Source organism: Siphonobacter sp. SORGH_AS_1065, from assembly GCF_030818595.1.
Classification (GTDB): Bacteria; Bacteroidota; Bacteroidia; order Cytophagales; family Spirosomataceae; genus Siphonobacter.
In genome coordinates this window covers 1-57,671 of sequence record NZ_JAUTAM010000010.1, presented here as the reverse complement: position 1 = coordinate 57,671, position 57,671 = coordinate 1, and the positions used below count along the sequence as shown (strand labels likewise).

Annotated in this window: 37 protein-coding genes (1 of these 37 running past the window's edge); 20 read left to right on the top strand and 17 right to left on the bottom strand. The window is 43.8% G+C overall.

From position 1 onward, the window contains the following. Both QE390_RS24585 and QE390_RS24580 read right to left on the bottom strand, forming a co-directional pair. A protein-coding gene (locus tag QE390_RS24585; protein ID WP_307144356.1) for a hypothetical protein crosses the window boundary here: on the bottom strand, positions 1 to 233 show its 5' end (the start). The gene continues 487 nt to the left of window position 1, outside the view; only the first 233 of its 720 coding nucleotides appear in the window; it begins with the start codon at positions 231 to 233; its stop codon lies off the left edge, out of view. Positions 234 to 597: 364 nt separating this feature from the next. Continuing rightward, entirely contained in the window at positions 598 to 1,881 is a 1,284-nt protein-coding gene (locus tag QE390_RS24580) for a hypothetical protein (RefSeq protein ID WP_307144355.1), read from the bottom strand. A 665-nt stretch (positions 1,882 to 2,546) separates the two neighbouring features. Between QE390_RS24580 and QE390_RS24575 the strand changes: the two genes are divergently transcribed. The 4 genes from QE390_RS24575 (at position 2,547) to QE390_RS24560 (ending at position 9,511) form a co-directional block, all read left to right on the top strand. Next, entirely contained in the window at positions 2,547 to 3,128 is a 582-nt protein-coding gene (locus QE390_RS24575; RefSeq protein ID WP_307144354.1) for an RNA polymerase sigma factor, read from the top strand. Positions 3,129 to 3,220: 92 nt separating this feature from the next. Continuing rightward, positions 3,221 to 4,177 (top strand): FecR family protein, encoded by a 957-nt coding sequence (locus tag QE390_RS24570; RefSeq protein WP_307144353.1) that lies wholly within the window; start codon positions 3,221 to 3,223, stop codon positions 4,175 to 4,177. 148 nt (positions 4,178 to 4,325) lie between these two features. Continuing rightward, positions 4,326 to 7,748, top strand: a complete 3,423-nt coding sequence (locus tag QE390_RS24565) for a TonB-dependent receptor (RefSeq protein ID WP_307144352.1) — start codon at positions 4,326 to 4,328, stop codon at positions 7,746 to 7,748. Positions 7,749 to 7,759: 11 nt separating this feature from the next. Next, the gene (locus QE390_RS24560; protein ID WP_307144351.1) at positions 7,760 to 9,511 is read left to right on the top strand and encodes a RagB/SusD family nutrient uptake outer membrane protein; all 1,752 of its coding nucleotides are present in this window, start codon (positions 7,760 to 7,762) and stop codon (positions 9,509 to 9,511) included. A 413-nt stretch (positions 9,512 to 9,924) separates the two neighbouring features. Here the strand turns inward: QE390_RS24560 and QE390_RS24555 are convergent, their stop codons facing one another. Further along, a complete protein-coding gene (locus QE390_RS24555) occupies positions 9,925 to 10,470 on the bottom strand; it encodes a hypothetical protein (protein ID WP_307144350.1) in 546 nt (181 codons plus the stop codon). A gap of 99 nt (positions 10,471 to 10,569) precedes the next feature. Continuing rightward, positions 10,570 to 11,403, bottom strand: a complete 834-nt coding sequence (locus QE390_RS24550) for a chromate resistance protein ChrB domain-containing protein (protein ID WP_307144349.1) — start codon at positions 11,401 to 11,403, stop codon at positions 10,570 to 10,572. Positions 11,404 to 11,896: 493 nt separating this feature from the next. Between QE390_RS24550 and uvrA the strand changes: the two genes are divergently transcribed. Then, positions 11,897 to 14,419: an excinuclease ABC subunit UvrA gene (uvrA, locus tag QE390_RS24545; protein ID WP_373424581.1), complete on the top strand. Its 2,523-nt coding sequence runs from the start codon at positions 11,897 to 11,899 to the stop codon at positions 14,417 to 14,419. A gap of 168 nt (positions 14,420 to 14,587) precedes the next feature. Here the strand turns inward: uvrA and QE390_RS24540 are convergent, their stop codons facing one another. Continuing rightward, positions 14,588 to 15,055 carry an Lrp/AsnC family transcriptional regulator gene (locus QE390_RS24540; protein ID WP_307144347.1) on the bottom strand — a complete coding sequence of 156 codons (468 nt, stop codon included), beginning with the start codon at positions 15,053 to 15,055 and terminating at the stop codon, positions 14,588 to 14,590. Between the two features lie 139 nt (positions 15,056 to 15,194). On the opposite strand from QE390_RS24540, the gene QE390_RS24535 reads away from it, so the two are divergent. Further along, positions 15,195 to 16,382, top strand: a complete 1,188-nt coding sequence (locus tag QE390_RS24535) for a serine hydrolase (protein ID WP_307144346.1) — start codon at positions 15,195 to 15,197, stop codon at positions 16,380 to 16,382. 335 nt (positions 16,383 to 16,717) lie between these two features. Here QE390_RS24535 and QE390_RS24530 read toward each other — a convergent pair whose 3' ends face one another. The 3 genes from QE390_RS24530 to QE390_RS24520 form a co-directional block, all read right to left on the bottom strand. Beyond that, a complete protein-coding gene (locus QE390_RS24530; protein WP_307144345.1) occupies positions 16,718 to 18,589 on the bottom strand; it encodes a RagB/SusD family nutrient uptake outer membrane protein in 1,872 nt (623 codons plus the stop codon). Between the two features lie 11 nt (positions 18,590 to 18,600). Further along, on the bottom strand, positions 18,601 to 21,654 hold the full coding sequence (locus QE390_RS24525; RefSeq protein WP_307144344.1) for a TonB-dependent receptor: 3,054 nt from the start codon (positions 21,652 to 21,654) through the stop codon (positions 18,601 to 18,603). A gap of 958 nt (positions 21,655 to 22,612) precedes the next feature. Continuing rightward, positions 22,613 to 23,578, bottom strand: a complete 966-nt coding sequence (locus tag QE390_RS24520; RefSeq protein ID WP_307144343.1) for an AraC family transcriptional regulator — start codon at positions 23,576 to 23,578, stop codon at positions 22,613 to 22,615. A gap of 91 nt (positions 23,579 to 23,669) precedes the next feature. Here QE390_RS24520 and QE390_RS24515 point away from each other — a divergent pair, with 91 nt between their 5' ends. Beyond that, positions 23,670 to 24,842: an NAD(P)/FAD-dependent oxidoreductase gene (locus QE390_RS24515; protein WP_307144342.1), complete on the top strand. Its 1,173-nt coding sequence runs from the start codon at positions 23,670 to 23,672 to the stop codon at positions 24,840 to 24,842. A gap of 748 nt (positions 24,843 to 25,590) precedes the next feature. Here QE390_RS24515 and QE390_RS24510 read toward each other — a convergent pair. Beyond that, entirely contained in the window at positions 25,591 to 26,562 is a 972-nt protein-coding gene (locus QE390_RS24510; protein WP_307144341.1) for a replication initiation protein, read from the bottom strand. Between the two features lie 1,695 nt (positions 26,563 to 28,257). On the opposite strand from QE390_RS24510, the gene QE390_RS24505 reads away from it, so the two are divergent. The 3 genes from QE390_RS24505 to QE390_RS24495 all read left to right on the top strand — a co-directional run bounded on the left by QE390_RS24505 (position 28,258) and on the right by QE390_RS24495 (position 30,591). Next, entirely contained in the window at positions 28,258 to 28,914 is a 657-nt protein-coding gene (locus tag QE390_RS24505) for an AAA family ATPase (RefSeq protein ID WP_307144340.1), read from the top strand. Positions 28,915 to 29,040: 126 nt separating this feature from the next. Beyond that, positions 29,041 to 29,337 carry a hypothetical protein gene (locus QE390_RS24500; RefSeq protein WP_307144339.1) on the top strand — a complete coding sequence of 99 codons (297 nt, stop codon included), beginning with the start codon at positions 29,041 to 29,043 and terminating at the stop codon, positions 29,335 to 29,337. 876 nt (positions 29,338 to 30,213) lie between these two features. Beyond that, positions 30,214 to 30,591, top strand: a complete 378-nt coding sequence (locus tag QE390_RS24495) for a hypothetical protein (RefSeq protein ID WP_307144338.1) — start codon at positions 30,214 to 30,216, stop codon at positions 30,589 to 30,591. 424 nt (positions 30,592 to 31,015) lie between these two features. Here QE390_RS24495 and QE390_RS24490 read toward each other — a convergent pair whose 3' ends face one another. After that, the gene (locus QE390_RS24490; protein ID WP_307144337.1) at positions 31,016 to 35,050 is read right to left on the bottom strand and encodes a two-component regulator propeller domain-containing protein; all 4,035 of its coding nucleotides are present in this window, start codon (positions 35,048 to 35,050) and stop codon (positions 31,016 to 31,018) included. 301 nt (positions 35,051 to 35,351) lie between these two features. Between QE390_RS24490 and QE390_RS24485 the strand changes: the two genes are divergently transcribed. The 9 genes from QE390_RS24485 (at position 35,352) to QE390_RS24445 (ending at position 50,743) form a co-directional block, all read left to right on the top strand. Further along, positions 35,352 to 38,675, top strand: a complete 3,324-nt coding sequence (locus tag QE390_RS24485; RefSeq protein ID WP_307144336.1) for a TonB-dependent receptor — start codon at positions 35,352 to 35,354, stop codon at positions 38,673 to 38,675. Positions 38,676 to 38,687: 12 nt separating this feature from the next. Further along, entirely contained in the window at positions 38,688 to 40,433 is a 1,746-nt protein-coding gene (locus QE390_RS24480) for a RagB/SusD family nutrient uptake outer membrane protein (RefSeq protein ID WP_307144335.1), read from the top strand. 130 nt (positions 40,434 to 40,563) lie between these two features. Next, entirely contained in the window at positions 40,564 to 41,385 is an 822-nt protein-coding gene (locus tag QE390_RS24475) for a glycoside hydrolase family 16 protein (RefSeq protein WP_307144334.1), read from the top strand. A gap of 9 nt (positions 41,386 to 41,394) precedes the next feature. Next, positions 41,395 to 43,407, top strand: coding sequence for a glycoside hydrolase family 2 TIM barrel-domain containing protein (locus QE390_RS24470; RefSeq protein ID WP_307144333.1), 2,013 nt, complete (start codon positions 41,395 to 41,397; stop codon positions 43,405 to 43,407). 24 nt (positions 43,408 to 43,431) lie between these two features. Beyond that, a complete protein-coding gene (locus tag QE390_RS24465; protein ID WP_307144332.1) occupies positions 43,432 to 44,970 on the top strand; it encodes a beta-N-acetylhexosaminidase in 1,539 nt (512 codons plus the stop codon). A 220-nt stretch (positions 44,971 to 45,190) separates the two neighbouring features. Beyond that, the gene (locus QE390_RS24460) at positions 45,191 to 48,949 is read left to right on the top strand and encodes a polysaccharide lyase family 8 super-sandwich domain-containing protein (RefSeq protein ID WP_307144331.1); all 3,759 of its coding nucleotides are present in this window, start codon (positions 45,191 to 45,193) and stop codon (positions 48,947 to 48,949) included. A 314-nt stretch (positions 48,950 to 49,263) separates the two neighbouring features. Continuing rightward, positions 49,264 to 49,473 (top strand): helix-turn-helix transcriptional regulator, encoded by a 210-nt coding sequence (locus QE390_RS24455; protein WP_307144330.1) that lies wholly within the window; start codon positions 49,264 to 49,266, stop codon positions 49,471 to 49,473. Then, positions 49,470 to 49,799, top strand: coding sequence for a HipA N-terminal domain-containing protein (locus QE390_RS24450; RefSeq protein WP_307144329.1), 330 nt, complete (start codon positions 49,470 to 49,472; stop codon positions 49,797 to 49,799). The genes QE390_RS24455 and QE390_RS24450 overlap by 4 nt, the downstream gene beginning before the upstream one ends. After that, positions 49,796 to 50,743, top strand: coding sequence for a HipA domain-containing protein (locus tag QE390_RS24445; RefSeq protein ID WP_307144328.1), 948 nt, complete (start codon positions 49,796 to 49,798; stop codon positions 50,741 to 50,743). The genes QE390_RS24450 and QE390_RS24445 overlap by 4 nt, the downstream gene beginning before the upstream one ends. 401 nt (positions 50,744 to 51,144) lie before the next feature. Here the strand turns inward: QE390_RS24445 and QE390_RS24440 are convergent, their stop codons facing one another. Next, entirely contained in the window at positions 51,145 to 51,393 is a 249-nt protein-coding gene (locus QE390_RS24440) for a family 43 glycosylhydrolase (protein WP_307144327.1), read from the bottom strand. A 360-nt stretch (positions 51,394 to 51,753) separates the two neighbouring features. Here QE390_RS24440 and QE390_RS24435 point away from each other — a divergent pair, with 360 nt between their 5' ends. Then, complete coding sequence (locus tag QE390_RS24435; protein WP_307144326.1) at positions 51,754 to 52,419, top strand: recombinase family protein; 666 nt, start codon at positions 51,754 to 51,756, stop codon at positions 52,417 to 52,419. An 892-nt stretch (positions 52,420 to 53,311) separates the two neighbouring features. Here QE390_RS24435 and QE390_RS24430 read toward each other — a convergent pair. The 6 genes from QE390_RS24430 to QE390_RS24405 all read right to left on the bottom strand — a co-directional run. Further along, positions 53,312 to 53,674, bottom strand: a complete 363-nt coding sequence (locus QE390_RS24430; protein WP_307144325.1) for an FdtA/QdtA family cupin domain-containing protein — start codon at positions 53,672 to 53,674, stop codon at positions 53,312 to 53,314. 369 nt (positions 53,675 to 54,043) lie between these two features. Then, positions 54,044 to 54,748: a glycosyltransferase gene (locus tag QE390_RS24425; protein ID WP_307144324.1), complete on the bottom strand. Its 705-nt coding sequence runs from the start codon at positions 54,746 to 54,748 to the stop codon at positions 54,044 to 54,046. Positions 54,749 to 54,785: 37 nt separating this feature from the next. Continuing rightward, positions 54,786 to 55,148 (bottom strand): hypothetical protein, encoded by a 363-nt coding sequence (locus tag QE390_RS24420; protein WP_307144323.1) that lies wholly within the window; start codon positions 55,146 to 55,148, stop codon positions 54,786 to 54,788. An 11-nt stretch (positions 55,149 to 55,159) separates the two neighbouring features. Continuing rightward, the gene (locus QE390_RS24415; protein WP_307144322.1) at positions 55,160 to 55,657 is read right to left on the bottom strand and encodes a hypothetical protein; all 498 of its coding nucleotides are present in this window, start codon (positions 55,655 to 55,657) and stop codon (positions 55,160 to 55,162) included. A 141-nt stretch (positions 55,658 to 55,798) separates the two neighbouring features. Continuing rightward, a complete protein-coding gene (locus QE390_RS24410; protein ID WP_307144321.1) occupies positions 55,799 to 56,638 on the bottom strand; it encodes a glycosyltransferase family 2 protein in 840 nt (279 codons plus the stop codon). A gap of 135 nt (positions 56,639 to 56,773) precedes the next feature. Next, the coding region (locus QE390_RS24405; RefSeq protein WP_307144320.1) for a hypothetical protein at positions 56,774 to 57,671 on the bottom strand (898 nt) is incomplete at its 5' end.

The following is a 57,671-nucleotide window of genomic DNA, read 5'->3' as shown; positions in this document are numbered from 1 at the left end:
TTCATACCCTTTATATCCACAGTTGAAATGAATACAATTTGATTTTTGTTTTCAATGATCTGATTGGATACCCGGCCAATCTCGATCTTAGCTGTATCCCGAAGAGCGTACCAAACCATATCGTAAGTATCAGGTTTTACCCACTTCTTTTCGAAAGCATCCTTCGAAGGTTTTAACTGAGCATGGCTTACGCTAAAACAGCATAAGTAAAAAGCAAGCAATAGGTATTTCATATTTTCCCGTAGTTAGAATCGTGCAAATCAATACTCTGTTCTACCGAGATAGATCAGGATTTTCACGACAGGAAAAAAATGGGGATTAGTGGTGATTCGTAGATTTTGTGAGAGCCGTCTTTACAAAAAGTGTAAGTCAAAGCAAGCCCTGTACTCTTAACTCACCAGTATGAAGGCGATTTAGAGAATTAAAAAGTAGCGGACCAAGGCTCGGCCGCCGGCAAGGCGAATCATTACCTTCGCTTGGTTGAATAATCACGATTATCTAATGAGATTCTTTATAGACTTGTCCACTTTTGATGAATTTGATTTTTTAATGATAATCTAATTGCCTAATCCATGACTGATAGAAATGGAAAGCAAATTAGTTGAACTCAAGGGCATCGGCAGCCGGAGAATTTCTAATCAAAACCACATACTGCATATAGGCCGTAGTAGGGGCAGCTGATTTAAGCTCATCAACCAATAAGTGACGCTCTTTGAAGGGCGACTGGGAGCCTGTCAACCGGAATAAGGTCATGCAACTCGGTGATACCTCTTTTAATACATCCATGTACTTTTGATGTTCAATCCATCCGTCGTTACTGCGTAGTTTGGTCAGAAAATAGCCTTTTTTACCGCCTAAGAAACGCAGAGGTTTGGGTAGGTAGAAACTGGGAATTCGCGTACTACACTCACTATACAGCATAATCGTAGACGCTACTTTATAGCGTTGTTTAGGTAGGTAAGCCGCAAAATATTTGGCTCTTTTCGCTCCCTCTAAATAACAATGGTCAATGCCCATGAATCCAAAAGCACGATGGGCCTGAAGATCCATCGTGCGGGTGCGTGTTTTAAAATTCTCATACATTAAACTATCCCGGGCTAAGTCATGCTTATCAGCCGTAGCGATGAATTTGTAATTGATATTACGGATTAAATAGTGGGTGGTCTCGTAGGCAGAACCAAGCTCTTGCTGGAGTTGAAGTGAATCTTGTGCAAAAGCCTGCTGGTATTGTTGGTAAGCCTTTTGATAGTTGCCTGTTTTTTCGGGATTGAGGTGATAGAACAATCGTATGAATCGGCACGTATCAGGGTGTATTTTTACGTGTTGGTCAAACAGCGACAGCAATTGTGCATGACTGTAACGAAACTGATGCTCCACATCTAGACTAATGAACCGGATTCTATCTTGAGCCGGTAAAGCTTGATTGTAGCTATAGAGCTTTTTATAAAAATTGTAGAAGTTTTGGTTGGCATAGAACGTACCTTTTGCCTCTAAAAATGGTTTTTTCAAAAAGGTTTCATTGCCCGTATCTAGATATTGATTCAAATAAGTTTCCCAGTAGAGGGGGGCTTCGAGTAGGTAATAGGTGAAGTTTGTTTTGGCTTTTATTTGCTTAAACATCAGCCAAAGTGCTTCATAGGAGTAGGCAATGCCATGCCGCTCACCAATGAGAAAAATTTGATTCTGGTAGAAGCTCTCGTCCCAAACAGTTGTCCAGTCCGGATTTTGAGTGGCCAGATCAAGCTTATTGGTTTGTAAGTAGGACAGTAATACCTTTCTGGTTTGGCAATAGGTGAGTTGGTAGGCTGTAAAAACTAAAACTCCTATTAACAGGAAAAAGAAAGCCCCCTTTCGGAGCACACTTTGGCAGCGAAACCTCATACTCGTAGTTTTTGCATATTAGATGCTTGGTTCATGCTAACGTTGCGTACTACTCTCAAAAATGGTGTATAGTCAAACCTCACGTTAATTAATAATATCTTTATAACAGTGAAGCTGTGGCTTATTATCTTGATTGATATTTCTCTTTGTTCAAATGTATCCATTCTCCAAGTTAAGAATACCCTGCAAGACTTTCACTTACAGCTTAATCATCAAAAGATGATGCGTAATGGGACGGTCGGTTTTCATATTGTTGAATATGAACAGAAGGGAGTTGATCGGACTAATACCTATTTCTGATAGTTTGCTTAGGTCCTCAAACAATATACCAATGCCTTTTCGATTAAAAAAGTAACGGGAAAGTCCCCTATCATCACGACTAAAGAATCATCTGATGTTTTCGTAATTATCTGGAATCTAATAAAAAAGGGCAATTTTTAATCTAGGGCATCAAGCTACATAAAGACAAACCTTATCTCATTAAGCCCGCTTGATTGGCAAACCAGTTACGTATCGCTTTCGCTCTGTAACTAATATTTAGTTCTAAAAGGACTAGTCTTCCTTTTCTACAAGCTACGGAGAATAAAAGTTGAAAACATATTTGGTATTATTTGTATTTTTTTTGTGATTTTTGGTATTTGGATTAGGATACGCTAATGCCTATTATGAAAAATCGCACCTTCCTCTCCGATGATACGTTGCTTGAGTTACTCCGCCAAGGAGATACCCAGGCGTTTGAAACTATTTATACCAGATACTGGACCCGTTTATACAATCAGGCCTACAAGCGTTTGAAGTCGAAGGAAAGTACCGAAGAACTCATTCAGGAGTTGTTTGTAGATTTATGGGAGAGAAGAAGTGTTTTAATGATTACCCATTCCCTGGAAGCGTATTTACGAACGGCGACGAAATACCTCATCATCCAGTATTTTCAGAAAGAAGAAGTACGGGGCCGATATTTGCTCTATTATCAGCATTGGCAGGAGTCGACTACTTGTTGCACTGAAGAAGTAGTTGCTCTAAAGGACTTGGAAAATGCTCTCGAGCAACACCTGTCTAATCTTTCTCCCCAAAGTAAACTCGTCTATCAACTAAGCCGCCATCAGCATCTTACCATTACCGAGATTGCTCATCGATTAAATATTTCTGAAAAAACGGCTGAAAATCATTTAGGAAGGGCTCTCAAATCCTTACGGGTTTGTTTGAAAGACTACGTAGCTCTGGTACTACTCTTACTGTGCAAATAAAAATTAAATTTTTTTCAGCGTCTATTGGGGGTAAAGTCATGGTAAGCTCACTTCCTCTATAGAAGCTAGCCTATAACTGATTCCATGTGCGTATGAAGCCGCTTTTACCTATTCAATTATTGGAAAAATATCGGGATGGAAAAGCTTCCGAAGAGGAAATCAAGCGAGTGGAAGACTGGTATGAGTCTCACGAAAAAGAGGAAAATCCTTTAGATGAATTAGATGAGCAACAGCAGTGGGATTTAGGTAGAGCTCTCTATCAGGAAATTCAAGGCCAAATCAAACCCGCAAGCCGTTTTTCGGGGGTCAGACGATGGGTAACCATTGCTGCCAGTATTGTCTTAATTATACTAGGGGGAATCGTTTTCTGGAAATTCAGAAGCCAGGATAGAGCTGTTTTAGCTTATGAAAACACTATGAAAAACATTCACCGGGTTACGCTTGAAGACGGCTCGCAGGTATGGCTATATCCCGGGGCAAAAATTGATCTGGACGCTGACTTTAACCAGCAAACACGTTCGTTAAGGCTAAAGGGTGTCGCTTTTTTTCAGATTAAACGTGATGAAACCCGCCCTTTTAAAATTCACAGCAAGGGACTTTTAACCCAAGTATTGGGAACGAGTTTTCTGATTGATGCCAGCCCCGTACACAGAAGCGTAGAAGTATCCGTACTAACGGGCAAAGTTCGTTTGCAGGCAGAGCAGTCTCAAACCTATATAGTAGTTCATCCTAAGCAAAAGGTTTATTACCGAAAAGGGCTGGAAACAAAAATCTATCGAACGCCAGAGCAGGACGCTTCTTCGGTTTGGGAAAAAGAAGATTTTGTCTTTGATAACATTCCTTTAGCTGAAATTTTTCAGGCTTTGACTCAGCGGTTTGGAGTAAAATTCCAAGTCGAAAATGAACAGATGTATCAGTGCAGGCTCACGGCTCACCTGACTCATCAAAATTTGCCGGATATTCTAGAAATGATTGCTAAGTCTCTGTCCATTTCTTATGAGTATGACCAGAATCATGTATTATTTAAAGGCCCAGGGTGTTCACCCTAGTCTCTAGCTATACTTCAAAATCCCTTTATCTGATTTTTTATAAGTAAAGAAGGGTGTTGGAACCACCCTTCTTGATTCTTCCCAAAGCACTTTTGCCGAGTGCTCGGGAGAGTATTGTCTCACGTGTACAATTGAAACATCTAAATCTATGAAACAAAAGTTACTCCGTCCAAAACTGGTCAGAAAAATTATGCGTATTGGGTTTATTCAGCTCGCCTTTCTACTGCTGGTAGGAATGGTAAAGGCAGAAGTGAGTCATGCACAAATAGAGCTCGACAAAAAGGTAAGCGTCCATTGGGTTAATGTCCCCTTAAAACAGGCCATCCAATCTATAGAAAAACAGGCCTCCCTTCATTTTGTCTATAGCCCTAGCCTCATTGCGGTCGATCAGAAAATAAATTTGGTGAGTAAAGCAGAGAAAGTAGGGGTGATACTCAACCGGATTTTAACGCCATTGCTTATTAAATATGAGCTAGTTAATGGAAATATTATCCTGAGTCGGGCAACTACTCCTACCCCTATACCTCCGTCTTGGGAGAAGTCTTCTTCTCTGAAAGAAACAGTGCCCTCTCTTGTCGCAGAAACCGTATCATCTATTGCAAGAGACCGCATCATTCAGGGGAAGGTGACTTCCGAAACGGGAGAGCCGCTGCCCGGCGTTAATGTGTTAGTAAAAGGAACCAGCATTGGAGCCAGTACCAATCCCGAGGGGAATTATCAACTCTCGCTTCCCGATCAGGCTGCGGCTACGTTGATCTTTACTTCCATTGGGTATCAAAAGCAAGAGATTGCTATTGGTAATCAAACCTCTTTAAATGTTCAATTGAAGTCCGACGAAAAAGCCTTGCAAGAGGTCGTAGTGGTAGGCTATGGCGAACAGAAAAAGGTTAGCTTTACCGGAGCTGAATCCGTCATCACAACGCGTGAATTGAAACAAAGTCCAACGGCTTTACTCAGCAACGCTATAGGTGGACGTATGGCGGGGTTAGTAACCGTTCAGCGTTCGGGTGAGCCAGGTTACGATGGGGCCAATATCTGGATTCGGGGCATGGGAACGTTTGGTTCTAATCAAGCTCCTTTACTGCTTGTAGATGGAGTAGAAAGGGATTTTAATAATATTGATCCTCACGAAGTAGAAAGCTTTACCATCCTCAAAGATGCTTCTGCTACCGCCGTCTTTGGGGTTAGGGGGGCAAACGGGGTGGTGTTGGTTAATACGCGTAAAGGAGTCAGTGGCAAGCCTAAGGTATCACTGACATTAGAGAAAGGTTTTCTAAGTCCAACCCGTTTACCCCAATACGTAGATGGATATACGTACGCTACCCTTTACAATGAAGCCAATGCTAACGCGGATTTACCCTTACCCTACACGCAGGAAGTTTTAGATAAAATCAAGGATCAGAGTGATCCCATTCGTTACCCTAACGTAGACTGGATGAAGCTCATGAAGCACTCAGCCGGTCAGGAACACATGAACTTGAATATTTCGGGGGGTAATCCAACGGTGCGGTATTTTGTCTCTGCCTCCTACTTCCACGACCAAGGATTTTTCATTGAAGATCCTCGCAATGAATATTCTACGAATCTGAACCGTCAGCGATTCAATTTACGCACCAATGTAGATATTAATCTGAGTAAAGAAATAGAGCTTAGCATTGGCATTACGGGTATTTCTGAAAACCGAAATTTTCCTGGAACGGGCACACAGGAAATATTTAATCTCATGAATAAAGCCACGCCAGTGCTTTATCCCATGCTTTATCCTGATGGACGTATACCTGGTACCGTTGCTTCTGCCCGGGAAAATCCGTATGGTAAACTCACGCAGACGGGATACGCTACTGAATTCAGAGGAACCACCCAGGGAACCTTTGGCTTAAAGTATGATCTGAGTCGATGGATCAAGGGATTAAACATCCGGGGTCGATTTGCCTTTGACAGTTATAGCAGCAATAATATTGGCCGAAAAAAGAATTTTGAAACCTGGCTGGCATCTGCCCAAAATGATCCAACTACGGGTCAACCAATATATAATCTAACCGCCGAAGGAGATAAGTTTCTGGGCTATACTATTTCTACTACGGGCGAAAGCAGAAGTTATTTAGAAGGCAGTTTAAATTACAATCGTACCCTGGGTAATCATGACATTGGGGCCATGCTGCTTTACAATCAGGGCGGGCGTCAGTATACGGCTGCAACAGCCATCGGTTCACTGCCTTATCGCCGCATGGGGTTAGTCGGAAGAGCTACCTATGGCTGGAAAGAACGCTACTTTACGGAAGTTAATTTTGGCTACAATGGTTCAGAAAACTTCCCCCGGGGTAAGCGGTTTGGCTTTTTCCCAGCCTTCTCAGCCGGATGGGTCGTCTCGGAAGAGCCTTTCTTTAAGAACCACGTTTCTTTAATTTCCCTCTTTAAACTCAAAGGTTCTTACGGCATTGTAGGTAACGACCAGATTAATGATCAGCGATTTATGTATCTGACGACACTGATCACAACCGATGGCTATTTGTTTGGTACTGAGTTTAACAATTCGATGGGAGGCATTAAGGAAAATACGATTGGCAATCCGAACATTACTTGGGAAACCTCGCGAAAGAGTAATATCGGTATGGAAGTACACGCCCTCAAAGACCGCATTACCTTATTACTTGATTTTTTTCGCGAGCATCGGACTAATATTCTTACCCAGCGGGGCACCGTTCCTGACCTACTGGGAATCCAGTCTCTGCCTTATGCCAACATTGGTATTGTCGATAATAAAGGCGTTGATGCCACGCTTAATTACCGGGCTTCCATTGGTAACGTTCGAATGGATTTGAAGGGTACCTATACTTTTGCCCGCAACCGCATTGTCTATAGTGATGAACCCATCCGACGGTATGACTATTTGCAACGAACGGGGCAACGCATTGGGCAACCCTTTGGTTTGGAGGCCATTGGCTTATTTAGTAGCCAGGAAGAAATTAACAATAGCCCTAAGCAGGCCTTTACTTCTACGGTAGCTCCAGGGGATGTGAAATACCGGGATGTCAATGGGGATGGCGTCATTGATATCTATGATGAAAAGCCCATTGGCTTTTCCAACGTTCCCGAAATGGTTTTTGGTTTTGGCGGAACCTTCACCTATAAAGGTTTTGATCTTTCAGTATTATTTCAAGGCGTTGGCAATGTAACGGTCTTCCGCAACTATCAAGGCTACATTCCTTTTTCGCAGGGACAGTTTGGTAATGTGTTAACAGCCGCTCTGGATCGCTGGACGGTAGAAAATCCAAATCCTGAAGCTTCCTTTCCCCGATTGTACCCGGGTAGTAATGATAACAATTACCGCAATAGTACTTTTTGGCAAATCAGTGGCAATTACCTGCGACTCAAAAATGCTCAGCTAGGGTATACCATTGCTAAACGATGGGCCCAGAAGATTAAGGCCGATAATATTCGCTTCTACATCAATGGGCTGAATCTAATGCTCTGGGATCGCATCAAGCATTACGATCCCGAAAGCGGCGATGGTGCGGGTAAATATCCGCCTTCAAGGGTAATCAATCTGGGTTTAAACCTTAACTTCTGAGCCTATTTTATATGAAAAAGACTGTTATTCGATTCACCATGTTGCTAGGGTTTGCTTGTTTGAGCTCCTGCGAAAAATACTTGGATAAAGCCCCGGAAGAGCTCTTGTCTCTAGAGGTCACGTTTGCCAATCGTCAGTATACGGAAAGCTTTCTCTACCGTATTTATAACTACCTACCTAGCTATAACTTCTGGATGGATCAACCCTACAATGGCATAGCTGATGATACGGACATTACCTGGAATCGGAGTAATTATCCTAGTTACGATATGAACTTAGGTAACTGGAATCCTACTTCGGCTATTGTAGGGGATATCTGGCGAAACCACTATCAGGTGTTTCGACAAATAGCCATTTTCCTGGCCAATGTAGATAAAGCTCCCATTTCCAACGAAAACAAAACGCTTTACAAAGCCGAAGCCAAGTTTTTAAGAGCTTTTTATTACATGAATCTTGTTCGTTTGTATGGCCCCGTTCCTCTGGTTATTTCAGAGGTATCCTTTGATGATCCCAGCTTTAATATTGCTCGTAACACAATGGATGAATGCCTGAACCAGATTATTAAGGATCTGGATGAGTCGGCTCAGGACTTACCTCTCAAGCACGAAAACATCTGGGCGGGAAAACCAACCAAGGGAACGGCCCTGGCCATGAAAGCCCGAATTTTGCTGTGGGCTGCCAGTCCGTTAGTGAATGGTAATACAGACTTAGCCGGGATGGTGGGGAAGGATGGGAAAGCCCTGTTTTCTACCAGCTTCGATAAAAACCGCTATAAGCTGGCGATGGACGCTAGTAAGGCCGTTATTGATTTAAATGTTTACAAACTCTATACCGTACTGGATAGTAAAGGAGCCATTGATCCATTGGCTTCCTACAAAGGCGTATTCATCAGCCAATATGCCAACGATGAAGTCATCTGGGGTAGAAATTTAAGTGGAGGTAATTCGCTGGAGCTGGACCAACATTGCATGCTTCGTAGTAAGGGCGGCTGGAATGGGGTTGCTGTAACTCAGAAATCTGTAGATACGTATGAAATGGCCAATGGAAAGCCCATCACCGATCCTACTTCGGGTTATCTGGAGACGGGTTTTTCTAAGGAAGCTACTGCCTATGCTCCTAAAGGCACGTGGAATATGTACGTCGGAAGAGAACCCCGATTTTATGTGTCTGTTAACTATTCAGGGGCTCCCTGGTGGGATAACAGCAAAGCTGAATTTTTCTATAAAGGCAAGGATGGCAAGGAGATTGGAAGGGACGACCATTCGCGAACGGGTTATTTGGTACGCAAGTTCATTGACCCTGTTAGCGATCCGATTGCGAACCGAAACCGGGCTAAAGTCTTTTCCTACATCCGTCTGGCTGATGTATATCTGATGTATGCCGAAGCCTCTAATGAATTCTCAGGCCCCACTGCCGAAGCTATAGAATATGTCAACCGGATTCGCCAGCGGGCGGGTCTCCCTGCTCTGCCCACGGGAATCTCACAAGCAGATTTACGCGAGCGAATTCGGCACGAGCGGGCTATTGAACTTGCCCACGAACAGCTCCGCTATTTTGATCTACGCCGCTGGAAACAAGCTAGTGAAATGAAAGGAGCTTTTGAAGGCATGTCGGTAGATCTAGGTTCCAGTGCCAGCGACGAGAGTTTTTTCAAGCGTTCAGTTTTTGAGACCCGGGTGTTTGAAAACAAACATTACTGGTGGCCCATTCCACAAAGTGAAATCGACAAGAATCAGGCTATGGTTCAAAACCCAGGCTGGTAAGATCAATAGTTTCCGATTATTGAAGCTCTGTATGGATACAGGCTTGGTTTTCTTCCAAGGCTTATGAACGGTTCTTCTAAGCCTTGGATTCTTTTAATGTCCTTAACTATTTAGTAGAAAGAGCATAAAAATTTTAGGTCTTTTAACCATTTAGGGGTACTTAATTGATTGACTAAAAGGCTTCCAACAAGGTAAAGAATTTCGTATAAACTGCATAGTATGAGAGAGTGGAAGAATTGAATCAAATTAGGTAATGGTAGATTGTAGCTCAAAAGGTAATGGTGATCGGTAGATCTCAGTCCGATGAGAATCCTTTGAAAATAGGTATGGCTTAGATGCGGTGTGTACCAGTACTCTGACATTTTAAGTATCAAAAGGAAAGTCTAAATGCTTCCGGCAAATGATTAGGAGTCTTAAAAATTAATCCCGAACTGGAAACCGGGAGTAAAGGCCACCCCGTGATTGTTGCCAAAACGCAGGGGCAAGGGTAAGGCTACAAAGTACCCGTGACTTTCTTTCTTGATAACGGTTTTAGAAAGAACGGGGGTGAAGCCATAGCGGCCAGACGTTTCAAAGGCCGCTCGAAGGGCTATTACGTACCCTTTGTGAAAACGTAGCAAAGCTCCCGGATGAAAAAGAAAATTAGACATCCGGCTTTGACCGGATTCGGCCCGAATGAAGGGGACAAACTCAGCCGAGAAACCCACCTTTTCACTCTTCCAGAGATTCAGTCCGATGGGAAATCCTACTTGGTAATAGTTTTTAAAATTAGTTGTTACCTGACCTTCGCTAAAGCTGACGAGCGGATGTAAAATCCCTACGTATCCGGTAATTTTAGGATGCTCGACTGCCGTAGATTGGGCAAAGGCCAGGCCTTCTAAAAGTAAAACAAGCTTGACTAGTAAGAGCAGCCGAAGGATTGAAGTTAGACTTCGACTAAAAGCATAAGTAGATAACATGGAGCAGCCAACGGTTTTTAATTCTTTACCTCGTTACGCTGCAAGATTAAGGTTGTTTACAGGGCCAAAATAGAACACGTATTTCCTTTGGAACCAGTTTTACGTTTGGGCCTGCTTTTTTCTGAATTGACTAGGCGTTACATCCATATACTTTTTGAAAACCCGGGTAAAGTGGCTCTGGTCGGAAAAACCGGTAAGGTAGGCGATCTCGGAAAGGGAATAGGAGCTAGACCGAAGCAAATACAGAGCTTTATCAATGCGTTGTTGTTGCAAATACTCAGTAAAGGAGGCATTTTCAAAGTAACGGGAAAATTCACGGGATAGGTAACTAGGATTGACTTTCACGTGTTCTGCTAACTCCTGAAGGGTGAGCGTAGCATCCAGATTGTTGTCAATCAGATGTCTTAGTTCGTGAACCCAGTCGGGTACTTTAGTTTTCTTCTGATGATCCAGATAGGTGTGATAAATTTCCAGTAACAGCTTTTCAGCGGGGGTCTGAATATGTTTCTGCTGATAGAGCTGGCTGGCCCAGGTATAAAGAGCATCGTAGAGAATAAAGCCCTGAGCAAGCAAAGCCTGATCGTCAGTAATATTAAACGCCAGCCCTGCGGATATGGCCCACAGACCGGGTGATTGACTAGCTAGCGAATGGTCATCGGTATCGGCACCGCGAATAATGGGAGCCATACGGTAAAGAGCGGGGTCCGTGAGCTGATGTTTCTTGAGGATATAGTCGAAGGTGCAAAAGCGTTCATAATGCGTATACTCTGCACCGGGAACGTCAAAAGCAATAGCGTCTAGCCTGGAGGCTACTGAAAGTACATCGGATTCAGGAACAAAGAGGAATTCGGCTTCTGGATCAATGAATCGGCGAATGAGCCAGGGGCACGCTAACCGATCAATCTTAGGCCGTTCACGGGTAATCCATTTCATGATGGAATGTTTTTCGGGCAAACCTATGGTAAATATTTAATTTCACTCATAGTCTGCTTTCACCTAGCAATTTAGTATTTAATAGAGAATTTTATAAGTGCCAAAGGTACACCGAGAAGATTTACCTTGGTTGCAGAGGTAAAAGACAAATGTTTTATAAGGCAAGCAGCCTATGAATAGATGAAGCCTATTTCAAAGGATACAAGCAGGTATCTTTTGAAACAGGCCCATGATTAGAACTCCTGCAAAGAGGAGTCCCATTGCAAATTATCGCGGCAGTATCTGGAATCTGCTTAAGATACTTACGAGTGCAATCAAAACCATCCCAACGCCAGACGGCATAAAGTTAAGTAGCTCGTAAGGTCAGTAAAATGCCCTCCCGCCTAATTACCCTTAATGTAGCAGCTGTCTAAAAGGATTTTAGTTTACCCCTGAACTAATGACTTTTCTGGTGGCATTGGAATTTGATGGCTAACAGGTAGGATTTAAACAAATGAGCATGTCAAGTCAAGAATTCTCTGGTTTTATTCGGGTCAAAGGAGCTTCCGAACATAATCTAAAGGCCGTTAACCTGAGCATTCCCCGCGATGCTCTAGTGGTATTTACGGGAATTTCGGGGTCTGGTAAATCTTCTCTAGCCTTTGGTACTTTGTACGCCGAAGCACAGCGAAGATACCTGGATTCAGTGTCTCCCTATGCTCGACGACTCTTTAATCAAATGCCAGTGCCTAAGGTGGAGCAGATTGAAGGTTTACCGCCGGCCGTAGCTTTACAGCAACAGCGGGGAGCGGTCAGTACCCGATCCTCTGTAGGTAGTGTAACGACGATCTCTAACCTCTTACGCATGCTGTATTCCCGGGCCGGGGATTATCCCGACGGACAATCCATCATTTACGCGGAAGGTTTTTCGCCCAATACGCCCGAAGGGGCCTGCCCGCATTGTCACGGCTTGGGAAGAGTGTATGAAGTAACGGAACGCTCCATGGTGCCTGATGACACGCTTACCATTCGCGAGCGAGCGGTTGCGGCTTGGCCCGCGGCCTGGCAAGGTCAAAACCAACGCGACATTTTAACTACTTTAGGCTACGATATCGATGTACCCTGGAAGGATTTACCGCAAAAAACACGGGACTGGATCCTTTTCACGGAAGAGCAGCCCGTTGTTCCCGTTTATGCTAATCGCAGTCGGGAAGAAGTAAAACAGGCGATCAGTAGAAAGCTTACACCTGATTACATGGGTACCTTTACCAGTGTGCAGCGGTACGTCATGCAAACGTTTGCTACTACCCAAAGTCCCCTCATGAAAAAGCGAGTGGCTCAATATATGCTGAGTAGTGAGTGTAAAGTATGCGGGGGCAAACGGCTTAAAAAAGAGTCCCTAGCCATAAAATTTGCTGGATTAGACATTGCCGAGATGGCTCGTCTTTCCCTGGAAGGAATGGCTGATTTATTTTCCAGCTTTCTTCACCGAAAAAGGAAGTCTTCTCTAAAAGACACCAGCCCAGAAAAGATATTGGTGGCCGACCGAATTGTCGAAGATGTCCTGAATCGCCTTCAGGTAATTCTGGATTTGGGCTTAGGTTATCTTACGCTGGAACGTAGCACGCCAACGCTGTCACCGGGTGAGTTACAGAGGCTTCGCTTGGCTGCTCAGGTTTATTCCAACCTATTTGGCGTAGTATACGTGCTGGATGAGCCTTCTGCGGGCCTTCATCCCGCCGATACAGAAGCATTACTCCGAATTCTGGATCGACTTAAAGCCGCTGGCAATTCCTTATTTGTCGTAGAACACGAACCAGAAGTCATTCAACATGCAGACTGGATTGTTGATGTAGGACCCGCTGCGGGAGAATCAGGAGGACAAGTGCTCTATAGTGGTCCTTTGGAAGGCTTAGAAAAAGTAGAATCTTCGGTTACTAAAAAGTATATTTTTGAGGACTTTAGCTTTCCTAACCACAAACGTCAGCCTACCGATTGGCTCAAGTTAGAAGGGATTACCAGAAATAATCTGCACCAACTTTCGGTAGACATTCCCCTCGGAGTATTTACCTGCGTTACTGGCGTATCCGGCTCGGGTAAGAGTAGCCTGGTCAGTCAGGTACTGGTAGAGTTAGTATCCAATGCTCTGGGAACATCCATGCCTGTAGCTCCGGAGGTTGAAGATGAAAACCCCTTAGAGAAAATTACAATAGAGACTCTGGGAGGAACCATTACCGAAGGAATAGAAAGTATTAAAAGGATAATCGTCGTTGATCAGAAACCCATTGGGCGAACACCCCGTTCGAATTTAGCTACGTACACAGGTGTCTTTGATAACATTCGGAAGTTGTTTGCGGCTACTCCAACCGCCAAAGCCAGAAAGTATGATGCCGGGAGGTTTTCCTTTAATGTAGCCAAGGGCCGTTGCCCTCATTGTGAGGGCGAAGGTTCGGTAATGGTAGAATTACTGTTCCTACCCAGTGTGTATTCGCCCTGTCCTACTTGCCAGGGCAAACGGTATAACCCAGAAACTTTGGAAGTCAAATACAACCATAAGGACATTGCCCAGGTGCTGGCACTTTCAGTCGATGAAGCTTATGCATTTTTCAAAAATGATAAAGCCGTTGCTCAACCACTAGGGGTCATTCGGGACGTAGGTTTAGGCTATCTGCGATTAGGACAGCCGGCAACGGAGCTTTCGGGAGGAGAAGCCCAACGCATTAAACTAGCTACTGAATTGCAAAGACAACAGCAGGGAAATACGCTCTATATCCTAGACGAACCGACTACGGGTTTGCACCCGGCTGACGTTGAAAAACTAATGGTTCAGTTGCAGAAACTCGTTGAAGCTGGAAATACGGTGATTGTTATCGAACATGATATGAGTGTAGCAGCCGCTAGTGACTACGTTATTGACATGGGTCCTGGGGCAGGTAACCAGGGAGGAAAGGTGGTGGCTCAAGGTCCTCCCGGTAGTATTTCAAAAAACACCGAAAGCAGAACAGCACCCTACTTACTCCACTACATTCAGAAATAACAAGGGGACTAAACGCCTCTTGAATCATTGAAGAGGCGTTTAGTTTTATTACTTTAAGGTGAATTTTATAAAAATCAAGGATAGTTCATAGAGCTTGATTATTTGCCATCATTACCCAAAGTAAGCTTAGGAAACTCTATTCTATGAACAGTCCCCAAATGCTCCTTTTCACTCGTCAAAACGTACGGTAAAGTTTAGTTTTACAGGATCCATAATGACATGGGTGTAAAATTGCTTGACACTGGGGTTATTCATTAAATAGTGTTTCGAAAACGCTTCGTACGCCTGCATACTTTTGGTCTCTACGATAAGCACAAAATCATACATTCCCGTTACGTAATAACATTGTTTTACTTGGGAACAAGTGGCCATTAAATCCTTGAAGCTATCAATCACAGTGGAGTTGCCTAGATGCAGAGTCACATCGACGATGCAGCTAACCGTCATCCCTGCGGCTTTAGGTGATATAATCGACACGTCGGCGACAATGACCTTCTGGTCTCGAAGTCGCTTGAGGCGTCGTTGTACGGCACTTGTACTCAAGCCTACTTGATAACCAAGCTCTTCGGCTGTTATTCGATTATTGACCTGAAGCTGCGTGAGTAGTTGTTTGTCAAGCTCGTCTAAGTTTTGCATAATTTACCTATTTAAAGGCCTAAACTTAGTTATTTTATGCGTTTATACGGTTTATTTACCCAAAACAGATGATAGCAACTCCCTACCTTTGTAGGCATCTTTTGCATGTTTATGAGGCAACTGATGGTTGCTAGCTTCTATGAAAATACTCTCTTTTTTACTCTTGATTTGCTCCCTCTCAACGGCTGTATCGCAACCTAGGTCCGTTCAACCTATCGACAGCCTCATTCAACAAAAGATGCAGGAGGCGAAACTGGTTGGGGTAGGAACCGCTATTATCATCAACAACAAAGTAGTTTGGGAGAAAGGGTTTGGCTATGCTGATCGAGAGAGACAGATTCCATTTACCCCCTCAACGGTAATGAACATTGCTTCGGTGAGCAAAACCTTCCTGGGTTTCTGTATCATGAAAGCCGTAGAGCAGGGAGTTGTATCGCTTGATGAAGACATTAACACCTACCTGCCTTTTACCGTGAGTAACCCCAATTTCCCTAATGAAAAAATTACCTTGCGACACTTGGCCACCCATACGTCTGGTTTGATAGACCGTTATCCGTTCTACATGGATAGCACCTATTTTTATGGGGGTAAAAAGCCAGAACCTCTGGGCGATTTTTTGAAGAATTATTATGTATCAGGAGGAAAGTACTATTCAAAAGCTAATTTTCTACCTGCTCGGCCCGGCACCAAACGTGACTATTCTAACATTGCGACGGGTTTGGCCGGTTATATCATCGAAATAAGAACTGGCCAAAAATTGCCTGAATACAGCAGACGGTATATTTTCAAGCCACTGAAGATGAAGCATTCAGGCTGGGGACTGAATGAGATTGATCTTCGTCGTCATGCCAAACTCTACGAAAAGAAAGAGGATCTTATGGTTCCCATTCCGCTCTATGAATGTACCACCTATCCCGACGGCGGTGTACGAACGTCCGTGCATGACTTAGCCAAGTTCTTTATAACGTTGCTGGATAATGGAAAATATGAAGACAAAAGGCTTCTAAACGAGGAGCTGGCAGTAGAGATGCTCCGGTATCAATATACCCCGGACCATAAGCCAGACAACGTAGCTATCGATAAACTTAATTCGGGTATTTTTTGGTCTACCAAACTAGGGGCAACCCGCATTGGGCACAATGGTTCCGACCCGGGCGTGCGAACCTTTATGCTATCGGACCTAGCTAAGGAAGTAGGGGTCATTGTTTTTTTCAACGCATCGCTTAGCGATCAAGAGGAGAACCTGTTTTTTGCTATTTATGAAGAGCTCTATAAGTATGGGCAATCGCTGAAAGCAAATAGTTATACCCTTGATAAAAAACAGTGAACCTGTCAGAGAAGATTATAAGTAGCTTCATTATGCACTGGGCTATGTTGCTTTTAGTAAAACTCTAGTACTACTGTTTCAGATCAAAGTATTTATCTATACCCAATTGCTTAATGATCCATAGAAGATAAAATAAAAGCCTGAATTTAAAAAGAACCACTCAGATCAATAAGCTTGTATCCGAGTGGTTCTTGAAAATGTAGTTACTATTATCTTTTAAATTAGTCTATCTTTTGTTGTAATAATACGTATAGCTAATAAAGGGTCTATATATTCATTTTTTTTCTGAGATCGCTGGCTTTGTTACACGCGAAATTTTCATTACTTCTGATTCATTACCATCCGTAGTTTTGCACCAATTGACGATTCACATCCAGTTCGGTAATGGGTATAGGCATTAGATAATGTCGAGTTTGGAATACGCGAGTTTGCAGGGGGACTGCCTTATAAAAGACGGCTAGTCCTGCTTCCTGGCTGTTCACATCTAGTCCGGTAGCTTTCAATTCTTCAGCCGATGGACGGGAATTCATGCCGTGTACGGGTCCATTATCAACGGTCTCTGCAATCAACCAGCGACGTACATCCCAAAAGCGATGAGCCTCAAAAGCAAATTCTACGCGATTTTCATTCTGAACCCGTTTGCGAAAACCTTCTAAAGTCTGATCTGATGCCAGAATAGGCAAAGCTGGCATGGATACCCGAGCTCTTACGGCATTAATGGCCTGGAATGCTTCTGCTGTGGGTTTACCATTGTACTCGTTAAGGGCTTCAGCATAAGCCAGATAAAACTCAGCTAATCGGAAGATAGGATAATTGCGACGAGCGTCAGGAGACGTGTACCAGTTGCCAATATCAACCGAAGGGTCGCACCATTTTCGGATGGTATAGCCGCTAATAGAAGTGGTTCCTCCACCCTGCATAGGCCAGCCGTTAGTGCCGTAAGCTTGGCCGCTACCCCACCAGGCTAAGCGAATGGGTACTTTAGTCCGAGCAGCCGCCCACATGCTATTTTGAAAAGAAATGGTAGCATACAATCGAGGGTCCCGGTCTTTGTAACGGTTGGATATATTCGTCAGCGTTACGGAGCTACCCGTACCATCGGCCCCCACCATCGTACCCGACCAGGTGCCCGTCGTAACATAACCCGAACTGGGGTCCGTGATAGGCTTCCCATTTTTCATCTCATAGCTATCGACGAGTTCCTGAAGCGGACTATAATGAGACCATCCGCGAAAGGCTCCGCCGTAGGGCAGGTGGTATTGTTCAATCATCTTCGTGTTGGGATGATTATAAGGAAGAATGGTTTCCTGCCAGTCGCGAGTGAAAAAGAGTTTTTCGTAGCTACTGATAGGATCACTCGAGCTGAAAAGTTTGTAATCCAGATCTAACACTTTTTTAGCAGCTTCTGCCGCCCGTAGCCATTTTTCCTTGGAATACGTTTGTGGAAACAAAACTTTACCATCCCTGTTTACTACGCCTGCGTACTTGGTGTTGCCGTTAAACAAAGGGCTTGCTGCGTAAAGAAGTGTACGGGCGGCCAGTGCCAAAGCAGCCCCTTTATTGGCACGGCCCAGCTCTGCGTCGGGATGATGCTCGGGAAGTTGCCCTGCTACTTCATTACATTCTTTGACAATAAAGTCTACTACCTCTTCCGTTGAATTCCGAGCTACACTGTATTGCCCCTGATCGGTATAATCCAGCGATCGGGTGATGAGGGGTACGGCTCCATAGCGTTTGAAAAGCTCGAAGTAAAATAGAGCTCGCAGAAAACGGGCTTCAGCCACGTACTGAGGAATCAGAACTGCATATTTTGAACTTTGCTCGGCAGGTATGGGTACCGAGGCAATTTTCTCCAGAAAAATATTGGCTTTACGAATATCCTGATACCGCCCTTCCCAGTTGCCCAAAGGGTTGTTTTCAGAATTCCAGGCTCCTAGATTGTACTGCTCCGAACCTGACCCTGCATACCAGTGAAAAATGGCTTCGTCGGTAGAACAGGCCTGATCGCTGATGTACTCGCCATTTCCATCTAAACCCGTGGGTAACTTGCTGTATAAGTGTGCTAATACCCCATTGACGGTATTGATGTTGGCCCATACTTTGTCTTCAGTAACTACTTCTGAAGGAACAACATCCAAAAACTTGGAACAGGATCCTAAGCTGACGGCGATGGTCAGCAAAATATATTTAGAGTATTTCGTTATCATCGATTCAGAGATTATAGGCCAATTGTCAAACCACCATTGAAGACTTTTTGCTGGGGATAATTGCGAGAGTCATTAGGAATCTCTGGATCAAAAATCTTGAGTTTATCCCAGGTAATCAGGTTAAGGCCATTGACAAAGAAGCGGCCCGTTTTTAATCCAACTCTGCTTAGAATTGATTTAGGCAGCGTAAAACCTATTTCAACATTTTTCAGACGCACGTAGTTACGGGAGGTCATCCAGTAGGTAGAAATCTGATTATTGTTGACGTTGGCCGAAGAAGAAAGACGAGGATATTTGGCATTCGGTCGGTCGGTAGTCCAGTAATTGTCCTTAACATCAGCCATTACTCCTACGTCACCACTGAAAGGCCAGACCGCATCTCCCGTTAGCCAGACGTTACCTCCAAAAGCTCCCTGAAACAAGATACTTACATCGATCAGCTTGCTATTGAAACCCAGGGCTAAGCCAGCCATGGTCGTCGGTACGGTGACTTTGCCATTGTAAGCCCGATCCAGTTCATTGATGACATGATCTCCATTCATATCCTTATACTTGATATCTCCTGGAACGATGCGTCCAAATTGAGACTGATCGGGGCTATTATCAATGTCTTCCTGGCTTTGGAATAAGCCCAGAGCAATCATGGAATACTGTTCATTAATGCTCCGACCGGTTCGCTTAATGTAGGGGCGGTCCTGGAAACTAGGCTCATCCATTTGCAAAATCTTATTTTGAGCATAGGATACATTTCCCTTGATGAAATAATTGATATTTCTGAATCGCTTGCGGAGTTGTGCTTCCAGCTCAAAGCCTTTGTTTTCTACTTCGCCCAGGTTTAGATAAGGTAAACTAGTAATACCCAGGGTGGCAGGGATGGTACCCGGCTGAGCCAGAATGTTTTTACGTCGTTCGTAAAAGACATCTGCTGTAGCCGTGAAGGCATCATTGAATAGCCCTAAGTCCATCCCCAGGTTATACTTAAGAGCTTTCTCCCAGGTTACATTGGTCGCACCCAGTACATCTTCAGCGGCACCCGTGTATGCAACCCCGTTATAGTCTCTGCCAAATTGATAACCGCCAGCGTTCAGTGACCAGGTACTTTGGTAAAGAAAACGTCGCTGGCCAATCTTATCATTTCCTACGGTTCCTACGGATCCCCGCCATTTAAACAAACTGACAAAGGAAAGCTTACCCTTCATGAATGATTCATTAGACATAATCCACCCGGCAGACATGGAAGGGAAAAGATCGTAGCGTTTCCCTCGGGGGAAGTTTTCGGAACCGTTATAGCCAAAGTTAATCTCGGCAAAGTACGTGTCATTGTAGGCATAGGTGCCCCGACCAACGAATCCATTGTACTTATAAGGTAATCCTGCAATGGCATTGCCCGATCCTACCTGGTCGAAGTAACTCTGCTGGTTGTAAAGGAGCATACCCGTGACGGCGTGCTTTTGGGCAAAAATCCGGTTATAATTAGCATATAATTCAATCCAGGTACGGCGGTTGCTATTGGCAAACACGTCATAGCTTAGGGTATTGGTTCCTTCCCAGATTCGACGGTAGGTTCCTTTGGAGAGATCCGTTTCGTTTTCGTCGGCCAGAGAATATTGGTAAGTCCACAAATTCTTAACGCGGCGAACATTCCGGTAACTGTAAGAGTCAAAGGAAAGTCGGCCTCGCAGGCTTAAGCCCTGCGTAACAAAGGGCAGTTGCAGGGTGAAACCGGAGGTAGCCTGTAGTGTATTCTCAAAATTTCGCTGATAACCACCCTGCGTCATACGCCCGTAGGGATTTATCGCTTTTGAATCTAATCCAGAAATACTACCGTCGGGATTGGTCATGGGATACAACCAGGGCTGCATGGCTTGCAAGGAGCCGAATATATCGCCTGCTCCAATGGGTGGGAAGTTATTATCACGAATGATACTTCCCAGGTTTAATTCCATGACCAGATACTTGTTGATGTCCAGGTCTATATTGGATCGAAAATTATAGCGATTCGAGCGAGCCTGTATATCATAATCTTTGATCTGGTCAGCAAAGTTGTAAAGACCATTCTGACGCAGATAAGACAGAGAAACAAAGTGCCGTACCGAACTGGTACCTCCTGAAACGTTGATGTTAGCCTGCATCATCGATGCCGAGGGCCGGATCATCTCTTTTAGCCAGTTTACGTTGGGATACAGATAAGCATAAGAGGGTTTGCTACGGTCTCTGAATTTGTTCAGGTATTCATCCGTATACATAGCCGAATTTTTTCCATCGTTTATCAAAGCCGTCCGATAGAGGGTGAGAGCATCGTAGGAGTCCAGGTATTCGGGCAGGCGGGTGGGCATCTGAATGCCCTGTTGTACCGTAGCCGTAATGTTAGATCGGCCTTCTGTACCACGGCGAGTCGTCACCAATACTACGCCGTTGGCTCCCCTTACGCCATAAACGGCAGTAGAGGCGGCATCTTTCAGAATGGAAACGGTTGCTACTTCATTCGCGTCGATGCTTCCAAAAGAGCGTTCAACCCCGTCTACTAAGATAAGCGGACTTTGACTCCCACTAAATGTAGCCATGCCCCGTATCCAGAGCTGGGCTCCGTCATAGCCGGGTTCTCCACTGGTCTGTAAGGTGGTGAGTCCAGGCAGCCTTCCCGCCAGAGCATTACTTAAGTTTGCTACCGGACTTTGGGTTAGTTCTTTCGTCCCCACGGAAGAAATGGCTCCCGTGACAGCTAATTTTTTTTGTGCTCCAAAACCTACCACGACTACCTCACTCAGATCCTGCTGTTTATCTTTTAAGGTGATGATCATTCGTTTCCCAGGAATAGCCCTTATTTCGATAGGAACATAGCCAATCGCACTAATCTGAAGGGTATCCTGATGATCTGCTTTTAGTGTAAAATCACCATTGGTGTCAGAAATAACGCCTCGAACGGTACCTTTCAGGCGAACCGTAGCCCCCACCACAGGCGTTTTGGTATCAGAAATAATGTGGCCTGTAACTTCGGCATTCTGAGCAGCAACGCCCGTAATACTTCCCCATAATAAAAGGCCATAGAGCAGTAGATTTTTCATCCATTTGTATTGATTTAAGGTTACACTAAAACGTTGAGATTAATAGTCTATGGAAACAAATAGGCAATACATTACCTGACGCACATAGGAACCTATAGGCGTAGAGAAATAGTAACACTGCTTCGATCTATCCGAAGGCCTTCGGCAGATATTGAAGCAAATAATTTACCTGGCTCAGCTAAATGAATAGCGAACAAGTAACTGACATGTAAAGGGAAGATGTAATCAAAAAATTACACACTCAGCTCTTTAAGCTGAGCTACTAGATCTTTAGTAATTTCTTTCATCATGAGAACAAAACAGATGTTTGAATTAGGTTAGGCGGCCAGTAAAGTAGATACAAGTTTACTCGTATGTTAGGTCAAATGTAGACGTATAAACCTGAGATGATACATATACTTTTTATGGCTTTTAATACAATTTTAACTTTTTGTTATCAATAGCCTATAGCTTGTTCTTAGCAACGATCAATACCTTAGAATGAGGATACTTTTTAAGATTTACAATTGTTAAACCCTGCTGGAAATTATAGTTTCTGAAACCTTTCCTACTTGAGGGTTAATGGTGAAGGCAGGTAAGTTCCTTCTTTGCTCTAAAGACAGGGAAGGGGTCAATAATCAATGCTCGTCCGCGACTGTGTTGCGGATGAATGGAGGTATAAACGAGACCCTCTGCCCGTCATGTCGAATGAAGTGAGAGATCTTTTGCAGAATGGGACGGTGCTGAGGTTAGTAAAGTAGCCTCGAGGCCAAATACTTTTGCAAAGGCAATAAGGTCCTTCGCTTCACTCTGGATGACAGTAGTAACAGAAAGGAGGGACTAACGCACTTTATTTAAAATGTCATTTATAAAAATTCACGGTAAAAACTCAAATAAAGAAATCTAGTTCGGTGGCAGTTACCAAGCGAATCTGATTAGCTCCTTATAACTTTCTACCAACAACGACGCTCTATAAAAGCTATACGTGTTCGTTTTGGCTGGCCCATTTCTTAGGCTTCATTCCGATACATTCTTCGAATAGTCTGCCGAAATGGCTTAAGTTCGTAAAACCAAGACGGTAGCCAGTCTCAGATACCGAAAGCCGCTCCTCTTTCAAAAGTCGGGCCGCTTCCTGCATACGCAGATGCTGAAAATAGTCATATAACCCTTTGCCAAACACTTGCTTGAAAAGTTTACGTAATTTCAATTCATTCATACCACTGAGTTTAACTAATTCGGCGATGGGTAAGGCCTGATCCAGAGAGGCACTCATGGCATTTCGCACTCGGTAAATAGCCTCCATCTCCGCCGTACTCATGGATCGATAAGGGCTGGCTTGTCGATACCCCAGATTTTTAAACAGAAAATAAAGCAGGTTCAACGATTTCAGTCGATAATACGCGTCCAAGAGTGCCCCCTCAGGAGTAGCAGTAACGATCTCATCTACCAGTATGGCAATCTCGGGTGACATGAATTCCTCAATCCAGAAGGTATTCTCCGCCTCGAAGAGATGGCTAAACCTGGACTGATCTTTCCCAAGAAACTGTTGTAAGTAACTCATCTCAATCAGGATCGTAACCTGCCTGATATGCGATCGTTTGGGAAAACTAACTTTACTTGCTATACGCGAAGGCGTTATTCGTACGTGCGGCCTTTCCTGGGGTAATCGGTTATTCGGGTCTGCTCCCTGTTCTAGGGCACCCTTAAAAATATTCTGAAAGGATATGAACAGCCCCTTTTCGATGATAGTAATGGGCTTTCTTTCATACGTAAATTCTTCTTTTGAAATCAGGGAACGGATCATGATCATCATTTCGGGTAGAAAATCGACAATCCTCATCTCCTGAAACTCCAAATCGGTCAATCCACCTAATTGGTCAGAATCAGATACGCCTAATTTAGCTGCCAGTTGAAGCATGGGTTGACTATCGTAAGACGAATGCATGTTTTTGGACTATTTATATTCGTTTTTCCGCTATTTTGCTCGTAAACCTACCAATACTTTTGCAAAGTCTACCAACGAAAGACTTAGCATCATGAAAAAGCGAATGATTATCTCGGGCGGGGGAATAGCCGGGCTTACAGCCGCTATCTTTCTTCAAAAACAGGGGCATGAAGTAACCATTTTAGAGCGAGCCAAGGCATTTACAAATGCGGGTTATTTGCTATCCCTCAAAAATTTTGGGGTGAGAATTATGGAGGAGCTAAATCTGGCCAAGCCGTTACGTCAGGCAGCAACGCCCTCTGACTTCATGGACTTTGTAGAGGGTCAGGGAAACCTCATCCGGCGGATTAGTTACGAAAAGATGAACGAAGGGATGGAACCATCCATCACGCTCACCCGGGGTGACCTGCACCGCGAAATTCACCAGGCCGTAAAAGACAAAATGAATATTCTGATGGACACCTGCATTGACTCTGTGGACCAGGACGCCCATACGGTAAGGGTTACCTTAACTACTAAAGAAATTCTGGAAGCAGATGCTCTCATCATTTCTGAGGGCTTACGATCTACTACTCGCGAGAAATGTTTCGAAGACAGCAAACTAGAAGATTTCAACGTTTTTTACGTAGGGGGACGACTACGCAGAAATCATACGTACCAGGTTGGGTCTTTTAAAACCTTCATTGATGTTCATAAAATGCTTTCCATCTACCCAATTAGTAGGGATGAACTGGCTATTCAGTGCTATATCTATCAGACACAGGCGGTTTCCAGCTTACGGCAAAATGCCCGGCAACTCTTAGAGCAGACGTTCCAGAACTATTCCGTGGAAGTGCAGACCTTAATGGCTGACCTGGTCGAAAGTGGATTAGTCTTCGCTGATAAAATGGGAATGATTCATGCTCCAAATCTAGTTAACGGAAGAATTCTTTTGTTGGGCGATGCGGGCTATTGCCCTACGGCTCTATCTGGAATGGGAGCTTCATTGTCAATCTACGGAGCAAAAGCTTTGGCCCATTTCATGGCCGACTCCCCCCAAGATCTTTTGCAGGCGTTTACGCATTACAATGCTCTCATGCAGCCAGTCATTGAGAAATTTCAAAGCAATGCCAGAAATAATGCCGCCTCTTTCCTGCCCAAAGACGAACGGAATTTACAGGCATTTGCTTCTGCCTTTAGGAATGCTTCTGAATCCGAAGCTCACCGGAGGTTAACGGATCAAATCATTCTTACTCCCGATCAACGGCAATTGGTCCTTCCCTAAGCACACGATAAAAATCAATAAGACATTATTAATTCTAGTCTGCTGTAATCAAACATGCAGACGGCCAGAGCATTAGTGTAAAGCTTTTGAGGACTTTACTGTAGCTTTAGCATGAGTTTGACGGCGAATCTCATGTTGGATTAACCTTACAGATTATTGAATGGATTTAGCGGAGACCGTTAGTAATAATAACTATCTCTTAGCTGAGGGATACTATCATTACTTAATAATCAGCGTCTGTCATTCAGAGTGAAGCGAAGAATCTTAGGTCCTTTTTCGAGCTCGTTAGGTCAGGCGGTAACTTGAATAAGCCAGACCCGTTCTACAGCAGGTTTCTCTCTTCGTTCGAGAGGTCAGTTGAGGGTTAATCACTGGTGCGAGATTCTATCTCGTTTCTACGATAAGGCAGGTTCCACCTGCCTTATCTCCCTAGTAAAGCGAAGGATCGCATTCCGATTCGCATGAAGCTATTTAATTTTTAAACAGTCTCTTAGACCTTGGCAATCATTGGAGAGATTCAATGCCTTCTACTGATCCCCTACCTAATTAAGTAAAAGTTTTTCAATGGCTGCATGTATAAACGGACTAGTTGTATGTATTCTGAATGAAGCAATATTGATGAATAAAGAGCAGATGAAACTTCGATAGTAATTATTTTTTTGATTTAATAACGATATAAAAACGTTTTTAAAACTAAAACTATTAATTGCATATTTTCCTTTTTATTTAATCTACTAACGGTAATACCTCAATTTAACTTATCTAACCCCAGACTCTTAGCTAAGTACTTGGTTCGATTCTTAGGTCCTTTACCCTTCGTTGTTTTATCCTCAATGATCAAATCAATACGAATCAGTTCATTAACCCGATCCTGACTTTCCAGAATCCATTGAATCTGCTTTTCTGTGAGCGTGTATTTTTGACAGGCCGCCCTCACCTTGCTGGCAATGTGAAGGTCCCCTAAGGAAGTGACATAATCTATCGTTTTGATGGTTTCTTCGGCTAAAAATTCGCGATTCAGTTTTTCACGATCCCGAATCGTGAAGGTCAGAGCCGTAATTTTCTTTCGCTCTTTAGCCGCCACTTCCCAATCAAAGAAAACGCCGCAATGCTCGGCTAATTCGTTCTGGGTATATTTGAGAATACGAGTCTCGAAAAGGTTAAAGTTCTTGTAAGCCCCTAACTCGATATCAAGCAGATTTTTGAGCGTATCTACCTCTATGGTCCAGGGCTCCTGCCGGGCTTTCATACTCAGCAATTCATACAGTCGGATGGAATAATTACTTTTAAGGCTGAGAATAGCTTGTAGATCTAGCGTTGAATATCCGTTAGAAAGCTCCAGAAACAACTTCTTGGCATCTGGGTTGATTAATACCGTAATCTCTGAATTGATGCCTTTCTTGCCTTCGTATTTGGCTGAAATGATAGGAACAATGAATCCAAAATAATCATGACCAGGCTTGGAGTAATCAAAGTGAATTTTACGAGTTGTCAATCGCTCCAGAGATTCCTTAATTCGTTCCCGGTTAGTCTCCTTCAATTCCGACGCGTTAAAGGTTATTTCGAGAGCCTCGTGCTTTCCGCCAAAGTCTGCCTTCATCCCCTGCTTTCCTTTGAGACTTAGTAACGTAAGTAAAACGATATGTTTTTCGACAGCCAAAAATTCCTGCCGCGTAAAATTCATCGTGTTACTGATCCGAACCAAACTCTTTTCTTTCATAGCCAAGCATTGTAGGGTGGTCTACTGGCAAATATACATCATCAAATTGCATCATGATTCTTTTATTTGATTTATTTCCCACCCACCTTATGCAATTTGATGCAATACCTTATGCAATTTGATGCAATTACTACGGGCTAACTTTATGCAATTTGATGCAATACCTTATGCAATTTGATGCAATACCTTATGCAATTTGATGCAATAGAAACATTTTACTTATTGATAATCAATAAATTATCTCATTTATCCACACTCTAGCAATCAATCAATTAATTAATACTACATTTTATCAATTAATTTTCCCCCCGCTTTTTCGGCCTGCGTCGGCTCCGCCGCACGCTCATTTTTGAGGGAAAAAAGTTTTAAATCAATACATAAAGGTTAGCGGTGAACTAATTATTTAGTTCACCGCTGTCTTTGTGAGGAAATGTTCTTCTGTTCTCTTTCATGACGTATATCCTTATAATTATTAATTGATTGATAATCAGAAGTTTAACAAAATATACCTTATGCAATTTGATGCAATTAGATATAAAAAAGAAGAATTGTTGCGTTGATTATCAGTCACTTACCTACTGATTTCTCATCTAAAACCTAGTTTATGCAATTTGATGCAATTAAAGGTTATACCTGTAGTATGTATTTAGTAAAGTACTGACAATCAGTCTATATAATGACTTTATAGTATTATTAACCACTTCAATTGCATGTGTTAGTAAGCTTTTACCTTATGCAATTTGATGCAATTAGGCACCTAAAATTTCCAATCATAGTTTCTTACATTCTTTATACAGGCAGTTAACAATGTATTGTATTATACTTTCAAGGTTTATGCAATTTGATGCAATTAGAAAATACTAATAGCTTCTTTAGTGCTAGACCTTTCATTTTAGTCGTATTAGATAACTTCCTATTTACCAGATCACTAGCTACATTTATTATATAAAATTTAATATATATAGTATATTAGTATACATATCAAAAATATATTCAATTGGAAATCTATTCACTTCATTTACATAAGCTTTTCTTCATCTGCTAATTATGTACCTGAAATTTAATTTACATGTATAGAGGCCTAGTTAACCATCTTATGTTTTGAGTCTATGCTGTATAAAAAATTCACCTTTACTCCTATTCTGATCTTAGTTAAGATCAGGGAACTTTAGAGTACTTACTTCACTGATCTTCCTATCTCTACCTGTAGTTATTCGTAGTCAAACCAACGAAACCTTACTGCTAATCCATTTTCCAGAAATACGATTGTTTGGCCTGTTTAGAAAAGCTAGATGGGCTCACATGATCTGCCTTTATTGGGATTAAGGACCTAATACAGATATATACTAAATGATAGTATATTGATATATAAAGTATATAAGAACTTCTATCAACCTAGGGTAGAGAATGTGTTCTTAATTAATCTCTTTGGTGAACTATGTAAGATGTATGCAATATCTTTTATCGATTAACTGCTCTACTATTCAGCCCTCCCCTTCATCTATACATATTTTTTATATACTCATAAATGTTTAATAATTAGATAACTATAATATTTTATGATATCATTATTGATATAAACTGTATATATACAATAGTTTATAATTTATATAGAATATGATAAGCTTATTGATATTAGTATATATATCGAAACTAATAGTATATTCGCTGCTCAAAGAAAACTCCATAACACTTATGATTTTCACTACAGGTGGGATTAAGGGCGGTAGCGGGAAAACAACTTTAGCGACCAATCTAGCCGTATACCTCAGTAATCAGGGAAGAGATGTTCTGTTCGTAGATGCGGATGATCAAGAATCCGCTCATGAATTTTCTGTACAGCGAGAAATGGCATTAGAAGGTAATAAAGGGTACACTGCCATTCGTCAGTCAGACAAAGAAGTACGATCTGAGGTGCTAAAATTGGCTAGCAAATTTGACGACGTAGTTATTGATACGGGTGGTCGTGATACAGCAAGTCAACGAGCTGCTTTATCAATTACTGATGTATACATGGTACCATTTTACCCTCGTTCCTTAGACATCTGGACGCTAGAAAAGGTGGAGCATCTGATTTCAGAAATGCAGATAGTAAACCCTAAACTAAGGGCTATGTCTTTTGTTAACCGGGCTGACCCCAAAGGCATTGATAACCGGGAAGTAGGGGAAATGCTAAAAGAATCGCAGGTATTGACCTATCTGGATACGCCCTTGATTAATCGGAAGGCCTTTGCAAACGCCATTTCCTACGGACTTGGAATCCTGGAATTAAAGCCTGCGGATGAAAAAGCTTCAGCAGAATTTCTTGCTTTGTATGAAGCAATGCTAACAGCATTAAATCAGAAAGCGTAGTGAAATCACTTGATATATTCTATTGATATACATTTTGTTGATATTCGTATACTATAACAGATATATAAACTATATATTTATAAGTATCTAAATTGGTATCTTTTTTTGATGTAAAAATCTGTAAGTATGGCAATTGCAAAAAAACCATCCGTGGCAAAGTCTATTGTAGATCCTGTGGTTGATGAGAAAAAAATAGAAGCTTTGATTAATAAAGGTGGATCATCTACTAAGGCAAAACCTGAGGTGGTAGATAACCTGGATGAAGATGCTGTGAAGACCGTATTACTTCGTTTGTATCAAAGTCAGTTAACGGAGGTAGAAGAAGTATTAGCGAAAATTCCCAAGCGACAGCGGCCTTCCCGGCATGCTTATATCATTCAGGCACTGGAAGAAAAGATTCAGAGAGATTTGAAAAAGAAATAAGTCAGCGTAGAAACGCACTGTTTAGAGGTGAAGTACCTGATCTGAAAGTAGCTAAAGGAGGGTAGAAGAGCTAAAGAAAGAAAGCGATGCATAATTCGTCCTTGACTTTATCATTCCCATTAATAGCTGAAGAGTCTATTTGTGTAGTAGAAAGCAAATATTAAATAGATAGACTCTTTAACTTACAATCAAAGGCTATAGATATATGCTGATTACTGGCTGAGTTTATTATTGGGGTTCTTTCCAGGGCTGCTGCTATAGCACACGTTTAACTATAGAGCTAACTCCTTTTTAAGAGCTAGAATTTTTCCAGCACTAAGCAGACTACGTCATTGTGGATGTAAGAACATTCGAAAGTCGCCCTACTGAACTGTATTCATGAATAAGTAAATACTAACTGCCTGAGTAGTTAGCACATATTAGTACGGGCTTTTAAAATCATTGTTGAACGGTTTCTAAAAGATAATCCCTTGGCATGAACTTCTTATCTATCCAATACACAAGATATGTTTTATATATATAAATGATATCTATTAAAATATAAAAAACATATAATAGTTAATACTAAAAATAGAATGCTCACAGAAAACCTAAGTGATGGTAAATGCAAATGATTCCATAGTACTCGCCCTTATCCCAAACAAGTAACTATAATAAGTAGCTAACTATTTTCTAGTGTTGAGCACCCAGTATTCTTAGCATAGGTAGATGTCCTAAGAAGCTGATTGTTAATTTAATTAAAATCAGTTTTGTGGAGTTGATCAGGAGTGAAGCAGGCAAAATTCATACGATGGTAAAAGTTGATGCAGCCTATAAGGGTAATTATTCATCTCTCAACTACTAAACCGAATCCCTATCTTATTCACTCTAAAAGCCATGTCAATGATCCGTTTTGTATTGTGCCTTACTATAGCCTTGTTTCTTACGGCGTGTTCTTCTACTAAAAACTGGCAGGGCAATTCGAATGATGAGTCTACTCAGGCTGAGTTTAAAGAGTTAAACGGTAAACAGCATTTCGTACTCCGTGTCCCTAGTAATGATACCTATCTATCGTACCGATTTACAACAGCAGCGGGGACATTACAAGCTTCCATCAAGTCAGCCTCAGGATTTGTATTTAATGATAAAATTAAATCTTTAGAGGAAAAACGAATTCATCTGGTGAATCAGAAAGGGGCCACGTATAAGGTGATGTTAGAAGGTAATCAGGCTTCTGGCTCTATGGATGTTCGTTTTGTATCCTCTAACCTATAGAAATTAGGTTGACTCTAGTGGCTTCCTTGTTATCCACGTCCTTCAGAAGTGAGTAGGCCGTTCGTCAATTCTTTTACGGAAAATTTGTGTTGGATCATCTGCTTCAGTATAGGTTTAGGTAGCACCTATGCCCAGATAAGTCTGGCTGTGTGTTATCTTCCTTGAGCGAGTAAGGGAAGCGATAACTAAAAAATTAAGGTAACCCCCGCCTGTAAAGGGAGAAGCCTTACTTAGGATTGGATTAATCCTTCGGGTTTGAGCGTTGATAGGAGAGAAGCGAAGGGCCTTCGCTTCTCTCTGGATGACAGGGATAATGAACATAAGGTAAACAACAAGAGTCCTTTTGAATGCACGGAAAGGCCTACTTGTGGTTTTGCAGGTTCTTTAAATACCATTCTCTGCATTAACATAAAACCTTTACTTCTTACATTTCTGAGGATTGATGAAGGGATGCGTATTCGCTCGGCGTTTGACCGAAATACTTTTTAAACTCTTTGCTAAAGTATTTTCGATCATCGAAGCCTACGGCGTACGCTACCTCATAAACGGTTAGGGGCTGGCTGATCAATAGCTGTGCTGCTTTCTTAAGCCGAATGGTTTTTATAAAATCATTGACTGATAAATCCGTCAGGGCCTTTAATTTTCTGTACAGGACAGGGGTACTCATCGCTACTTCTGAAGCCAGCTTATTTACTCCGAAATCAGGGTGATCCAGATGAGCTTCTATGATGCTGATAAGCTTATGGAGAAAAACTTCGTCCTGTGTATTGATGGGAATTTGTTGCGGTTCAAGCGTCATCATGCGGCTATATTTTTGCCGCATTTTTTCCCGGGAGGCCAGGAGGTTATGAATCTTGAGTTTGAGAATTTCAACGCTGAATGGCTTGGTGAGGTAATCGTCTACGCCCCGTGCAAGGCCACTGATTTGATGGGCCTGGCTTGCTCGTGCTGTTAACAGAATGAGAGGAATGTGGCTGGTCCGGTCATCCTGTTTTAGCTTCTCAGAAAGCTCCAGTCCATCCATTTCCGGCATGGTTACATCGCTAACGATTACGTCTGGAATCTGACTAGTGGCTAGTTGCCAACCTTCCGAGCCATTCCGAGCCGTTAAGATCCGATACGCAGGCAGTAGTGATTCCTGAATGAACGTCAGCACGTCAGGGTTATCTTCAATCAACAGCAGTAGCGGCCTTTGGGGATCATCCACCGAAGGGATAAATTCTTCCGACGGTACTGCAAACGAAGGCGTGCTAACCTTCCAGGAAGCAGCCTCCCCGGAAGGTTGATTTAACTCCTGAAAAGCATGCTTGGATAGGGCGATTGTAAAGGTGGTTAAACCGGTTCGGCCCGCCTCGGGAAGTGTACTCTCAACGGTTAAGGTTCCGTGGTGCAGTTCGACGATGCTTTTAGCCAGAGCCAGACCAATACCATATCCGGTATTCTGGTGAAGCAGCTCCTGCACCTGAAAGTAGTTGGTAAAGAGTTTTTTGAGGTGCTCAGAAGCAATACCCTGCCCTGTATTGGAAATTTGAATGCATACCTGACTAGCCTTCTCAATGATAGAAACCTCGATGCGGCCCTGTTTCGGCGTAAACTTAAAGGCATTGGTCAGCAAATTGTACAGTACTTTTTCCATCTGCTGAGGGTCAAAGTAGAGTTCAAAATGAGGAGTCTGGGCGTAAAACGACGTTTCTAGGTGATTGGATTGGGCTGCATCTTCAAAGGAGGCAAAAATTTCATCGACAAAAGCTACGATATTCAAACGGCTTATCTTAAGGTCCAGTTTTTGAGACTCAACTCTGCGGAAGTCCATCAACTCGCTTACCAGTTTAAGTAAGCGGTTCGAATGATTTTGTACATGCTGGAGCTGCCTGGAGGCAAAAGGATCCTCTCGCAGAGCCTCTATGAGCGTATCAACGGGTCCCAGAATCAGGGTTAAATGTGTACGGATTTCGTGAGAAATGTTGGTGAAAAAATTCAGCTTCAATTGGTGAAGTTCCTGATTTCGCCTAAGCGAAGCCCGCAGCCAGAAAAAACGAATAAGGATGAAAAGCAATCCGCTAAAACTACAGGCGTATAGCAGATAAGCCCACCAGGTGGCCCACCAAGGAGGAAGTATCCTAATACGAAGCGAAACGGGCTGGGGTGTCCAGATGCCATCATTATTGGCCGCTTTTACAAGTAAGGTGTAGGTACCTGGAGCAAGGTTGGTATAGGTAGCGGAAGGAATCTTGACGTAATTCCAGTTTTTTTCGAATCCCTGGAGTTGATAAGCATATTGATTTTTGCCCGGTTTGATATAGTTGAGCAGGGCAAAATCAACGGAGAAAATATTCTGATCGTGCGTAAAGGTAACCGTTGAGGTTGAGCTAATGTCTTGGGGTAAAATGCCTTCCCCGTCACCAACCTTCACGGCTTGATTGAAAAGTTTAAGTGAAGTAAATACCAGGGGTGGTAAGAATTGATTAAGGGTTATTCGGCTGGGATCAAAGCTAACTAGGCCGCTGTTGGTACCAAAGTATAGGGAACCCCATGGACTTTTAAAGTAAGCCCGGGGACTAAATTCGTTGGCTGGTAATCCGTCGCTGGTCGTATAGGTCTTAAAAGTTCTTTGTTCGGGGTTAAAACGGCTGAGTCCGTTCTCCGTACTTAACCATAGGTAGTGCTGATCGTCTTCGAGAATACCGAGCACATTATCATTGGCTAGTCCGTCTTTCTCCGTAAAGGTCGTTACCGATTTTCCATCGGGATTTAACAGACAAAATCCTCCGTAATACGTACCTATCCAGATGCGTCCCTTGGCATCTTCGGCAACGCAGTTGATATCATCAGATTTTAAATGCAGGGTATTTCTTTTGGTAAACGCGGTAATCTTCTTTCCCGTGGCATCTACCCGGTTGAGACCAGATCCCGTGGCAATCCACAGGTTTTTCTTAGAATCCAGAAATAGGTTACGGATGCCAATCCCACTAATTTTCAGTGGACTGGAATGAATATCTATGGTCTGAAATTGGCCCGTCGCTGGGTCTAGTACACTGATGCCATTCCGATCAGTGCCCACCCAGATTTTTCCTCTGGCGTCTTCGGCCAGGGCAATAACGTTGTCGGATGCTAGCGAATGAGGTTGGTTAGGATCGTGTTTGAAATGGGTAAAGCGTTGCGTTTGCGGGGAAAAGGCATTAAGACCGCCCAGGTGAGTACAGACCCACATTGTGCCCTTTTTGTCCCAATATAAACTCTTGATTAAATTGGAACTGATGCTAAAGGGCTGGGAGGACTGGTGTTTATACGCGTGAAAAGTACCTTTTTGAGTATCGTAATAATTCAAGCCCCCACCTTCAGTGGCGATCCAGAGTTTGGCTTGGTCATCGGCAGTAATGTAGCTGACGACATCGTTACTGAGCGTATTCGCCTGTGGATGGTTTTGATAGATGGAAAAGGGCGTAGACGAAGAATAAACGATATCCACGCCTCGGTAGTAAGTGCCTACCCAAATGGATCCGTTGGTATCTTCAAAGAGTGAGTAGATCGAATTTTGACTCAGGCTTTTACTGTTTTCCGGGTCATGCCGGTAGGTATGTAATTGTCTGAGAGCTGGATCATAGGTGTATAACCCTTCCAAAGAGGCAATCCAGATTTTTCCCATTTTATCCGGCATAATCTTGCGGATGTTCGGATCCATTTGGGTAGGCAGCAAGGCAGAGAAGTGTTTCTGCTGGTACAGATTTACTCCACCATATTTGGTGCCGATCCATAGATTTTTCTCCGCATCTGTAGCCAGACTCGTGATGAAGTCGTCCGTTAGACCATCTTTTTTGGTAAACCAGCGGCAACGGTAGATACCGTTCTGCGGGCGAAGTCGAATTAACCCTTTAGACGTTCCAATCCAAAAGTTTCCTTCCGCATCTTCAACTATGCTTCTTACTTCCAGGGGTGGCTGGGAAGCGGGAGCTTTGAACAGAGCCTGAACGGTGGACTTTCGGGGATGGTTTAAAATACGGACGCCATTGGAAGTTCCTACCCAAATTCTTCCTTTAGAATCTTCAAAGAGGCAATGAATGGCCAGGCTATGAAGACCCTGCCGCTTTTCGGCGGAGCTGTTTGAGCGTTGAAAGACATCTTTTCGGGAATCGTAATAGTTAAGCCCCTGCGTGGTACCTACCCATAACTTACCCCGGGAGTCGGCGAGCAGGGAAAGAATATAATTATCCGAAAGGGTCGTTGAATCGGAAGGATCATTTTTAAACACCCGAAAATTTCTCGTGTCGTAGCGATTAAGTCCATAGCGAGTACCCATCCAGATAAAACCGTGAGTATCCTGGGCAATGGCTAATACCGAGTTTTGAGATAGGCCATTCTCTGAGCCCAGGTGATTAAAGGCAATGTTTTGACCCTGGCATAGGACCCCCCACAAAAGTCCAAGTAAGCCCAGAAGTGTTCGAAGTGTAGAGGGGTTCATGCTTTAAATACGACTACCTGTATGTTAGCAAGACGGTTCTTTTCTAATCTACCCTCTTGAAGAATCGAATATACCAGAATCGGGCAAATTTTAAAACGCGGTTTTTCCTGCATTCCATAGATTATTTTATAAAAGAAGCCCTAGGCCAAGTCTTATTCCAGAGGGCCTAAAGCCTTATTTTCTGCTGTTTTTAAGATTTTCACCCCATTCTTTAAGGATTTTGACCGCCCTGACTTACACGCTTGTCGGAGCTTTGCCAATCTAATCATCAAGCCTCTTTATAGTACCTAACACTACTTCAATGATTCGTTCAAAGAAACGGAAGTCAGAGCGATTATCGCTACCAAACATTTCCCCTTACCGGGCCTGGCTTCAATGGACTCTTACCTGGGTAGGCGTGTTGTGCGTCTGCGTACCGGGTTTTTCTCAAGCCTTAAGACTACGGGGAAAAATTACCGATGAAAAAGCCGAAGCAATTCCCGGCGTCAGTATTGTTCTGAAGGGTACGTCTAAAGGGACCGTATCGGCCACTGACGGTACCTACGAACTAGTATTGAATCAGGCCGGAGGTACGCTGGTCTTTAGTTCCGTGGGCTATAAAACTCAGCAAGTGGAGTTAAGCAATCAAACGGAGCTGAACGTGACATTGATAGGAGAGGATCAATCCCTGAACGAAGTGGTCGTGGTGGGTTATGGCACGCAGAAAAAGGTAAACATGACGGGTTCAGTAGCTACCATTTCAGCGGCTAGTATTGAAAACCGTCCCGTTACTAACCTATCTTCCTCGCTGGCAGGCTTAGCCGCAGGGGTGAGCGTGCAGCAGGGTTCTGGTAAACCGGGGTCGGATGGGGCAACCATTCGAATCCGTGGGAATGGAACGCTCAACAACAACAACCCATTGGTCATTGTCGATGGAATCATCAGCTCAATGGATGCCGTTAACCCCAATGACGTAGAGAGTATGTCGATTTTGAAAGACGCGGCTTCGGCTTCTATTTACGGGTCTTTGGCGGCTAACGGGGTGATTTTGATTACTACTAAAAAGGGTAATAAAAACAAGGTAAGCGTTACCTACACGGGTATGTTATCGATTACCCAGCCCATGAATACCATCGAGTTTGTGACCGATTACGCCCGGCATATGAATCTGATCAATGAGGCCTACCGTAACCTGGGGCAAAACAATTTGTTTGCTCAGACCACCATTGATGCCTGGCAGGCGGCGGCCCGGAATCCTAACGGTGTAACGGCAAATGGGGTAGTTAATGCTCTGGCCTATCCTAATACGGACTGGACTAAGACGATTTTCGAAAATAAGGTATTACAAAACCATAATTTGTCCATCAGCGGAGGCAGTGAAAAGTCGAGTTATCTGCTTTCGGCCAATTATCTGGGTAACCCCGGAACGATGGCAAATACGGGTACGGAACGGTACATCTTACGGGCCAATCTGGATAGTAAAATCACAAAATTTCTTACCCTGGGGACTCAGACCTACGCTTCCATCCAATCGTATGGATTAGGTAATACCAGTACTGCTTTTAACTTTTTAAGACAGACGACGCCAGGGGTAGTTCCTTTCTACGAGGGTCGTTATGGTTTTGCTCAGGCTCCCGAGGAGTCAGCTACGGCTAATAATATCCTGTCGTATCTGTATGGAACGGGGGGAGCGGACAAACAAAGTCGGTTTAATACCACGCTGTACGCCACGCTACAGTTGCTGAAGGACTTATCGTTTGAATCCCGCTTTAACTATCAGACCCGCCTCCGCGAAACCAATACGCATACCAATCCGATTGATCGCTGGGATTTTGCTACGAATACCCTCAAGCAGGCCGCCAGTGCTCCCGATCAGCTTTCCACCAATTACTCCTTTAACAAGGATTACGCAACCACACTGGATTTGGTGTTACGTTACAACAAGCAATTGGGGGATCATTCTCTGGGAGCGATTGGGGGCTTTAACCAGTATTACTTTAACTACTACAATCTGGCCGCCAGTAAAATGGGCCTGATTGATTACAACATCACAACCCCGGGGTCAGCAACCTTACCCACCACTACGACGGGAGGTGAATATGATTTTGCTCTGAAATCATTCTTCGGTCGCCTGAATTACAACTTTAAAGATCGTTATCTGCTCGAAGCCAACGTCCGTTACGATGGTTCGTCCAAATTTGCTCCCGGTAATCGCTGGGGTGTTTTCCCGTCTTTTTCAGCGGGCTGGCGACTTTCAGAAGAACCGTTCATGAATGGTATCAATAATCATGTGCAGAACCTGAAAATCAGGGGTTCCTGGGGGATGCTGGGGAATAACGTCATGAATACCGATCAAAGCCTGGGTAACTATGATTATCAGTCGCTCTACAGCACGAACGCCTATTCGTTCAACGGATTGGCCGTGACCGGACTTTGGAAAGGAAAAATTGCCAACCCTTTACTGAAATGGGAGAGTACAGCCGTGACGGACATCGGCCTGGAAGGTTCTTTCCTGAAAGGAGCCATCAATTTTGATATTGATGTGTACCGCAAATACACGGATGGTATTTTAACCACACCACCCATTCAACTGATTCTGGGAACGGCTACGGCACCGACCCAAAATACAGCCGCTGTGCTTAATAAAGGCGTAGAACTATCGCTGGGCTATCGGGGTAAGTCAGGAGACTTCCAGTTTGGTCTGACGGGAAATTTCGCGTATAACTATAACCGGGTGGAGCAGTATAAAGGCAAACTCGTAGAAGGGTATCAGGATGTCAATGGCGTTCGCACGTATACCTCCAATCTGGGGAATGTATCTTCTGGAGGCGATACCCGAATTTTAGAAGGGCATCAAATTAACGAATATTACGTTCGCACGGTTTACCAGGGTAAGGGTAACTATGTCCCTAGTGCGGATGGAAGCGTAGATATTCAGGCGGGCCCGAAGGATGGCATGATTCGGACACCCGGAGATTTGCAGTGGTTGCAGGATATGACGGCGGCGGGTTATGTCTTTCAGCCCGCGGGGGGCGTTGGAAAATCCAAAATTTATTACGGAGATCTGATTTACGCGGATAACAACGGGGATGGCATTTACGGCAATACCTACGATCGGCAATTTACGGGCACCAACACGACGCCCAAATACAACTTTGGCTTGAGGGGGGATCTTTCCTGGAAAGGCCTTGATTTTTCGATGATCTGGTCGGGAAGTACGGGTTTCCAATACTACTGGAATGTGCAGGGCTATAATAACTCTACGCTTCAAAATGGCTTTGCTATTCCCTTGCAGGTAGCTAACGATCACTATTACTACAATGATGCCGATCCGTCTGATCCTGCCAATAACATCCAGGGTAAAGCCCCTCGGCTAAAAAATATAACCGATGCCCAGAATGCGGCTGTAGCCAGTAACTTCTGGCTTTACAATGCCGGTTATATCAAGCTACGTAACGTTCAGTTGGGGTATAGCCTTCCGCAAAGCCTGACTAAAAAAGTAGCTCTGGAGCGAGCCAGAATCTATGTGTCGGGCGAGAACCTTCTCCTGATTACCCGTTATCCGGGCATGGACCCCGAAGTGGGAGCAAGCGTGGATTATCCCACCATGCGTCAATTTACGCTAGGCCTGAACCTGACCTTTTAAATCAAAGACCTCATGAAAAAGCTATTGATTTTTGCCACCCTTTTGCTGACGGGGTGCCGGGAAAATCTATTGGATACGTCTCCTTATGACTCGGTAAGTTCGGCTACCATGTGGACGACGGATAATTTAACCGATCTAGGCGTTACGGGTGTTTATAATGCCCTGCGTTTGAACATCAATACGAGTGCCGCCTCTGGAAACGAACTGTATCAGTTAGACCGTTTTTCTACGGGCGGACAGGGCCGGGACGCAGATGCCCTGCTGATGGGGACTATTACTACCTCCAGTGCTCTTTTTAGTGATAACTACCGGCAGCTCTTCGAGGGCGTAAACCGAGCCAACGATGCCATTGTCAACATTCCGGCTAAATCTCCCTCAACGGCGGAGAAAAAGGCCCGGCTGGTAGCAGAATGCAAATTCTTACGGGCGTATTTCTACCTCCGGCTCAATCAGTTATACAAAGGCGTACCGCTTTTTTTAGAACCCATCACTCCGGAAAATGCCCAAAGGGCCCGTTCCACGGAAACCGAAATCTGGAACGCGGTAATTGCCGATTTAACCGATGCCATTAATGAACCTAACTTGCCCGCCAAGTACGCCAAAGGCAATGGTTTATATGGACACATTACGAAAGGAGCCGCTTACGCTTTACGGGGAAAAGCGTATTTGTATCTGCAAAAGTGGGCTGAAGCAGCCGCTGATTTTAGCAAGGTAAAAGAAGCGGGTTATGCCTTGTTTTCGGATTATAAAACACTCTTCAAACTGGCCAACGAGCAAAGCGATGAGATGATTTTCTCAATTCAGCACATCGCCGTGAGTGGTTCAGGTTCGACTACGCAATTCTTTTGCGGCACCCGCTCTTCCTTTGGTTCTTGCTGGAATAACTTCCTGGTGTCGCCCAACGTGGTTGATCTCTACGAAAATGCCGATGGGTCCCCCTTCAACTGGGATGCCGTTCTGCCGGGATATAGCCGGATGACTCCTGCCCAGCGGGAAGTATTTTTCCTGCGTAATAATTTGACGACCAACGAAATGACGGCGGCCCGCAACCGGGGAGCGGACATGAGCCAGTACCTGCCAACGGGTAATGAAGAGCGGATTTTAAAAGCCTACGCCAATCGAGACCCTCGTCTGGCGGCCAATGTGATTACCCCTTACGCTACCTATTTGGGTGTATTCAATAATGCCAATGCTACGGTGACGTCCCGCTGGCCTTACCGGGCCGAGGCGGCAACCAATGGAGATTTACGTACGGATACCCAACCCTATTTTTATTACTTACACCGCAAGTTTGTCTACGAAGGAACCACCGAAACGCTCAACCGTTCGTATGGTCCGATTGACTTTCCCCTGATTCGCTACGCTGATGTGTTGCTGATGTGGGCCGAAGCCTTAAATGAACAGGGCAATACTACGGGAGCTATTGAATTAGTCAATCAGGTGAGAGGACGGGCAGGAGTAGGGCTTCTCAATGCATCCGCTGCGACGACGGTTAGTTCCCAATCGGATTTACGAGAGCGAATTCGCAATGAACGCCGCCGGGAGTTTGTGAATGAAGGGATCAGTTTCTTCGATGAAATGCGTTGGAAAACCTGGAAAGAAACCGTGTTCTACTCGGGAGCGGGGATTAAGCAGGTATGGGGAGCTAATGTGCAGACCTACTCATGGAAGGGTGATTATATCTATACCTGGCCCATTCCACAGACGGAAATTGAAATGAATCCTGCACTGACTCAGAATCCGGGTTGGGTCAATTAATGTTCGCCCGAGAAAAGGACTCCCTTTTCTCGGGTTACTACTTATTCCACTTAACCTCTTATTTGCTACCAGTGATCATTCATCCATTATTCAGTGGATGAATGATCTTTCTAAAAATTCGTATATACATATGCGTTATTTATTACTGCTATGGGTTTTTCTTCCCACCTTGACTTTTGCTCAGAGCAAATCGCCCTATCAAACGTTGGTGTGGTCCGATGAATTTAACTACCAGGGCTTACCCGATCCCAAGAAGTGGAATTACGAAGAAGGCTTCGTTCGCAACAAGGAACCTCAATATTACACCAAGGAACGCCTGCAAAACATCCGGGTCGAAAACGGAACGTTAATCATTGAGGCCCGTAAGGAGTCGTATCCGCTTCAAAAAAGTGGCTCGGCTAATGCTCAACGGGCTGGTCAAAGCGTGGCAGGCTATACATCAGCCAGCATTATGACGTTGGGAAAGAAAACCTGGAAGTATGGACGGTTTGAAGTTCGGGCTAAAGTTCCCAAAGGCAAAGGCTCTTGGCCCGCGTTCTGGATGAAGGGGGCCAATAACCCTACCGTCAAGTGGCCGTTTTGCGGAGAAATTGATGTGATGGAATATGCCGGAAAAGATTCTACCCAGGTGTACGGAACAGTGCACTACGCTGATTCGACCGATCAGTATCGTTACGAAGGAAAGAAACCTTCTGTAGGAGCCCCTTACGAAGACTTTCATATTTACGCGGCGGAATGGTACGAAGACCGTATTGAGTTTTATTATGACGATTTGAAATACTTTGTCTTTGATCTGGCGAAAGCTCAGAAAGGCTCTGAAAATCCTTTTCAGAAAGACTTCTACCTGATGTTAAATCTGGCGTTGGGCCGGCAGGGAACCATGGCAGGCCCCCTGTACGACGAAATTCTACCGTTAACCTACGTGGTGGATTATGTACGAGTCTACCAATAAAACCAATGTATGCGAAAGCTATTTCTTACGCTTTGGGGCTTGGGCTGCTGTCTGAGTCTTTGGGGGCAAAACAAACTAAGTTTACAGCAGGGCTGGGATTTTCACTTTGCCTATGACGTACGGCAAAAATTGAGTAATCCCGTCATCAATGTACCGCATACCTGGAATGCGGGGGAGGTAGCCGCCGGAAAAATGGATTATACCCGTACGGCAGCTATTTATAAGAAAACCCTTCCACTGGATTCGGCCTGGAAAGATAAAAGACTGTTTCTCTATTTTGAGGGGGTAAACTCGGTGGCAGATGTGTTCATCGATCAGCAGTGGGTAGGTAACCATAAAGGCGGATATACAGCTTTCTGTTTTGAAATTACTCCTTTTATAAAAGCAGGAAAAAATCCGCTTATTACCGTTCAGGTTAGCAATGAACATCGGCTGGACGTGCTGCCCTTAACGGGGGATTTCAACGTATATGGAGGCATTCATCGGCCCGTATGGTTACTTATCAAGGAGAAAAACTGTATTTCCCCGCTGGACTTCGCTTCTTCAGGCGTTTATGTGACCCAGTATAACGTGAGTGAGAAAACGGCTGATGTTTTCGTAAAGACCAAACTTTCCTTAATCGACCCGTCGCGGAAAACCGAGGTTCGCACGTCGATCTTGGATGCCCAGGGGAAAACAGTGGCCCAGCGAAAAGATCCGGCAGGACTTGAACAGAAATTCACCCTTGAAAAACCGCACCTCTGGAATGCCCGCCAGGACCCGTATCTCTACCGGGTGAAAACGGAGTTATTGGTCGATGGCCAGGGGGTAGAAAGTCAAACGGAACCACTGGGTATTCGCTCAATCCGGGTCGATGCGAACGAAGGTTTTTTTCTGAATGGGAAAAAGCTGGACTTACACGGATTCGGCTATCATGAAGATGTATCAGGGAAAGGCTCAGCCTATGAGCCGGTAGATTACTTAAAGGACATGGATCTGGTGATGGAAAGTGGAGCTACGTCCGTGCGACTGACGCATTATCCGCACGGAAAATCCTGGTATGAGCTCAGTGATGAGAAGGGACTGATTCTCTGGTCGGAAATTCCCCTGGTGGGGCCAGGAGGGTATACTGGCATGGGCTATATTAAAAGCAAAGCTTTGGAAGACCACGCCCGGCAAGTCATGCAGGAACTCATTCGTCAGCATTACAATCACCCATCCATTTGTTTCTGGGGCTTGTTTAATGAACTCAAGCTAGATTACGATGATCCGGTTCCGTTTCTAAAAGAGCTAAACCAGTTGGTTAAAACGGAAGATTCTACCAGAATAACCACTTGTGCCAGCTTCTTGGATCGGGATACTTTTAACGAAGTATCGGATGTGATTGCCTGGAATAAATACTACGGGTGGTATGGCGGTTCTTTCGAACAAATAGGAAGCTGGGCGGATCAGACCCACCGGGCTTATCCGGCTAAACCGATTGCCGTCAGCGAGTACGGAGCCGGAGCGAGTATTCGACACCATCAGGAAAACCTTCAGCCCGTAGAACCTACCGGACGGTTTCACCCCGAAGAGTGGCAGACGGCCTATCACGAAAAAAACTGGGAAGAACTTCGCAAAAGACCTTTCATTTGGGGAAAATACGTCTGGGTATTGGCAGACTTTGGTTCCTCCATCCGCACCGAGGGCGATCAGGATGCCCTCAACGATAAAGGATTGGTTACTTATGATCGTAACGTTCGAAAGGATGCCTTCTACTTTTATAAAGCGAACTGGAATACGGCTCCGATGCTCTATCTGGCCGAACGCCGGAACGTTCTACGTCAGCAGTCGGTAACAACAGTTAAAGTATTTACCACCCTGAAGGAAGCGGAGTTATGGGTCAATGGGGTATCGCAGGGCCGACAAAAAGCGGATGACCTGCACCGCATGAGCTGGCCAGGTATTCAACTGAAGCCCGGAAAAAATAGGATTTTAGTGAAGTCAGGATCTCTGGAAGATACCGGGGAGTGGTATTTAAAATCGCCCGTTCCCTTACGCTAAGGTTAATCCCTAATGCAGTAGCTTATGAAAATTTTAACCTCTATTCTTTTACTGCTTTCGCTTTGGGGGTATAGTCAGCCCCCTATTATTCCTTTACCCGCTTCTTACCAACGGGTCAAAGGAACCTTTACGCTCAGTGAGCATACCAGGCTAGTTGTAGAAGATTCTGCATTCCAGCCCGCCGCTCGTTACCTGGAAAAAGAAATGCAAAGGCGATGGGGACTCAAACGGTCTCAAAATTCCGCCACAAAAGGCCCAACCCTGGTTATCAAGGCGGGTCTGCCAGCCAGAGAAGGTTCCTATGCATTAGTAATGAACGAAGGTTCCGTGGTCCTGACGGCATCGAGCCCACAGGGAGCTTTTTATGGGGTAGTGTCCTTCCTGCAATTAGCGGCTGAAAGCCGGAAGGTCCCCTGCTGGAATCTGAAGGATTCGCCTTTATACGGGTATCGAGGCTTTATGCTGGATGAATCCCGGCACTTTTTTGGGGTGTCTAAAGTAAAGGCGTTACTCGATGAGATAGCTTACTACAAGCTAAACCGTTTTCACTGGCATTTAACCGATGAACCCGGCTGGCGAATGGAAATTAAAGTCTATCCCCGGCTGGCGTTGGTGGGAGGTGTAGGTACGGCAACCGACTCACTAAAACCAGCTCAGTATTACACCCAGCAGCAGATCAAAGAGATCGTAAGCTATGCCGCTGAGCGTTACATCACCGTCATTCCCGAAGTAGACATGCCGGGTCATGCGACGGCGGCTAACAAAGCTTACCCGGCTTACAGTGGGGGAGGCTCCCCGGCACACCCGGAGTTTACCTTTAATCCTGGCAAAGAAGAGACGTATACGTATTTGTCTGCCATTCTTAAAGAGGTGAGTTCGCTGTTTCCTGCACGCATGATTCACATCGGGGGCGATGAAGTAAGTTTTGGGAATGAGAAATGGATGAAAGATGCGGCTATTATCCGGCTCATGAAACAGGAAAAATTATCAACTGCCTTAGAAGTAGAGCATTATTTTCTTCGCCGGATGGCCGATACGCTTCGCAATCGTCAGGTGGAAGTCCTAGGCTGGGATGAAGTAATCGAGGCCGGGCTACCCGTCGATCATACGTTAGTCTACTGGTGGCGGCACGATCATCCCGAGCAGTTAGAGGCAGCTTTACGAAAAAAGTACCGCGTGGTGCTTTGCCCCCGACTTCCCTTTTATTTCGACTTTGTTCAGGACAGTACGCACCGGGTGGGGCGGCGGTGGGCAGGAGCTTTCAACCCGTTAAAGGCTGTCTATGAATTCAACGCCGAGCATTATCCGGGGGTAAAGGATCATCCAAGTCAGGTGCTGGGTTTACAGGCCAACGTATGGACAGAAACCATTTCTACTGCGGAACGGCTGGATTTTATGGTTTTCCCCCGCCTGCTGGCTCTTGCGGAAGCCTGTTGGAGTCCCCGCAAAGACTTTAAAGCCTTTCAGCGGCGGTTGAGTGGACATCTGAGCCAATTGAGAAAACAGGATATTCATTACTTCGATCCGATTAACCCTCAGGCAAGCCCCGAATCAGTGCATTAATATTACCCATGTCAGGAACCCTGATTCGCCGGAGTGATCTCAAAAAGATTTTGGTTAAAAGTAGTATGCTCACCAGCCTGCATTCCGCTCTACAAGAGTCGAATGCAGGCTTTTTTATGATTTTCTCCCCTTTTACTTCGGATTCTCCTCCCTTCAAAAAAGGCCTGCTCTGTAGTTTTGGTTGAGTGATAAACAATTGCTTTCTAAACTAAAACAATCTATGAAATACCTGTATGTACTCAGTTTTTTGCTGCTGGGTTTCTCCGGCTGGGGCCAGGCCACTGGCGATTTTAAAATCATTATGGACCGCATCTTTGCGGGACTTCAGGCGGGAACCAATGTAACCACGCTGGACGCTTCTACCGCTAGCTTACTGTCGTCAATCAATGCTGATGGTTCCTGGTCAGACATTGACTATTCCAACGCCAGTACTCCTTCGGGCTGGGCTCCCGGTACACACTTCACACGAATGAATACCTTGGCTAAGGCGTATTCTAATACCAGCAGCAGTTATTACGGGAATACCCAGGTCCGCCAGGCCGTCATTCATACTATGAATTACTGGCTGAGCCTGGATCCGGCTCCGGTAAGTTCCAACTGGTTTTATTACGCCATTACCTTACCCAAAGACATTGGCAACGCCTTAATTTATATGAGATACGGTCCACAGCCGGGTCTTGATGCCAGTTTAGAAAGCCAAATGATTACCTGGATGACTAAGGGTGTGAACATTACGACTTCACCGGGTAATACAGGTTCCAATTTGACCGATATTGCTCAGCATTACATCATGCGGGCCTGTCTGACGCAAAATGCCACTCCTTTATCGCAGGCCGTTACTGAAACGGGCAAGACACTAGTAATAACTTCGGGCGAAGGCATCCAGGCTGATTATTCGTACACGGCTCACGGTCAGCAGTTATACATCTACGGATACGGGCGGGAGTTTGTCTCAGGGGTTTGCAACATCGGCACCTATGTAACCGGGACTTCCTACAATTTTACTGCCCAGCAGATCGCCGTTTTTTCGTCGTATGTACGAAAAGGCTTTATGCAGGTAGCCCGGGGAAGATACAATGACTTTAACGTCTATGGCCGGGGCATTACTCGTCCCAACACGGGAATGGCGGATGCGAATTTGATTGAAAGAGTCAAAGGGATAGACCTATCGACTTATGCTTCGGAATACGATGCTGCCCTGAGTCGTATGCGTGGGCAGGCGGCTCCTTCGTACCTGATAAATGCTCAGCATCAGCACTATTGGCGAACCGATTACACGCTTCACCAGCGGCCAGGGTATCTCTTTGGTCTGCGTAGCGTCTCTTCCCGAACGGCTAAATCTGAAAGCGGGAATAATGAAAACCTCAAAGGGTATTACTTAACGGAAGGCGTCAATTTCATTGGTGTGGAAGGAGATGAGTACTATAATATCTATCCGGTGTGGGATTGGAATAAGCTGCCGGGAATCACGGTTCCTGAAATCACCACCTATCCGATTCGAACGAGCTGGGGCGTAAATCCTGGCATGACCTCTTTTGTGGGCGGCGTATCCGATGGAACCTACGGGGTGAGTTGCTACCGAATGAACGATTACAGTACCACGGCTCGTAAGGGTTGGTTTTTCTTTGACGACGAAGTGGTTTGTTTGGGAGCGGGCATTTCATCGTCGGCTACTCAGGCTATTAATACCACACTGAATCAGTGTCTGTTAACGGGCCCCGTCACGGTTTCTGATGGCAATAACGCTGCTGTTGTTCCATCGGGAGATTATATCTATGCTGGTGGAACCGTCAAATGGATTCATCACGATCAGGTTGGGTACTACTTCCCGAGTGCCTCGCCACTCCGATTGCGTCAGGCCGCTCAGACGGGTAGCTGGAGCAGCATTAACGCGGGTTACGCTTCTGATGTCATTAGTAAAGACGTATTTAAACTATGGATTCCTCACGGTACCTCTCCCGCGAATACCAGCTACGCCTACGTCGTTTTACCGGGTAAAAACGCTACCGAGATGGCCGCCTATTCGGGAAGCCACCTTTCGATTATCGCTAATACGCCAGCCGTACAAATCGTTGACAATCGGACCCTTGATCTATGGCAGGTCATTTTTTACGAAGCCGGAACCTTTAGTGCTCAGGGCATTACCCTGAAAGTAGACAAACCCTGTACGCTACTGCTCAAAAACGTAACTACTTCTGAGGTAGCGATTGTGGCTGCTGATCCCAATCAGACCGCGGCGACCTTAAAAGTGGGACTTTCATCGGCGGCTTTACCCGTCATGAAAGAAGTGAAATTTACGCTTCCTCAAGCCAATGGTACCGCTGGTAGCAGTGTGGAAGGCCTAATCAACAGTTCATCGCCCAACTATACGGAACCCGTCGCCGATAGCCCCGTAACCCTGACCACTATTGCTGACACCTACGTACGGGACGGAGCGGCCTATCAGCAGTCCAATTACGGCACTGCGTCCACGCTGGCTATTAAAAACGATGCTGAAGGGTATAAAAGGGAAGTCTACCTGAAATTTGATTTAAGCGGTTTTAATGCTCCTTTAGATAGTGCAATTTTACGTCTGCGAGTCAATAATGCCAATGCCACGGTTACCAACACCACCTGGGAATTTTACGACGTAGCGGATAATTCCTGGACAGAAACGGGGCTGACATGGTCAAACCGGCCCCTGCCCGGCGGTAAGATTGGTGAAGTAAAAGGGTCCGTGGCGGGAACGTATGTAACGTTGAAAATTACCAACGCAGTTCGGGCCCGGCTGGCCAAGGACCAAATCCTGACCTTACGTGTTTCTTCTTCCGCCTACGGAAGTACCACCGATGCCCAGTTTACCGCCCGGGAAAACGCAAATGCCAGCCAGCGGCCTCAGCTTACGTTGTATCCCAGCGTAGTAGCGTATGACCAAGAGTTAGCCCGGGTTACTTCGGTAGCGGATGCCTACGTGCAGGGAGGAGCTAGTGCGGCTACTAATTATGGTTCCCAAACGGTATTAACCCTTAAAAATGACGCAAGTGATAACACCAAACGAGAGGTATTTTTGAAATTTGATCTGGCGAGTTTGCCTTCAACCGCTGGTCAGGTTCTCTTACAACTCTACGTTCCCTACGCCGGAGCCACTATTACCCAAACAACCTGGGAATGCTATGAGGTTGCCGACCAAACCTGGACTGAAAGCGGAATTACCTGGAATACCAAGCCTTCGCCTTCCTTGAAACTAGGCGAGATTTTGGGCACACCGGCGGGAAACTTCGTGACGCTGGATGTAACGGAATGGGTTCGTAGTAAACAAAGACTTAGTGGGGGAGCTAACCCATTGCTGGGTAGTATCAAAATCATTTCTACTTACTCGGGAAGTACAACGGATGCCCAGTTTTCTTCCCGCGAGCAAAGCAACACCACCTTTCGCCCGCAGTTGATTGCGAAAGCTGCTGCCCAATCGTTACCCGTGGTATTAACGCATTTTGAGGGTAAGCGTCTGTCTGAGGAATCTATTGAGTTGAACTGGGCGACCGCTCAGGAGAAAAACAACCGCTATTTCCAACTGGAAAGAAGCAGAGATGCTCAGAATTTCGAGCGTATTTACCAGCTTGTAGGCCAGGGTACGCTTCAAAAGCGGACGTACTACCAATATGTAGATGCCGCAAAAGGAGGGACTTTTTATTACCGACTTCGGCAGACGGATGAGGATGGAAAGCAGACCGTGTCGCGAATCATTGCCGTGACCAGTCCCGCCCCAGTTCTTACCATAGGCCCTAATCCCACGAGTGGATGGGTTCGATTGAACCTGAATCAGGAGCCTACCGAATCCTTGACGGTCGATTTGTATTCATCTACGGGTCAGCACCTGGGGCGTCAAAGCGAACAAAAGGCAATCTTTGACTTCGACTTGTCAGGCCTGATGAAAGGGGTGTATCTCTTGAAAATAAGCTATCAAAATCAAATGCAAACGCTTCGCATTTTACGCCACTAGCAGGTTTGCTAAAGTAACGGATTTCAATGCCAAAGGGGCTACAAAAGTTAAGTGACTTTGACATCTACTCAACTTTTGTAGCACATGTCTTTATTAAGAGAAGCCAAATGCTCGGAGCTATAACGTATTAATTTCCAGATGAACGTCGGATAGGCTTTATCTGAGCGATAGCTATAATCACTCAGCTTCTGAGAAATAGGTAATGGTTTAAAGTATACCTTATCGGGTATACTTTAAACCATTACCTATTTTTTATACCCGATCGGTTACATTTATAAATAAAACAGCCTATATTGTACCCGAAAGGGTATATTATGAACTTGGCAACGTTTATCAAAGAAAGGCGTAAAGCTGTCCATTTAACGCAACCAGAACTAGCCGAAAAAGCGGGCGTAGGCTTACGCTTTCTTCGAGAGCTTGAGCAGGGAAAACAGACGCTGCGTCTGGATAAAGTAAATCAGGTGCTGCAATTATTTGGATATGAGGTCGGACCAGTCCTCATGAATCGCGATCAGGAATCATGAGAAAGGCAACCATAAAAATGGGTACCCAGGTAGCGGGTTGGCTGACCCAGGATGAAAATGGGTATCATTTCATCTATGATTCAGACTATCTGAAAAACCAGGGAGTTAAGCCTATCAGTTTAACATTGCCCTTACAGGAGAAAGCTTTTACCTCCAATGTTTTATTCCCATTTTTCGATGGACTCATTCCAGAGGGCTGGTTACTGGAGATCGCGGAGAAAAACTGGAAGCTTAATCCCAGAGATCGTATGGGATTATTACTGGCTTGCTGTAAAGATTGCATTGGGGCGGTCAGTGTAGAAGAAGTAAAGGAGGAAGACGTATGAAAAGGTGCTTATTCTGTTATAAACCTTTGGAAGAGGAGACAGGCGATTTTCATAAAGCCTGCTCTAAAAAAATATTTGGCCGATTTACCGCTCCCGATTTACCCTATTCGGAAGCTGATTTGGAACCCCTGGCAAAACAGGTCATTCAAAGTCAAACAGCCGTGACGGGTGTACAGGCTAAATTATCCATTCACATCACGGAAAACAGTATTGGTTCTCAACGATTTACCATCGTTGGTTTGTGGGGCGGATACATTTTAAAGCCTCCTACGCTGTTTTATCCTCAGTTACCAGAAGTGGAAGACCTGACCATGCACCTGGCTCAGCTAGCGAAGATTAAAACGGCTCCGCACAGCTTAATCAGGCTAACTTCAGGCCATTTAGCTTACGTTACCAAACGTATAGATCGAACCCCAAAAGGGAAGTTAGCCATGGAAGACATGTGTCAACTGACCGAGCGGCTAACCGAGGATAAATACCAGGGAAGCTATGAGCAGATCGCAAAAACTATTCAGAAATTTTCTGCGAATCCAGGTCTGGACGTCGTAAATTTCTTTGAACTGGTGCTATTTTCTTTTCTGACGGGAAATGCGGATATGCATTTAAAGAACTTCTCCCTGCTGGAACAGCCTCCCTTGGGAATGGCACTTGCTCCGGCCTACGACCTGGTAAATACGGCCTTAGTTAACCCCGCCGATCAGGAAGAGTTGGCTCTTACTTTGAATGGGAAAAAGAAGAAAATCAAAAGGCAGGATTTTGTCACAGCCATGCGTACGCTGAAGATAGAAGAACGGCAGCAGACCAATATTTTTAAAAAGATGGAAAAAGCGTTTCCCCAATGGCTCCATCAAATCGAGATCAGTTTTTTGAGCGAAGACTTTAAAGAACAGTATAGACAGATCATGAGTGACCGATGGCAGAGAATAAAAGAAGAAAATATTTAAATTCAGGTGTTTATAATAAATAATACTATCATATATTATATGTATAATAGTATCAAAAAGATATCATGAATAGCTATTTTAAGGTCACCCATGAACTTGTAAAGTTTTCTTCTGATTTTTCAAATCATTTATTCTGTGAATATAAACATCCCGAAAGTTTTAAAACTTTCGGGATGTTGTACCCAAGGATAACAGGCTCGTCATATAGCTTTAAAGGGTCGTTTTTTCGGCGAAAAGCTTAGCTTACCAACGTTTAATCCGTTAGCTGGTATAAAAGTCAGCCTAGTTCAGTCGGCTTGAGCCATTTTCACGCCTTTCCAATTTGACCTAATCCTTTGCTTTCAAAAATCTTATCTAGTTAGCAGGATAAGGAATGGCTACTCCACTGCTCAGAGGCTCTCCTAAATTGGGAAGGCCATTCGCTTGCTAGGTAAACTTTTGTGCCCTTGGCGAGCGGCCCCGCAACCTTGACCCGATTGCGAATTAGCATGATATAAAATCCAGTCTTCTTTCCCATTCGGAGATTTGAAGAAACAGTTATGACCGGGAGCAAATACATGGCGAGAAGGAGCCTGTTGAAAGATAGGAAGTGCATTTTTCTTCCATGACTTCGCATCCAATAGATTAGCTCCGTCAGTGACAGAAAGCATAACCCACGGAGTTTCTACGGTACTGAGATTTGGAGTGCCCATTCCTTAGAGGGTCGTTGTCTTCTTGAACGAAGGCAGTTGAGGGAATTTCGCTATACCCTTGATCTGCTATTCAAAGTAAAATCCAGAAAATTACTAGCCTTCCTAAAATTTTGACATTTAATAATAGAAGCGTTCACAGATTCAATGCGTTATAGTATATAGTGATTAATGATTCATTTAAATAGGGAAATGTTATAATTTGAGGTTTTATAACATTTTAAGAACGGACGTTGATAGAATGTCATTTTTAATCTTTTTACTTACCTTTACCCGTGGAACACCCCTTTTTTACCCATTTCTCTCTTTTGTCAATTTGTCATGCTTCAAGCTTATGTTGCTTACTTCCGGGTTTCCACCCAACGGCAGAGTCGATCGGGTCTCGGACTCGAAGCTCAGCAAGCGGCCGTCGATGCGTTCTTAAGAAATAGGGGAGAAGAGATCAAGCGATTCACCGATATTGAGTCGGGTCGAAAGAATGACCGCCCCCAGCTTCAGGCCGCCATCGCGTATTGTAAAGCTCATCGAGCCGTCCTTCTCATTGCCAAGCTCGACCGACTCACGCGTAATGTTGCTTTCGTCTTCACGCTTCGGGATGCGGGCGTGGAGTTTGTTTGCGTGGATATGCCTGAGGCCAATACCCTGACCATTGGCATGATGGCTACCATGGCTCAGTACGAACGGGAGCTCATTGCCGAGCGGACCCGGCTCGCCCTGGCTGAGAAAAAAAAGCGAGGGGAGACGCTGGGAAATCCTTTAAATCTAACGGAAGAAAGTAGACAGAAGGGGCGAAGCGTTCAGCAAGCCAATGCCCGGACCAATGAAAATAACCGTAAAGCCGGACTCCTGGCCGAGTCGCTTCGCAAGGGGGGGCACAGCTGGGCCGAGATCACCCGCCTCTTTAATGCCAATGGCTTTTTGACCCGTCGGGGAAAAGCGTTTACCATCAAGCAGGTTCAACGAGTGGTCAAGCTACTAGAACGTTGAGCGGGAAAGCAGTTTGGCGTTTACTCTTCTAGATATGTACAAAGCAAAGAATCGATTTCTAACCTTATGCTTTTAATTCAAATTCTGAATTGTATATATCTTTAATAAGATTTCAAGTTTGTTTAGATTACTCTACTTCTTTTTCGTAATTTATTCTTCGTATTGACAAGTTTAGTAGAAGGATTAAGTATTGATTCAAATCCTTTCTACTTTTATTCTAGTTTTACCCATCGATTGTAAAAATTCCATTGTATTCAGATAGCATTTTTATCTTTTTACAGTACCTAAAAGGACATCATTGATTTCGTTTAATTGTACACTTCAGTAGTCTTTTAAGAAGTTGATAGGACATGAAGCTGATAATTATAAGTTTTCCTGATAAAACAAAACTACGTTTTCGAATGCATGCTTATATTCACCACTCGCGTATGTCCCCAAAAGTAAGTTATGCAACTGATTATCAAAATAGGAATAGACAACTGTAGAAGTAAAACTTTCACTAGTGATACCCCTTTTTGCATTTTTAATTAAGCGATGTGTAGTAGACAAACATCACTCTTCAATAGCACTTATGTGTCAATCTTCCTCTCGGGACAAGTTTTGTAAACTCGCTTACAACAGGTGTACTATGGGGATAGCTCTGGGAAAACATATATTTTAAATGTTCCCTTCGCTACGAGATGAACGCTGTTCTGATGAAAATAATGAATTATGGGGTTATTCTCCAACACGTAGGAGTTATTTCACACTTTATCTTAGTAAAAACTAAAGTCTGTAGCTTCGAATACAAATAATTCTCCCAGTTAAGTTCTTTCCTTACTTCTTTTGGATAGGAGACCGTATACTATATGCTACAGAATAGTATTATTATTCACCTTTCAACCCCTACCAATTAATATCTTTCGTATATATAATCTTCCGGTGTGAAGTATTCAGAAGCAAGTACCATAAGAATGGCATCTTCGGAAAAGTCATCCATTTGATGCCAGTCTTCAGGATTAAGAATTAGGCACTTGTCGGCTGAATTAAGAACAAATTGCTGCTTATGCTGACTGTTATCATTGTAAATGGTACAGGTTCCTTGCAAACATATAGCGGCCTGTATAGTATGATGATGCCGATGTCCGCCCCGAATCGAATTATCTACGCCATAAATGTAGAAAATACGTTTAATTGGAAAAGGAATTACTTTTTCGACTACCGTAAGGTTACCACGTTCGTCGGTAAATGTTTTCAGGTCGATGAGATGAGCCACAAGGTTCTAGATATTGAGTTAATAGGATTTAGTTTGTTTGTAGTAGTCTGGTAGAAACATTTAATGAAAAAATTGACTTTCTGCCAAATTGCTGTTCCCAATGTAGCGGATGCAAAAGTTCATGAAATCCGATATCTTAGTAAAGTGGCAGAATTTGCGTTGCTGCGTAACGCTAATGCCTATACGTATAGTTTATAGAGGCAGGAAATTACATCCCTGTTTAAGACATTCCGTCTTCAGATCGTCGGTAATACCATTTCAGATACGCTTTTTGTCACTAGCATAAAGAGGCCATACGCTGCATGATGTTTCTGAAAGAAATAAACTGCCCGTACTCCTCGGGAATATCGAATTCTTCCAGATCAAAAGTCAGCGTAACCGCCTGCATACGTCTCGGGTTGGATTTCTTTCTATCATGGGTATTTCCACTGCCGTCGCAACGGGAGCTTTCCGGGTAAAGATACGAACCAGGTTAATGAGTTCCCGCCAAAGCGTCTGCGAGCCAAAGTCACTAAATACCAAACCAGGTTCAGGACTTACCGCCACCGAACGAATCTCTACTTTTCTCTGCATGAGTTTTCGAATCAACTCAATTTCAAACACAAATGAATTGGTTTGCGTAGCCAGCATTTCATTCAATACCTCCCGACGCAGAGCCTTGATACCCGCCTGCGTATCTTTGATTCGGGGGGAAAGCAGAAATACATTCAGCATTTTCAGACACTGGGATATTACCTTCCGCTTGAAAGGTAACTGCCGGAAATACTGTTTACTGCGAGCCCCATACACAAACTGACATCTGGGGTTGACTTGCAGTAACTCCACCATCTCTACCACCGGTTCGATGCCGAAGGGAAAATCAATGTCGGTATAAATAATAATTTCACCGTGCGAAGAAGCCGCCCCTTTACGAATGGAGGCTCCTTTGCCCTGGTTTTCCTCATTGTTTAAGAAAAGAATACCCGTCTCCCGGCTCAAGCGTTCGACTTCTTCCATTTGCAAACGGGTAGAACCGTCGTTTGAAATGATGCATTCAAGTTCGTATGCGGGCCAAATGGCCTTGAGTTCCTGCATACGTTTCAGAATCAAATTACTCCAGCCTTCCGAGGGGTTATAGCAGGGAATAACTAGGCTGATTCTCAGGGGTTCGGTACTTACGTTGTTGAAGCCCACGACTAATCAATTCAAATTGTAAAACAAACCAAATCAGCGTACAGGGAATGACTTTCATGAGGTAGGGATAGAAAAACTCCCTACGCCAGAGGGGGGGGCAAAGGTCCGTGGCAGGAAAAATGGCCAGCAAAACGCCCAGCACCGCACAGGTATACGCCCAGCGGGGCCGCTTTCCTTTTTCGAGTAAAATATAGAGAGCCGCTCCTTGAATAGCGATGATGTACGTTTGAGCTTCAGCGGCATGATTAAAGAGAATGACCCATAAGCATAAGTAAGCCAGTAAACTCAAACGAATACTCATTAAACACTCGTTCACTCATCAATTTCATTTAACACTACTGATGCATCATACTTTTTATCTACAATTATCAAAACAAAAGCTGTAGAAGCATAAGTTTGCTTTAAACCTAATTCCTTCTTATAATTCAAAATAATTTGACCCTCCCTGTCTTTTTTTAAGCTAATAGGGTGTAAAAAAAAATCCTCCTCTACTTTAGGCTCTGTTAAGGCAATAACAAATTGTTTAGAGAAATCGATTGAGGTTGATATTTCTTCTTTACCCATCATGGAAGACGAACTGAAAAAAGTATCTAAATCATGTTGTGTATAGATATTAGGATAAGCTAATCGACCATGGACTGAATTATTTATGTAATACCCTTGAGCAACCTTAAAAGGTATATCCGTTTCATTAACATTGGCAGAAATATCATCTTTATCTACGGCTATTATTCTTATTATGTATTCTTTACAAGCTAGAGCATAAATAAAAAATAAGCTTACTGATAAATTGACTATAAGTGCTTTCATTGTCTTTAATGTAGTTAATGAATTCGTTGAATTGGCTTTCATTAATCCTAGATGAACATTTATTTATAGTTAGTAATTTGTAATTGATAGTATATATATTATAAATTAATGATAAAAGTGTGTATAGTTTTTATGTATTGACTATAAGGGGATTAACTTTAAATATTGATCAATACCATTATTGCATCTGTATTGTTTAGTACGTATAGTTTGAACTAAACACTTTTCATTTGATTTAGAAACATTACTACTATTTAGAATATGATGTAAGTGAAAAGCAATTCCACCAAATTTTAAAACTTGTTTGGCAATTCCTGCGTGCATTAAGCGTAAAGCAATATCGTTATCTTCTCTTCCCCAACCGTAAAAATCTTCATTATAGCCATTGACTCTGATCAGATCCTCACGCCAGAACGCCATATTACATCCTCGTAATTTCATAAAATCAGAAATATGATATCGTTTCGAAAAATATTTCCTTAAAATTTTTATACGCAGAACATTGAATTTGTTTTTTAACCCATCTTGTATGGGATGAAATACTAGTTTACCAGTTTGTATTGTCTTTTCTGACAAACGCTTGTTCATCAAAACCCGGCTGCCGGTCATAAACGTGCCCGGTTTGCTGAGTTCCAGATGATCTTCAATGAAATGTTTGTGAAGAATAAGGTCTCCGTCCACCTGAATGATGTAATCCTGGGTAGCTCTGGCGATGGCCTTATTGCGAATTTTAGCTAATTGAAAACCTTCATCCGCCTGCCATACGTGAATCAGAGGCACGGGAAACGTCTTTCTCAGACTTTCAATCAGATCATACGTCTCAATCGTTGAACCATCGTCGGCAATAATAACCTCGTCTGGAAGAACGGACTGACGACTGACACTGAGTAAACAAAGGTGCAGAGCTTCAGGCCAGTTGTACGTTGAAATGAGGAGAGTCGTTTTTACTACACGATTTGAATTAACTGCGGCCATATCCATTGTCACAGGTTTTGATATTGTTCGATACGACCTTTAAGTTTTAGGGTAAAAATTAAGAGCAGGTACTTGAAAAAGTTTTACTATTCCTAGTACACTATATTGTGTAGAATTAATCATTCTAATACCTAATATGTATTATTTAGATAGCATAAATCGAACTCCTAAGTTTAGATTAAACTTTAGAGGGTCTTTTTGGTAAATAGTCTCTAAACTACTTTTATTTATAAAATAATATTCAATCCCTGGCTCTGCCAAGATACTAAGCTTAGGTGTTAATAAATATTGAAAACCTATTGAAGTACGGGCTGCAATATGTAAAGGCTTATCTGTAACACGCTCCGAAATTCCAATAGTAGTTTGATTGTGTAAAGTATAGCTATCTTGGTATGAACCAGTTACTGCTTTTTTAATATGGGACCCAATGGTTAGATAACTAGTAAAACTCTTATACTTCATAATATTAAAATTAAGCTGGATTGGGATACCGATGTAGTGTAGTGTAAGTTCACGTTTTACATATGAATTCGCACTTCCTGACTGTAGCTGAGATTTCAGCTTCGTATAACTTAACCCATAAACAAAGCTTAACCTTTCAGTTAACTGATGTTGAGCAGATATACTAGCGGTGATAGGAGCTTTATACTTGACATCGGTCGCTACAGCTTCAAGTTCATTAGCTAATAGTATATCGTCATATAGTTCTTTGAACGGAGTGCCTGGTAACTCTTCACCGACAATAGGATTTCCATCACTACTAGTATAGCCACTAAACTGTTGACTAGGATCACTAAACATTTGACCTGTAGTTAGGTTCATAGCAAAAGGTTTAACCTTGTGTCTAGTTTTTACTTGGGCTATTTCCTCTTCCAAAGTATCTTTTATTTCTTTCAATAGAGGTTGCTTATCTGTTTTAGCTTTAGCGAGATTAGTACTATCCATCTTATCTATATTTTTCACTAGGGTTTCCCAGGAGACGGTTCGATCGAATAAATAAGGGCTGGCAATAAAATTACTTTTATTTACTTTTGAATTA

Excerpts from the sequence above, each read along its gene's own strand:
- QE390_RS24515 (WP_307144342.1), top strand. The coding sequence starts at position 23,670 with ATGAAAAAGCGAATGATTATCTCGGGCGGGGGAATAGCCGGGCTTACA.
- QE390_RS24415 (WP_307144322.1), bottom strand. The coding sequence starts at position 55,657 with ATGAAAGCACTTATAGTCAATTTATCAGTAAGCTTATTTTTTATTTAT.
- QE390_RS24420 (WP_307144323.1), bottom strand. The coding sequence starts at position 55,148 with ATGAGTATTCGTTTGAGTTTACTGGCTTACTTATGCTTATGGGTCATT.
- QE390_RS24580 (WP_307144355.1), bottom strand. The coding sequence starts at position 1,881 with ATGAGGTTTCGCTGCCAAAGTGTGCTCCGAAAGGGGGCTTTCTTTTTC.
- QE390_RS24500 (WP_307144339.1), top strand. The coding sequence starts at position 29,041 with ATGGCAATTGCAAAAAAACCATCCGTGGCAAAGTCTATTGTAGATCCT.
- QE390_RS24505 (WP_307144340.1), top strand. The coding sequence starts at position 28,258 with ATGATTTTCACTACAGGTGGGATTAAGGGCGGTAGCGGGAAAACAACT.
- QE390_RS24540 (WP_307144347.1), bottom strand. The coding sequence starts at position 15,055 with ATGCAAAACTTAGACGAGCTTGACAAACAACTACTCACGCAGCTTCAG.
- QE390_RS24525 (WP_307144344.1), bottom strand. The coding sequence starts at position 21,654 with ATGAAAAATCTACTGCTCTATGGCCTTTTATTATGGGGAAGTATTACG.
- QE390_RS24510 (WP_307144341.1), bottom strand. The coding sequence starts at position 26,562 with ATGAAAGAAAAGAGTTTGGTTCGGATCAGTAACACGATGAATTTTACG.
- QE390_RS24495 (WP_307144338.1), top strand. The coding sequence starts at position 30,214 with ATGTCAATGATCCGTTTTGTATTGTGCCTTACTATAGCCTTGTTTCTT.
- QE390_RS24455 (WP_307144330.1), top strand. The coding sequence starts at position 49,264 with ATGAACTTGGCAACGTTTATCAAAGAAAGGCGTAAAGCTGTCCATTTA.
- QE390_RS24465 (WP_307144332.1), top strand. The coding sequence starts at position 43,432 with ATGAAAATTTTAACCTCTATTCTTTTACTGCTTTCGCTTTGGGGGTAT.
- uvrA (WP_373424581.1), top strand. The coding sequence starts at position 11,897 with ATGAGCATGTCAAGTCAAGAATTCTCTGGTTTTATTCGGGTCAAAGGA.
- QE390_RS24440 (WP_307144327.1), bottom strand. The coding sequence starts at position 51,393 with ATGCTTTCTGTCACTGACGGAGCTAATCTATTGGATGCGAAGTCATGG.
- QE390_RS24435 (WP_307144326.1), top strand. The coding sequence starts at position 51,754 with ATGCTTCAAGCTTATGTTGCTTACTTCCGGGTTTCCACCCAACGGCAG.
- QE390_RS24490 (WP_307144337.1), bottom strand. The coding sequence starts at position 35,050 with ATGAACCCCTCTACACTTCGAACACTTCTGGGCTTACTTGGACTTTTG.
- QE390_RS24575 (WP_307144354.1), top strand. The coding sequence starts at position 2,547 with ATGAAAAATCGCACCTTCCTCTCCGATGATACGTTGCTTGAGTTACTC.
- QE390_RS24445 (WP_307144328.1), top strand. The coding sequence starts at position 49,796 with ATGAAAAGGTGCTTATTCTGTTATAAACCTTTGGAAGAGGAGACAGGC.
- QE390_RS24425 (WP_307144324.1), bottom strand. The coding sequence starts at position 54,748 with ATGCAGGAACTCAAGGCCATTTGGCCCGCATACGAACTTGAATGCATC.
- QE390_RS24520 (WP_307144343.1), bottom strand. The coding sequence starts at position 23,578 with ATGCATTCGTCTTACGATAGTCAACCCATGCTTCAACTGGCAGCTAAA.
- QE390_RS24560 (WP_307144351.1), top strand. The coding sequence starts at position 7,760 with ATGAAAAAGACTGTTATTCGATTCACCATGTTGCTAGGGTTTGCTTGT.
- QE390_RS24475 (WP_307144334.1), top strand. The coding sequence starts at position 40,564 with ATGCGTTATTTATTACTGCTATGGGTTTTTCTTCCCACCTTGACTTTT.
- QE390_RS24570 (WP_307144353.1), top strand. The coding sequence starts at position 3,221 with ATGAAGCCGCTTTTACCTATTCAATTATTGGAAAAATATCGGGATGGA.
- QE390_RS24460 (WP_307144331.1), top strand. The coding sequence starts at position 45,191 with ATGAAATACCTGTATGTACTCAGTTTTTTGCTGCTGGGTTTCTCCGGC.
- QE390_RS24450 (WP_307144329.1), top strand. The coding sequence starts at position 49,470 with ATGAGAAAGGCAACCATAAAAATGGGTACCCAGGTAGCGGGTTGGCTG.
- QE390_RS24470 (WP_307144333.1), top strand. The coding sequence starts at position 41,395 with ATGCGAAAGCTATTTCTTACGCTTTGGGGCTTGGGCTGCTGTCTGAGT.
- QE390_RS24535 (WP_307144346.1), top strand. The coding sequence starts at position 15,195 with ATGAAAATACTCTCTTTTTTACTCTTGATTTGCTCCCTCTCAACGGCT.
- QE390_RS24485 (WP_307144336.1), top strand. The coding sequence starts at position 35,352 with ATGATTCGTTCAAAGAAACGGAAGTCAGAGCGATTATCGCTACCAAAC.
- QE390_RS24565 (WP_307144352.1), top strand. The coding sequence starts at position 4,326 with ATGAAACAAAAGTTACTCCGTCCAAAACTGGTCAGAAAAATTATGCGT.
- QE390_RS24530 (WP_307144345.1), bottom strand. The coding sequence starts at position 18,589 with ATGATAACGAAATACTCTAAATATATTTTGCTGACCATCGCCGTCAGC.
- QE390_RS24480 (WP_307144335.1), top strand. The coding sequence starts at position 38,688 with ATGAAAAAGCTATTGATTTTTGCCACCCTTTTGCTGACGGGGTGCCGG.
- QE390_RS24550 (WP_307144349.1), bottom strand. The coding sequence starts at position 11,403 with ATGAAATGGATTACCCGTGAACGGCCTAAGATTGATCGGTTAGCGTGC.
- QE390_RS24555 (WP_307144350.1), bottom strand. The coding sequence starts at position 10,470 with ATGTTATCTACTTATGCTTTTAGTCGAAGTCTAACTTCAATCCTTCGG.
- QE390_RS24410 (WP_307144321.1), bottom strand. The coding sequence starts at position 56,638 with ATGGATATGGCCGCAGTTAATTCAAATCGTGTAGTAAAAACGACTCTC.